The sequence below is a fragment of the Streptomyces sp. NPDC104831 genome (assembly GCF_055583025.1).
This window is the reverse complement of record NZ_JBVJOT010000013.1, coordinates 87,981-145,651: the sequence shown is the minus strand read 5'-3', so window position 1 is coordinate 145,651 and position 57,671 is coordinate 87,981. Positions and strand designations below refer to the sequence as shown.

Sequence of the window (57,671 nt, the reverse complement as noted above, 5' to 3'; positions counted from 1 at the left end):
ACGCTCTTCGAGCCGGACGCACGTCCCATGTGATTGCAGACGCGCCTTGTTGTCAACGACGATACTTGCAGACGCGGGGTAATGCAAGTGGCGCTCCCGCAGCGCCGACGGCGGCGGCCGGACACGTCCACAGGCGATCGTGAGCCGCGCCCTGGCCGGCCCGTGGCGGTCCGGCCAGGGCGCGGCCTTGTCACGGGCCCCCGTCAGGGGATGATCGTGGGGACGAGTCCGCCGTCGGCGCCCAGCGCCCTGCCCGTGGTCGCCGAGGCGTGCTCCGACGCCACGTACGTGATCATGCTGGCCACCTCGTGGGGCCGGATCAGCCGCTTGAGCAGGGACGCGGCCGCGCGGTTCTCCGCCAGATAGCGCCGCTCCTGTTCGTCCGGGTCGAGGCCGGGATACAGCTCGTCGAACATGGCCAGCACGCCGTCGCTCATCGTCGGCCCGGGCAGTACGCAGTTCACCGTCACCCCGGTGCCGGCGACCTCCTGGGCCATGCCGCGCGACACGGCGAGCTGGGCCGTCTTAGTCATTCCGTAGTGGACCATGTCCGTCGGTGTCTGCACGCCCGCCTCACTGCTGACGAAGATCACACGACCCCACCCGCGCCCGGCCATCCGCGGTGCGTAGTGGCGTGCCAGGCGCACACCGGAGAGGACGTTGACCTCGTAGAAGCGCAGCCAGTCCGCGTCGGTGATCTCGAAGACGGGTCTGGTCTCGAAGACGCCGGTGTTGTTGACCAGGATGTCGACGTCGGGCAGCTGCCGGATCAGGTCGGCCGTTCCCCCGGCCGTCCCGACATCGGCCGTGACGCCGCGTCCCCCGATCCGCTCCGCCGTCTCGGCGACACGGTCGGCATTACGGCCGTTGACCACGACATCCGCGCCCGCGGCGGCCAGCGCCCGCGCCGTCGCCTCCCCGATCCCCGCCGTCGACCCGGTGACCAGCGCGGTACGTCCGCTCAGATCGATCTGCATGGGGCGGTACACCTCCAGAAGTGCGGCCCGCCCGGCAGCGGGCCGCGTCCCGTCGCGCCTACGGCACCCCGCGCTCACCCCGACCAGGCCTCCTGCCGCGCAGGCGATGCACCGGCATGCGCCGGGCTGCCCGGGAGGACCCGGACGCCCCCGGACGCTCACGATTCTTCGGCACGGCGACGGAGCCCGCACCTCGGCGGCCCACCACCCGGGCGCGGCCGCTCGAGTCGTCCTGCCCGACAGCCGGGCCGGACCGCGATGGGGCGGCCGCGCCAGGACCTTTGCGGTGACGTCATGAAGACGGGCGCTCCGTCGATCAGCTCGGTGTGGCGGGGTGCCTCGGGGAGGAGGGCCAGGTCCTTGGGGAAACGGCCTTCCTCGCGCGGCGGGTGCGTCCAGGCGGGCAGTGCGGTCATGGGGCGGCCGTAGCGATTCGGCCTGACGGGGCCCAGGTGGTGGTCATCCGGCCGACCGCCTTTCGTCTCGGAGCAGCGTGCCCTACCGGCGCGGACGCCTACTGCGCCATGCGGGGGCCGCGGTTGCGGGTCAGGGGGGTCAGGCCGGCCATGAGGAGGAAGGACGCCAGGGGGATCAGGTCGAGGTTGACGGTGATCAGGAGGAAGAAGAGGAAGACCAGGGCCGGGCTCCAGGCGGGGAGCTGCCTGGGGCGGGTGGTGACCAGCATGATCAGGAGGGTGAGCAGGCCGAGCTGGAAGGCCAGGGGGCCCGCCAGTTGCAGGGGGGCGGGGAGGGGGGCCGTCTCGGACAGGGCGGGGAACAGGTCGCCCAGGATCACCCACACGAAGCAGGCCGCGCCGAACAGTCCGGCGGCTGTGGCGGCACGCACCGCGGTTCTCATCCGGGCGCCGGCCGCGGGGACCAGGCCGCGCAGCTCCCTCACCAGGGTGCCCAGCAGGAGGAACGCGGCCAGGAAGCACAAGTGGCCGAGGTCCCAGGCCATCCCCGGGCCGTGGGTGCCGTCCATGCCGTCGATCAGGCGCAGCACGCCGTACGACAGCAGCAGGAGGGGGATGAGGACGCAGCACAGTCGGGAGAGGCGGGTCGCGGGGGGCGTCGAGGTCATGTTCCTACGCTCGCGGTCCGGGGCGTGCACGGGGTATCGGGACCATCCCCCAGCGGTCCCGGGCAGGTCCCCTAGGGGTTGGGTGGGCCGGGGAGCGGGAATCTCGGGGGCGCTCGGCGCGGGGACGGTGCGCGCCCCCACCGGTCGTCGGGGACGCGTGCCCCCACCGGTCGACGGGTCGGTGGGCGACCCGGGAGCCGGTCCTTCCGCCCGCGCCGCGCCCGCGTGAAATCTTCACGCGGAGGCTGTGACGGGCTAGGTGTCCACCGCACCCGGTGCCGACCCACAATCAGGTGCCCGGTGAACGCGACTGGGTGTTTCCGCGAGAAGGCGCCCAGGAGGAGGTTGTCATGCCGGACGAGGCCGGCGGGCCCACGGTCGACCTCTGGTCGCTCGCCGAGGACGTGGTGGTCGAGCCCGGGGATCTCGAGGGCGAGCTGGTGCTCACCGGTCACTGGGGCACCGAGCGGGTCACCGCGCCGCATCCGGTGGTCGCGGAGGCGCTGCGCCGCATGGAGCTGGGGCCGGTCCTGCTGGCCAACCTGGAACCCGGGGCGGGGGACGCGGCGGGCCAGGACGTCTGGTACTGCCTGCTGCTCCACCTGGAACGGCTCTCCCACCTGATCGTCCGCACGCTGGGCATCGACGACTTAGCCGGCCCGCTGCTGTCGGCCACGCCCGTGTCGCCGGTCGCGCACTTCGCCCTCGCGAAGCTGCCCGGCCGGCGACCCGTGCGGCTGCCCAGCGGGGTCTCGCTCACCGTCGGCCGCGACGGCGTCACCGTGCAGTCCCCCGGCTCCTCCTACCGTGTGCTCGTCCACCGCCCGGAGGCCGTCTGGGTGCTGGGCCGGCTGGCCTGGCCGGTCACGCCCGACCAGGTCTCGGCCGCGCTCGCGCTGCCGGCCGGGGTCGCCGAGCGGATCCTGGACTATCTCGCCGCGGCGGGCCTGACCGCCGAGGCGGAGGATGATCCGGCACCTCCCCGCGTCCTTCCCGCGAGCGACCTCGAGGGCGGTCCCGGGGACCGGACCGGGAACTCCGTCAGGGGTGACCCCGGGGGCGACTTCGGCGGCGACTTGGGGTACGGCCCCGGGAGCGATCCGGGCTACGGCTTCCGGTGCCGCCCCGCGCGCGGCCCCGGGGACAGCCCCCGGAGTTCCGCCGAAGGCCACCTCGGCGGTGCCGCGGCGTCGTGAGCGCCGGGGAACGGTGGCGTCGTGCGCGGTTGGGAACGCCGTACCGTGAGCGGCCGGGAGACGGCCCACGGGGGCGCCAGGCTCCTGGGCTGGTACCGCCGCCCCTACGGCAGCCAGGCCCTTGGGCCCGTACCGCCGCCCCTACGGCAGCCAGGCCCCTCGGCCCGTATCGTCCGCCCCCCACGGCAGCCAGGCCCCTCGGCCCCTACCGCCGCCCCCTACGGCAGCCAGGCCCTTGGGCCCGTATCGTCCGCCCCCTACGGCAGCCAGCCCGCCTCGCGGGCGATGCGGATCGCGTCCACACGGTTGCGGGCGAGGAGCTTTGTCACCACCGTGGTGAGGTAGTTGCGCACGGTGCCGGACGCCAGGTGCAGGCGGTCGGCGATCTCGCCGGCCTCCAGACCCTCCGCGGCCAGTCGCAGCACCTCCGTCTCCCGTTCCGTCAGCGGGGTCTCCGCGGTGCCCCAGACGGACAGCGCGAGCTGCGGGTCGATGACCCGTTGCCCGGCGGCCACCCGGCGCACCGCGTTGGCGAGTTCGGGCGGCGGGGCGTCCTTGAGGAGGTAGCCGTTGACCTGGGCGCTGAGCGCGCGGCGCAGGGTGCCGGGCCGGCCGAGGCTGGTGAGGATCAGGGTCCGGCACTCGGGCAGCTTCTCCCTGAGGCGGGCGGCGGCGGTCAGGCCGTCGATGCCGGGCAGGTCGATGTCGATGATCGCCACATCGGGCCGGCAGGCGAGCGCGGCGTCCACGATCTCGTCGCCGCGCTCCAGTTCGGCGACCACCTCCAGGTCGTCCTCCAGGTCGAGCAGCGCCACCAGCGCGCCGCGCACCATGTTCATGTCCTCTGCCAGCAGCAGGCGAATGGCCACCGACGGTTCTCCTCTCCGGCTCAGGCCGCCGGTTTTCGGGTCATCGGCACCACGGTGTCGGCGCCGGACCGGGGTCGTTCGGGGAAGGCCGGGGCCTCGGCGACGAGCCGGAAGGTGTCGTCCGGTCCCCGGTCGGTCGTCAGCTCGCCGGAGATCTCGCGCATCCTGGTGGCGAGGTTGCCGAGGCCGCTGCCGCTGTGCGCGGACGGATCCCGGTAGTCGGGGTCCACGCCGTTGTTCTCCACCCGCAGCCGCACCCGGCCCTCCTCCTGCACCGCCTCGATCACGCAGACGTCGGCCTTGGAGTGCCGCAGCAGGTTGGTGACCGCCTCGCGCAGCACGGCCGCGAGCACGGTGCTGACCTGCTGGCTCATCGTCCCCAGCCGCAGCGTGACGCGGATGTCCACCTCGGCGGCGGTCAACAGGCCCTCGGCGGTGGTGATCTCCTCCGCCAGGGACATGTCGCGCAGTCCGCTGGCGACCGTGCGCACATCGGCCAGCGACTGCCGGGAGATGGCGAGCACATCGCGTATCTCCGCGAGGGCCCGCTGCGGATGCGCCGGGACGAGGCGGTGGATGAGTTCGCTCTTCAGGGTGATGGCGGAGAGGCTGTAGCCGAGCAGGTCGTGCAGGTCCCGGGCGAAGCGCAGCCGTTCCTTGGTGACGGCCATCCGCGCGAGCTGGCCGCGGGTGTCGTGCAGGACGTGCACCAGGTCGGCCAGCCGGCTCAGGCCGAACACGATCAAACCGGTCAGCAGCGTGGACTGGCACAGATAGACGCTGTCCAGCACCGAGCGGCCCTCCAGCGCCGGCGGCAGCAGCATCGACAGGCCCACCGCGGCGTACAGCGGCCAGGCCAGGCGCGGTGGCAGCAGGAGCAGCAGCGAGCCGGCGAAGAACCCGGCCATGCCGCCCCATTCGGCCTGGAAGACGAGGATGGGAAGGTAGGTCAGAAGTGCCTGGACCCCCAGAGCGACTGCTTTTCGCCGCCAGGGGGCCCGATGCGCTTCCGGTCGCGAATGTCTGAGTTGCAGCGCGAAGATCGAGGCCAGGCAGGCCAGGGCCACCAGGTTCATGCCGGTGCCGAGGCCCGCGCTGAGCACGTTGAGCATCGTGATGAGCAGGAAGCTGAGCAGGGCGGCCATGAGGATGACCCGGGCCAGGCGCGGCGCGGGCGCGTCGGGCGGCCCCGACTCCGTTTGCGCACCGGGCGGTTCGGGTTCTTCCGCCGTTTCGACGGCCGAATGTGAAAAAGCGTTGTGTGGCGACATCGTCCTACCGGCCCCCTCCGCTAGCCCGCGGCCACGCGCACTGAGAGGGATAATAGGTGAAGGAAGTCGCCGGTCAGAAGTTGCCGGGCTAAACGAACATCGGCACGGGATTCAAGTCGGCATAGCGGGTCGGTTCGGACAGCATGCCGAGGGCGACCGGGACGTCGAAGAGCCGTCCGGGCGCGAAGCGCGGCCAGAAGTGGCGCATTCCGGGAACTATCACCTTCACCACGGGCAGTTGCAGGTCCGGACGGGTCTGGTCGAGGACGAGCAGCTCCATGCCGCGCTCCCGGACCAGTTCGGTGACGGCCGTGACGTCGTCGCGCAGATCGGTCCGCGGCCGGTGGCCGCGACCGTGGGCCGGGGCCGGCCGGGCCGCCGGATCCGGCGCCAGATAGGGCTGGTTGGCGAGGGTGGCGGTGCGCCACCAGCGCACCGGGTCCGGGTCGGGGACGGCGTACCCGGTGCCGCCGGGGCCGGGTGCCACCGCGGGCAGCAGCTGCCCCATCTCGGTCAGCGCGCGCCGCAGCGCGATCCGCGGGTCGAAGTGCGCGCCGAAGCCGAACACGATGTCCTCGGTGGGGCCGTCGGTGCGCCGGGAGAACGCCGCCACCACCGGAATGCCGAAGTCCGAGGTGAGGTCGAGCGCCCACAGCTCGCGGCCGGCCCGCCGGCAGCCGGCGCGGATCCGCTCGACGTACGGTTCGTCCGCGCCGTCGAGGTCCACGGCGGGCCGGCGGAGGCGGTTGTACCACCACAGTGCCACGGCGTCCCGCTCCACCAGTTCCAGGAACCCCTGGAGCAGGGCGTCCTCGGGGCTGCTGCCGGCGGCGTTTCCGTTGGAGTCGGCGCACAGGCCGTCGGCGGCGGGCTCCTGGCCGAAGTAGAGCATGGACGTGGGCAGCAGCCGCTGGGTGCCGCCGGTCAGCGACCACACCGGCGTCCAGTCCGTCGGGCGGTCCTCGGCGAAGGGCTCGGGCACGTGGCTGAGCCAGGAGCCGGTGGCGTTCCACGCCCGCCGGTCGCGCAGCTGGCGGTCGGCGTAGAGCTGGCAGGCGCCCGGGTGCACGGCGGCCGGGCCGAGCGCGGCGTACGTGTCCCGCACCACCGGTTCGTCGCCGTGCCGGGTGCCGCTGTAGCGCTCCACCGCCTCGCACAGGGCGCTGGTCCTGGCCTCGGTCTCGGTGACGCCCTTGCCGCCGCTGAGCGCGCGCAGTCCGGCGCGCAGTCCGGCCAGGGAGGCCGCGCCCATGGCCAGGTTCTGGCCGGACAGGAAGGACTCCACGAAGTCCGGGCAGTGCTTCGCCCGGCTGATCTCCTTGACGATGCCGGTGACCGGGTCGACCAGGTGGCCGTAGCGGTCGAGCATCTGGTGCGGGGTGAGTGCCCGGTGGCCGCCGGACTCCTGGTCGGCCTTGGGCCGGGACACGGGGACGAACGGGGCGCGCACGCGCCGGGCGACGAGCCGCGGGTCGCCGCACACCGGGCACTGCGGCAGCCGGGCCACCGGGTGCGCGGCGGAGGCGAGCCGCAGGGTGTCCAGGATGTGTACGGCGCCCTGGCCGGGGTGCCGGATGCCGGCCAGCCACTTCGCGGTCTCCAGGGCGGCGAGCTGGGCCGCCGCCGACGCGCAGGCGGGCAGGCCGGCCGTCGGCCGGTCCGCGGGACCGGCGAGCCCGAGATGGCGCTGGAGCGGCAGTTCCGAGCGGCGGTGGCCGCGCAGCCGGACGGCCAGGCAGGACCAGCAGGGCCCGGTACCGGATCGGAACACCGGCCCCACCCACGGGTCGGCGCCGCCGGTACGGGCCAGCAGCCACGGGGTGCCCTGGTCGCGGAGGGCGGCGTCGACGTCCGCGAGGGCCGGGTCGAGGTAGTCGTCGCAGAGGACGAGCGCGAAGGCGGCGTCCTCGCCGGCGCCGGCGACCCGGATGCCGGACTCCCGCAGCGCCGTGCGCAGCCGGGCGGGGTCGGTTCCGGGCAGGGCCACGAGTCGTACGAGGGCCCCGGCCACGTCGCGGGTGGCGCGCCCGCCGTCCAGTCCGGCGAGGTCCCAGTAGGCCTCGGCCGCGGCGGCGGACGGGTGCGCCGTGGCGGCGGGGGCGGTGTGCAGCCTGAGCAGGCCGGCGGCCTCCAGGGCGGCGAGCGCCGACCGGGCCGCGTCGGGGTCGAGGGCCGGGGCGGCGTCACGGATCACCGTCTCCCGGTCGCGGGTGCCGTCCAGCAGGGGTGCCAGCACCTCGGCCGGCAGCCCCCGCAGTGCGGTGACCCCGCGCTGCGAGAGCAGGTAGGCGGCTTCTCCGGGCACGACGGCGGCCCGCAGGTGACGCTTGAAGCCGAGGAGGCCGGCGGCGCCGCGGTGCGTCCCGGTGGCGGTCATGCGGCGGGACTCGCCGGCGCGGCCACGACGTTCGTGTACGTCACGGTGAACAGCGCGCCGCACTGTTCGGCCGGGACGTCCAGGTTCTCGATCACCAGCTGACCGGCCGGCGCGGCGGTGACGGGGGTGTGTCTCGAAGTGCCCTGGTGCGGGGTGTGCGGGGTCATCGCGATCGTTCCCTTCGCAGTGGGCTTGCCATGGGCTCGCTTGGTTACGGGAACGATTCTGCGAAGCGCGGGGGAGCGCACCCAGTGTGCGGATCACCAGCGGGGGGTGAACTTTTCACACGGGGCCGTCCCACGGCGTTCGGGGCGGACTCGGGACATCCCCCTGCGATGCCGACAAGGCGCCGCCGGCCTGCGGTGATCCACCGGGGCGGGGGGCCGCGGGGCGCGGCACCGTGATTTCTTCATGATCCAGCACCTGAGGAACACACACCGGCTCCGGTACGACGGCACTGGGCCGGGCCCGCACCGCGTGGCACTGTCGACTACACCGGGCTTCGGCCCGCCGATTCAGGTGAATCGACCTGGAGTTGCCATGGAGATCAGTGAGCCGGGCCCGCTCGACGTGAGTCGGCCGGCGTCCGGATCCCCCCGACCGCGGCCGAACAGCGGCAGCTGCTCGTCCGCCTCCCCCCACACGGCCAGCCGCAGAAGCTGATCGGCACCTCGTTCGGTGACCCCAGGGGGATGGTCGCCAAGGAGATCCTGACCCGCCAATCCGTAAGCAACGGGCAGGAGTTGTCGTCGTGTACGCACAGGGAGACACAGATGGGAGCTGACTCACGGTCATGCTAGAGTTCCGCGTTCTCGGGCCCGTCGGACTGTGGTCCGACGGGGTGGAGGCTCCACTGGGCGGTTGCAAGCAACGGACCATACTCGCCGCCCTCCTGCTCGCCGACGGCTGGGTCGTCTCGGACTCGGACCTCGGCGGGGTTCTGTGGGAACGGCGGCCTCCCGCCACGTATCAGGCACAGATCTACACCTACGCCTCGCGGCTGCGGGGTCATTTCCACGGCGATGCGACGATCACGCGGTGCGGCCGCGGGTACCGCATCGAGAGAGGGGGTGCCCGCTTCGATCTGGACGAGTTCTACAAGCTGGCCAAAGAGGGCCAGACGCTGATGCGTGCGGAGCGGATCGCCGAGGCGGCGGCCCGGTTCCGGGCGGCGCTCGACCTGTGGAGCGGCCCCACCCTCACGGGGGTGACGGACGCGCTGGTCGACAACGAGCGGTCCAGGATCGAGATGGCCCGGATGGAAGTGCTGGAGAGCCGGATCGACGCGGATCTCCGGCTGGGCCGGCAGCGGCAGCTGGTCGGCGAACTCACGCAGCTGGTGGGAGCGCACCCATTGCGGGAGACGTTCCGGGCGAAGCTGATGATCGCCCTGCACCGCAGCGACCGGCAGGCCGAGGCCTTCGAGACGTTCCACGCGGGCTGCGGCCTGCTGCGCGAACAGCTGGGGGTCGATCCGGGGCCGACCCTGCGCAGCGCCCACCAGGCCATCCTGGCGGACGACTTCGCGCCGGCGCTGCCCGGCCGGGGCGATCTCGTGGCCGGTCCGACAGGGTGACGGGGGCTCCAGCCTGTGCGCAGTTCCACGGCACTGCGCACAAGCTGGAGAGCAGGGGAAAGGCGCGACGGCCCGGACGCCCGCCCGGCGGAACGGGCCCGGGCGGGCGCCCGGCGGGCCGCGGGGCGGGGGCGCCGCCGGGCGTCGGGGGCGCGGCCGCACCGGCTTCCCGGCGGCGGGTCGTGCCGGACCGCCAGGGGTCCGGCGGTCACGCCCGGCTGCCGGAGGCCCGGCCGGGGCGAGGCGTCGGCACGATCGCGTGCCGTAGGAGGACCGGGCCCGGGCGGGCGTGTTCGCGGGCCAGGGCCGCCGAGCGGCCGGGACCCAGGGCGAGGTCCTGGACGGTCCACCTCGTGGGACCGCCGGGTTCCTCGTGGTCGACGCGGAGCGGCCCGTGGCCGTGGGCGAGCGTGTTCACGGCGCGCAGGTCGGCGACGATGCCCACCCCCACGGCCTTGAGGACCGCTTCCTTGCGCGTCCAGGCACGGAGGAAGACCTCCTCGTACTCCCGCTCGTTCCCGGCCCCGCCCAGCACGTCGAGTTCGGCGTCCGACAGCGCGATCCGGGGCGCGTCCCCGAAACCGCGCCCGGTGTGCTCCTCGATGTCGACGCCCACCTGTCCGCCCGCGGTGACGGCGAGCAGCCAGTACGGCCCGGAGTGCGACAGGCTGAAGTCCAGCCGGGTGCGGGGTGAGACGATCCCGGGCCGCCCGTGCGTGGGGTCGCCGCACCTCGGGCACCGGTGCCGGCCGAACCGGATCGCGGCCGGCGGCCCGCCCAGGTAGTGATCCGCGAGGATCCGGCGCACGGCCGCGTGCGCGCCCGCGTAGCGGCCGGCGAACGGCGCGCCGCGGCGCCGGAACGTGCGCAGTTCCGTGTCGTCCAGCAGGGCCGTGTCGGCCGGGTCGGGAAGGTCCGCGACCCGGCCGTGCCACACGTGGACGGCGTTGCTCCGGCCGAAGCGGCCGGTGCCGTCGCCCACCGACGGCGCGCGGCCCCGGGGGACCGTCCGGTGGAGTGCCCGGTCGGGAGCGTCGGCGGCGGGCGGGGTTCGGGGCATGACGTGCCTCTCTGCGAGGAGCCGGGCGGCGCCGGAACAGGGAAGGGCCAGGGCCGGCCGGGGGAGGTACCGGCCCTGGCCCTGCTTCGGTGGCGAGGGCTCCCGGCCGGTCAGGCGGGCAGGAAACCCTCCACCCGCACGCCGAGCCCCCGGGCCCGGGCGGCGGTGAGGACGTGGTCGGCCAGGGCGATGTCGAGGACGCCGAGGCCGAACGGGGCGTAGACGACCGTCCGGCCCGGCTCGGGGCGGAACCCCTCGCCGCGGTCCTCGTCCAGGAGCAGCCGGCCGATCGTCGGGGCGATGAAGTCGCGGTGCCCCGCCGCCTGGACGGCGAGGTCGAGGGAGGTGCGCTCGCGCAGCGCGTGCTCGGTGTCGTCGACGATGTTGCACGCGCCGGCCAGCGACTCGGGCAGCAGGTCCCGCAGCGAGATGTGCAGCACGACCGTGCCGGGCTCGGCCGCAGCCAGGTCCAGGTGCGGTTCGATGGCCGAGGTGGCGATCGCGACGAGGCCGTGCGCGGCCAGCGCCTTCTCCGCGCTGTCGAGCACGAGCACCCGCGCCCCGGGCACCGCCTCGGCCGCCTGGGCGGCGAAGGCGGCGGCCCGCTCGGGCGAACTGTCGTACACCGCGAGCGAGGTGAGGTCCGGCAGCGCCGCGTGCACGTGGCGCAGGATCTCCAGGTTGATCACCCCGCAGCCGATCAGCGACAGGCCGTCGGGGCGGCGGTCGCGGGTGAGCAGCTCCGCGGCGAGGGCCGCGCTCGCCGCGGTGCGCTTGGCGGAGATCAGCGAGCCCTCGATCAGCGCCTCGGGGCGGCCCGTCTCCAGGGAGTTGAGGATGATCGCCGCGCTGGCCCGCTGGATCCCGCGCTCGATGTTGGCGGGGAAGGAGGCGATCCACTTCATGCCGGCGGCCGGCCGCTGCCCGCCCCGGTAGGCGGGCAGCCCGATGATGCGGTCCCGGGGCTGCCCGGGGAACCTCAGGAACGTCGAGTGCGGCACCGCGGTGTCGCCCTGCTCGTGCAGGCGGTAGGCGTCCGCGACGACCGACATGGTGTCGAGTTCGCAGCCGTCGAGGAGCCGCGCGACCTCGCTGTGTCGCAGGATGAGCATGACGGAATCAGTTCCTTCCGGTAGGAGCGGTGCCGGTCAGCGGGTGGCCTTGAGGGTGCCCAGGTAGGGATGCCACAGGTGGTCGGGGTTGGCCTCCACCGCGGCCACCGCCTCGCGCATGGCGACCAGGGCCTTCGGCTCCTCGTCGTCGTACACGTCGCCTTGGAGCATCTTCAGCACGTCCTTGCGGTACCGGGGGTCCTGGACGAACGCGGTGAACAGGACGTTGAGCCGGTAGTAGATGGAGATGAACTCGTACCAGTAGCGCACCGCCCTGCGGAGCTTGGTCTCGTAGGCGGCGAACCGGTCCTTGCCGTAGTCGCCGGCCGCGTGCGCCGCGATGATGTCCCGGGAGGCGATGCGGGCGCTGTTCAGGGCCACGCTGACCCCGCTGGAGAAGATCGGGTCCACGAAGCGGGCCGCGTCGCCGATCAGGACGTAGCGGTCGCCGGTGATCTCCTTGACCGAGTAGCTGTAGTCGCCCTCCGCCTTCAGGGGGCGGACCTGGCGGCAGCCCTTGAGCGCGTCGTGCAGCTCGGGGCGGCTGCCGACGAACTCCCAGAAGAACTCGTCGAGGTCGCCGCTGCCCTCCGCGAAGCGCTTCTTCTGGGTCACCACGCCGATGCTGGTGATCGTGTCGGTGATCGGGATCTGCCAGACCCAGGAGTCGTTGATCGGCAGGAAGTGCACGTAGATGTGCTCGGCCTGGGCCGCGGAGGTGGACAGCGCCTCCCGGTCCAGCCCCTCGAACCAGGCGTGCACGGCGTACTGGTCGAAGACCGGGTCGGGCACCTTGGTCTTCAGCTGCCGGCCCAGCATGGTCTGCCGGCCGGAGGCGTCCACGACCATCCCGACCGTGTAGTCCACCCGCTTGCCCGCGATCCGGGTGCGGACCACGACCTCCGGGTCGCCGAAGTCGACGCCGAGGACCCGGGCGCCGTTGAGGACGGTCGCGCCCTGCTCCTCGGCGTGCCGCAGCAGGATCGAGTCGAAGCGGGAGCGGTCCACGTGGTACGTGTAGTCGCGGTCCACCCCCTGCTGGTCGCGCTCGACGAACTGGATGTCCGCGGTCCAGTCGTGCTGGAGGCCGCTGAAGCCCAGCCGGGGGATGTCGCGCGACTCCGCCGAGGTCCAGGAGGCGCCGTACTTGCGCGGGAAGCCGGCCTCGTCGATCTTGTCGAGGGCGCCGATCTCCAGCAGCACCGGCGTGGTGGCCGGCACCAGCGACTCGCCCACGTGCGGCCGGGGGAAGGTCTCGCTCTCGAAGACGATCACGGAGAGCCCGGCGCGGGCCAGGTAGGAGGCGGCGGTGGAGCCGGCGGGCCCGCCGCCGATGACGGCGATGTCGAAGTCGGTGGTGGTCATCGGACGGTCTCCTGCTCCAGCTCGCAGATCATGGTGGCGATCGAGGCGGCGTTCTTGAAGTTCTTCGCGTCGATCCGGACGGCGGGCACGGAGACGCCCCACTCGTTGAGGATGAAGGCCTGCAGCAGTGCGATCCGGAGCGAGTCGACGATGCCCCACTCCAGCAGCGGGGTGGTCGCGTCGATCTCGCGTCCCTCGTCGGACCAGAGGAACTCGGTCCTGATGAAGTCCAGTACGCGGGTGGTCACGGCGTCGATGTTCACGAGCGTCCTTTCGAAAGGGTCAGATGCCGCCGGACCAGCTCCGGGCGGTCGATCTTTCCGTTGCGGGTCCTCGGCAGGTCGGCGAGCAGATGGACGTGGTCGGCGATCATGTAGCTCGGCAGCCGCTCCGCCAGGTGCCGGCGCAGGGCCAGGGCGCCGGGCCGGGCGCCGGGTGCGGGGACGACGAAGGCGACCAGCCGGGCGTCCATGCCCTCGCCGGCCACGACGACGGCCGCGTTCTCGACGTCGTCGTGGGCGTTGCAGGTGGTCTCGATCTCGCCGAGTTCGATGCGGTGGCCGCGGACCTTCACCGCGTGGTCGCGGCGTCCGACGTAGTCGAAGGAGCCGCCGGGCAGCACGGTGACGAGGTCGCCGGTGGCGTACTCGCCGGAACAGGGCGTCCGGCCCCAGTAACCGAGCATCACCGTCGGCCCGGTGACGATCAGTTCGCCCTGCTCGCCCGGCCCCGCGACGGTGCCGGCGTCGGTCCGGGCCCACACCTCGTCGCCGCTCGCGGCCCTGCCGATGGGCACCGGCCGGTCGCGCTCCAGGTCGGCGGGGACGACCTCGTGCCAGGTGCACACATTGGTCTCGGTCGGGCCGTACAGGTTGAGCAGGCGGGCGTCCGTCCACGCGGCCAGGCGGCGGACGTGGGCGACGGGGAACGGCTCCCCGGCGAACAGCACCGCCCGCAGTCCGGCGGGGGCGGGCCGGTCGAGCAGCCCGCCGCCGCGGATCATCAGGATCAGCGCCGAGGGCACCGAGTACCAGACCGTGATCCGCTCCCGGTGCAGGAACTCCACCAGTTCGCCGGGCGCGTAGGCCAGCGCGGCCGGGACCAGGCGGACCGAGGCGCCCGCCGAGAAGGCGGCGTACAGGTCCAGCACCGACAGGTCGAAGACGAGCGGCGCGTGGTTGGCGAAGCGGTCCCCGGGTCCCGCGCCGAGCAGTTCCACGGCCCAGTCCACGAAGGCCCGGGCGTTGCGGTGGCTGATGCTCACGCCCTTCGGCGTCCCGGTGGAGCCGGACGTGTAGAGGATGAAGGCCGGGTCGTCCGGCTTCACCTCCGTGTCGACCGGGGGCACGGCCTCGTCGCCGGGTGTGCCGTCCGCCAGGTCGAGTGCCGTGACGCCGTCGAGCGCCGAGCGGACCTCCGCCAGCCGGGGTCCCGTCGCGCACACCACCCGGGCGCCCGAGTCGCGGGCCACGGTGGCGACCCTGGCGAGGGGGGCCGTGCCGTCCTGGGGGACGTAGACGGCGCCCAGGCGCAGCACCGCCTGCATCGCGACCACGACCGAGGGCGACTTGTCGCCCCACAGGACGACCCGGTCCCCGTGGCCCACCCCGGCCCCGGCGAGGAGCCGGGCGTAGGCGTTCGCCGCGCGGTCGAGTTCCCGGTAGCTCAGTTCCCGGTCCGGGCCCGCGAGGGCCGGCCGCTCCGGATGGCGCCGGGCGGACCGGATGACCAGCTCGTGCAGGTTCACAGGCCTCTCTCCCTCGCGATGACGCTCCGGTGGATCTCGGTGGTGCCGGAGAAGAGCGTGCTGGGCACGGCGTCGCGCAGCTGCTGCTCGATGCCGGTGGAGGCGAGGTAGCCGATGCCGCCGAAGACCTGGACCGCGTCCCGGGCGTTGGCGACGGCGGCCTCGGAGACCGCGACCTTGGCCAGCGACACGGCGCCCGCGTCGGCGGTGCCCTGGTCGGTGAGCCAGCAGGCCCGGTACAGCAGCAGCCGCGCCCCCTCCAGCCGCTCCGACATCACCGAGATCTTGTGCGAGACGGCCTGGAAGTCGGCCAGCCTGCGGCGGAACTGCTTGCGCGAGCGGACGTGGGCGACGCACCGCTCCAGCTGGTACGTCATCACCCCCAGGTAGATCGCGAACAGGCAGGCCCGTTCCCAGCCCATGGAGTGCTGGAAGATCGCCCGGCCCTGGCCCTCGACGCCCAGCAGGTAGCGGGCGGGGACCCGGACCCCGTCGAAGGTGATCCGGCCGGCCGGGCAGCCGTGCAGGCCCATCTTCTCCAGCGGCGGTCCGACGCTCAGCCCGGGCAGCTCGCGCGGGACGGCGAACCCGCTGGTGCCGAGGAACCCGGCCTCGGGCTCGGTGACGGCGTAGGTGACGATCACGTCGGACAGCGGGGCGTTGCTCGCGAACGACTTCACGCCGTCGATCACGTAGCAGTCGCCGTCGCGCCGGGCGGTCATCTCCAGCCGGGCGGTGTCGGAGCCCGCCCCGTCCTCGGTGATCGCGTTGGACGCGATCAGCGAGCCGGTGGCCAGGCCCTTGAGCAGTTCCTCGCGCACCTCGGCACCGGCGAAGTCCCGTACCGGCACGGCGCAGGCCAGCAGATGGGCGGCGACCCCGAAGGCCAGCCCGGTGTCCAGGCAGCCCTGGCCGAACGCCTCCAGGCACAGCGCGGTGTCCAGGGCGTTGAGCCCGCCGCCCCCCGACTCCTCGGGCAGGCACAGCCCGGTGAGCCCGAGGGCCGCTGCCCCGGCCCAGTCCTCCCGGTCGAAATGGTCCGCCGGGTCCGTGCGCCGGCGCCCCGGCAGCTCCTCCCTGATCGCGGCCAGCAGCCGGTCACGACGACGCTGCTGCTCGGTCGTCAAGGCGAAGTCCATTGACGTCCTCCTTTCCGTAGGCGTTGAGCTCGGCGTCGGACATCGCGTCGAGCTCGGAACGGACCAAGTCCTCGATCAGGGCCGCCAGTTCGGCGACGGTCGGGCCCTCGAAGACGGCCCGGATCGGCAGGTCCACGTCGAAGGCGTCCTGGAGCGCGGCCACCAGCCGGATGGCGAGGATCGAGTTGCCCCCGGCCCGGAAGAAGCCGGTGTGCGCGCCCACCGGGGCCGCGAGCAGATCGGTGAAGATCTCCGCGACCCGTTCCTCGACGATCCCGCGCGGCGGCACCAGTGCGCGCTCGCGGGGAGCGGGCGCGGGCAGCGCTGCCCGGTCGACCTTGCCGTTGGCGTTCAGCGGTATCGCGGCCAGCGCGGTGAACGCGGCGGGCCGCATGTACGCGGGCAGCCGGGCGGCGCACAGGTCCGCGAGCGACTGCGCGGAGGGCTCGGTGCCGTCGGGGACGTAGACGACGTGGAGCAGCCCGTCGTGCGCGGTGGCCACGGCCTGCCCGACCCGGGGGTGCTCGGCGACCACGGCGGCGATCTCGGAGAGTTCCACGCGGTAGCCGCGGATCTTGACCTGGGTGTCGGCGCGGCCGAGGAACTCCACCTCGCCGCCGTCCAGCACCCGGGCCAGGTCCCCGGTCCGGTACAGCCGGTCGCCCGGCGCCCCGAACGGGTCGGGCACGAACCGCTCCGCGGTCTGCCCGGGCCTGCCGGTGTAGCCGCGGGCGACCCCCGCGCCGCCGACGCACAGTTCGCCGACCGCGCCGATGGGGACCGGCCGGAGCCAGGGGTCCAGCACGTGCGTCCGCACGCCGGGCAGGGCGCGGCCGATCGGCACGGCGTCCCGGCCGGCGCCCGCCGTGACCGGGTGGACGGTGGCGCCGACACAGGTCTCGGTGGGGCCGTACTCGTTGATCAGCCGGCCCGGTCCGAGGAGGGAGGCCCAGCGCTCGGCCAGGGCGGCCGGCAGCGCCTCGCCCGCGACGACGATCCGGGCCGCGAGGCCGGCGATCCGCTCCTCGGGCAGCCCGGACAGGATCTCCAGGTGGCCGGGCGTGAGCTTGAGGAAGGCCAGCGGGGCGGCGGCGACCAGACGGGCGCCCAGCTCGGTCAGGTCCAGGTCCTGCGGCAGCAGCGTGGTCGGCCGGCCGGCCAGTAGTCCCGCCCACAGGTTGGGGACGCCGAGGTCGAAGGCGACCGAGGTGAACACCGCCGCGCCGCCCGGCGCCGCGAGCGCCAGCTCGTCCACCGCCCACCGCAGGTGGCCCGCGAGAGCGGCGTGGGTGATCTCGACGCCCTTGGGCCTGCCCGTGGAACCGGAGGTGTAGACGACGTACGCCAGCCGCTGTGGGTCGGCCGGGCGGGCGGGCCGCGAGGAGGCCCCGGCGCCGTCCGGGTCCGGGGACACGGTGCGGACGCCCTCGAAGGCGGTGGGGGAGACCAGCAGGCCGGCCCCGGCGTCGGCCAGCATGTACCGGATCCGCTCGGCCGGGGTGCCCGGCTCGATCGGCAGATAGGCCGCGCCCGCCTTCCACACGCCGAGCAGGGAGGCGATCAGGCCGGCGCCGCGGTCGACCAGGACGCCCACGACCGTGTCCGCGCCCGCGCCGAGGTCCCGCAGCCGGTGGGCGACGCGGTTGGCCCGCCGGTCCAGCTCGGCGAAGGTGACCTCGCCGGCCTCGGTGCGCAGCGCGACCGCGTCGGGGGTGGCGTCGGCCCGCCGCTCGAAGAGGCCCGGGGCGTCGGTGGTGTACGCCGGGGCGGGGGTGCCGCTCCAGCGCAGCAGCGCCCCGCGTTCGGCGGCCGGGAGCAGGTCCAGGGCGTCCAGGCGGGTGCCCGGGTGCGCCGAGGCCTGCCTGAGCAGCAGGGTGAACTGGTCCGCCATGCGCTCGACGGTGTCCCGTTCGAACAGGGCGGTCGCGTACTCCAGGCCGCCGGACATGCCCCCGTCGGGGCGGCGGCGCAGATAGAGGGTGAGGTCGGTCTTGGCGATCCGGGAGACCTCGACCAGGGTCGCCAGGTCCGCCGCGTCGGCGGCCGAGCCGGTCAGCTCCTCGTCGTGGAGGTCGAAGGCGACCTGGTAGAGCGGGGTGCGCGAGGAGTCCCGCTCGGGGGCGAGGTCGGCGACGAGCTGCTCGAAGGGCAGGTCCTGGTGGGCGAAGGCGGCCCGGCACGCGTCCCGGACCCGCTCGACGCCCGCGTCGAAGGACAGCCCGCCGGACAGGCCGAGGCGCAGCACCAGGCTGTTGAGGAAGAAGCCGACGACGCCCTCGGTCCCGGGCCGGTCGCGGCCGGCCACCGGGGTGCCGAGCACCACGTCCCACTGTCCGGTGCGGCGGGCGAGCAGCGCGGCGAACCCGGTCAGCAGCGTCACGAACGGGGTGGCCCCGCGGCGTCGGCCCAGCTCGGTGAGGGCCTCGGTGACCTCGGGCGAAAGCTCCAGCGGCACCATCGCGCCCCTGCCGTCGCGCACCCGGGGCCGCGGGTGGTCGGGCCTCGGCTCCAGCGGGGCCGCGCCCTTGAGGGCGTCACGCCAGTAGGCGAGTTCCCGCTCCACCGTCTCGGGGGTGATCCGCTCGCGCTGCCAGGCCGCGAAGTCGGCGTACTGGACCGGCAGGGCCGGCAGGTGCGGCTCGCGGCCCGCGCGCAGCGCGGACAGGATCGCGGTGAACTCGCGTTCGAGCACCGAGGAGGACCAGCCGTCGCAGACGATGTGGTGCACCGAGAGCACCAGCACCTGCCGGCCGCCGGGCGCCGGGTCGCGGGCCAGCAGGGCCCGGGCGAGCGGACCGCCCGCCAGGTCGAAGCCCCGGTCCAGCTCGCGGTCGAGCACGGCGGGCAGCTCCCCGGGGCCGGCCTCGGCCGTGGTCAGTTCCAGCGGGCCGGGCGGCCGTATCAGCTGCATCGGCTCGCCGTCGCGGACGGTGAACGCGGTGCGCAGCGCCTCGTGCCGCGCCACCAGCCGCTCCAGCGCGGCGGCGACCTGCTCCGGGCCCGTGCCGTCCGGCACCGGCAGGAACAGCGCGGACACCCACTCGCGGCTGCGCGGCTTCATCCGGTCCAGCACCCACAGCCGGCGCTGGCCGAAGGACAGGGGCAGCGGTCCGGTGCGGGGCAGCGGCACCGGGCCGTCCTGACCGCCGGGGGCGTCGAGCGGGTGGGAGCGGGCGGCCCGCGGTGCCGGGACGCCCTCGTCGTCCGGGCCGTCGAGCAGGCGGGCCTGGCCGGCGATCGTGGTCGCGGTCAGCAGGTCCGCGAGGGCCAGGTCGCGGCCGGTCGCCTTGCGCAGCCGGTTGACCAGCCGGGTGAACTGAAGGGACGTTCCGCCCAGTTGGTAGAAGTCGGTGTCCGGGTCGATGGCGTCGCTCTTGAACAGGTCGCGCCAGACCCGGGCCACGGTCTCCTCGGCCGCGGACTCCCGCCGGCCGGCCGGCGCGGGCAGGACCGGCGCGGGCAGGGCCGCCCGGTCCAGCTTGCCGCTGGAGGTGGTCGGGAAGCGGTCGACCGCGATCAGCACCGACGGCACGTGGGTGCCCGGCAGCCGCTCGGCGAGATAGCCGCGCAGCCCGTCCGGCACCTTCGGCGCCCGGACGTAGGCGGCCAGGGCCGGTCCGCCGCCCGGCGCCTCGACCGGCACCACCGCCGCGCCGCCGACCCCGGGGTGGGCCTCCAGGGCGGCCTCGATCTCGCCCGGCTCGATCCGGACGCCGTTGACCTTGACCTGGCGGTCGATGCGCCCGAGGTACTCCAGGGCCCCGTCCGGGCGCACCCGGACCCGGTCGCCGGTGCGGTACAGCCGCGCCCCGGCCGGCCCGCAGGGGTCGGGCACGAACCGCTCGGCCGTCAGGTCGGCGCGGCCGAGGTAGCCGCGGGCGACCCCCACCCCGCCCGCGAACAGCTCGCCCACGTCCGCCGGTTCGCCGTCCTCGTCCAGCACCAGCACGCGCATCCCGGTGATCGGCCGGCCGATCGGCACGGGCCCGGAGCGCTGCGCCGGGTCGAAGCGGTGGGCGGTGATGTCGACGGAGCACTCGGTCGGCCCGTAGGTGTTCCAGACCGTGACCCCGGCCGGGGCCAGCGCGAGGAACCGCCGGACCGCCTCCGCGTGCAGCGGCTCGCCGGCGCAGCACAGCACGCGCAGCGCGCCGCAGCGGTCCCAGCCGTCCTCCTCGGTCAGCGCGCGCAGTACGGACGGCACCACCTGGAGCACGCTCGCGCCGCTGTCGGCGACGGCCCCCAGCAGGGCCGCCGGGTCCCGTTCGGCACCCTCCGGCGCGAGCACGACCGTGCCGCCGACGGCGAGCGGCGCGAAGATCTCCCAGCCGGCCGCGTCGAAGGTCACCGGGGTCTTCTGCAGCACCCGGTCCGAGGCGTCCAGGCCGAGCGAGTCGATCGCCCACCGGACGCGGTTCGCGAGGCCCGCGTGGTCGATCACCACCCCCTTGGGGCGGCCGGTCGAGCCCGAGGTGTGCATCACGTACGCGGCCGTGCCGGGCTCTACGGTGACCCGCGCGAACCCCTCGGCCGGGGCGGCGGTGCCGACGGGCACCGGGGTGGCGCCGGCCGCGGCGACCCGGGCGTGCCCGGCGGGGTCGGTGACGACCAGGGTGAGCCCGGTCTGCTCGACCAGGGCGGACAGCCGGGCGGCCGGGTGGCCCGGATCCAGGGGCAGGTAGGCGGCCCCCGCCCGCCAGACGGCGAGCAGGGTGACGACGAGGTCGGGGCCGCGCGGCAGCAGGACGCCGACCGGGCGGTCCGGTGCCGCGCCGCGGGTGACGAGGGCGTGGGCCAGGGCGTCGGCGCGGGCGTCCAGCTCGGCGTAGGTCAGCTGCCTGCCGGCCGCGGACACCGCCGGCCGGTTGGGGGTCAGCGCGGTCTGCCGGGCCACCAGCTCGGGGACGGGCGTCGGGGCGGTCATGACAGGGTCTCCTTCGGATGTGCCGGGAGTTCGGGTGTGCCGGGACGGCGGGAGCGGGTCAGGAGGTGAACTGCGGGACGCCGTACCGGGCGAACCGCTCGGCGACCTTGGCCGGCTCCCGGGTGGTGGCGAGCGTGAGCAGCAGCAGGATCCGGGCCTTCTGCGGCAGCAGGTCCTCGGCGGGCAGGACGCCGGGGGCGTGGGCGTCGTACACGGCGCCGCCGCCCGTCCGGGCCGCCGCCACGACCGTCACGCCCTTGCCGAGCGCACCGCGCAGCGCGCCGGCCTCGCCGGGCGAGGGGTCGCCCGCGACGACGACGCCCGCCACGCCCGCGTCGGCGAACGCGGTGATGGCCTCGCCGCCGGCGTCCGGGTAGGAGGCGACGACCTCGGTCCGGGGCAGCCTCTCCCGCCGGATCCCGGACAGGTCGAACGGCGTGCGCCAGCCGTCCCGGCCGCACTTCTGGATGCGGGCCGGCGCCCGCGGCAACCGGATCCGGTCGCCGTCGACGGTGCCGAGCACCCCGCCCTGCCCGGCCTGGAAGGCGTCGGGGCGGATCGTCGTGGTCTTGGTGGCCTCGCGGGCGGCGAGGATCTCGTTGCCGAACTCGACGACCGTGCCGAAGCACCGGGTGCGCCCGCTCGCGGCCAGTACGACGGAGTTGTACAGGTTGGCGGGGCCGTCCGCGCCGAACACGTCGGACGGCCGCATGGACCCGGTCACGACCACCGGCTTGGGGCTGCGCACCGTCAGGTCGAGGAAGTAGGCCAGTTCCTCCAGGGACTTGGTGCCCGAGGTGACCACGACCGCGTCCGCCGTGCGCAGCGCCCGGTCCACCTGGCGGGACAGGTCGTAGTAGTCGGTCATCGCGGTCTGCTCCGGCCCCTCCTGGGTGGAGACCCGCGCCACCTCGTCCAGCTCCGGGCGCAGGCCGGACACGATGTCCGCGACCGGCAGCGCGCTGCCGTCGTAGTCCTCGAAGCCGGCCCGGTCCCCGGCGACGCCCGTGATGGTGCCGCCGGTGCCGATCACGACGACCCCGGGCCGGGCGGCCCGGTGCGCCCCGTCCCCCTTCGCGGCGACGGCCGGCACCGCGGGGACCAGCCCCATGAGCAGTGCCACGACCACCAGCGGGAGCCGCCTCACGACAGCACCTGGCCGTTGTCGGCGCGCAGGGCGCGGGACCTGCGGTGGTCGAGGTGGATGAAGGTGCGGTGCAGCCAGCGGTCCTCGCCGTCGTAGCGCGGGGTGAAGTGGGTGCGGCCGTGCAGGGTGACCCGGTTGTCCACGATCGCGAGGTCGCCCGGGCGCAGGTACACGGCGCGGGTGACGGTGTCCAGGGCGGCCCGCAGCACCGTCATCGCCTCGGCGGCCTGCTCGTCCCCGGGATGGGTGGCGTGGAAGTCCACCCGCACGTCGGGGTCGTCGAAGTCGCCGCACAGGATCGGGTGCAGCGGGGCCTGCCCGCCGGGGCCGCCGAAGGACGGCGGCACCTCGGTGCGGAACCGCTCCTCGCCGAGCACCTTGCGCACGTCGTACGGCAGCAGCGCGACCGCCCGGCGGACCGGGGCGACCCGCAGCCCGGCGCCGCCGTCGTGGTCGGGGCGCAGGCACAGCAGCGCGACCATGTCCGGCCGGTACGGGTGGAAGGCGTTCTCCACGTGCAGTTCGAGGGGGACCGAACCGGCGTTGCTCTGCTGCTCCTCGCGGCCGGCCACCGGTACGACGTTCTGCACCAGGGCGCCGCTCTTCTCGTCCCGGTAGGCGATGACCTCGCCGAGCTGCGAGGAGACCAGGGCGATGGTCCCGGCGGCCGGGGTGGCCGTCCGCTCGACCGACTCGTGGACGGTGGGGGTGGGCGCGAGCGCGGGCCCCAGCGGCAGGTTGCGGACCAGCAGCATGCCGTCCGCCTCCGGGGCGTGCCGGAACTCCCGCAGTCTGCGGCGCAGCCGCCGGGGGAGTTCCCCGGACATCCCCCGGCAGGCGTCCAGCCAGCTCCGGTCGTCCACCAGGCGCGGCTCCACCTCGGCGAGCGCCTCGGCGACCGCCCCGGTCCGCTCCCTCTCCGCCTCGGTGAGGGTGAACACGTGGTCCTCGGTCATGATGTGCCTTCCTGAACGGGATCGGACAGATCGCGGACCAGCGGGTCCGGGCCGAGCGCGACCGCTTCGAGCACCCGGGCACAGCGCGCGGCCAGCCGCCGCGCCTCGGCGGGGCCGAAGGCGTCCGGCCGGTGCCCGAGCCGCAGCGACAGCCGCGCGCCCGGGACGACCGCCAGCCGCAGCGGGAAGTGGGTGTCGTCCGCGGCCTCGAACGCGCGCATCCGCAGCCGCCCGCCGAGGGCAGCCGCCCACGCGGTCGGATCCATCGGGTAGTTCACGAACAGCGTCGTGGTGTCGAACAGGGTGCGCAGGCCGGCCGCCCGCTGGATCTCGGCCAGGCCCAGGTGGTCGTGCGGCTGCAGCGCGGCCTGCTCCCGCTGGAGGCGCAGCAGGGCCGCGAGGAACGGCTCGTCGGGCGCGAGCCGCACCCGCACCGGGACGGTGTTGGTGAACAGCCCGACCATGCCCTCGACCCCGGGCAGCTCGGGCGGCCGGCCGGACACCGAGGACCCGAAGACGACGTCGTGGCCGCCGGTCAGCTCGCCGAGCACCACGGCCCAGGCGCCCTGCACGACCGTGTTCAGCGTCAGACCGTGCGCCGCCGTACGGGCCGTCAGCGCCTCGGTGGTCGCCTCGTCCAGCTCGCGGACGACCAGCTCGTGCGCCACCTCGGTACGGCCCGTGGTGCCGGCCAGGGTCGGGCCGGGCAGGCCGGCCAGCGCCTCGCGCCAGGCCCGGCGCGCCGCGTCCCGGTCCCGGCCGGCCAGCCAGGCCGCGTACCGCCCGTACGGCGTGACGGGCGCGAGCCGGTCCCCCGCGTACAGGGAGAACAGCTCCCGCACCAGCACCGAGGTGGACCAGCCGTCCCACACGATGTGGTGGACGGTCAGCACCAGCCGATACCGCCGCGCGCCCAGCCTGAGCAGCAGGAACCGCAGCAGTGGGGGCTGCGCCGGGTCGAACCGGTCCCGGCGGTCCGCGGCGGCCAGCCGTACGGCCTCCGCCTCCGCGTCGGGGCGTCCGGTCAGGTCCTCCTCCCGCCAGGGCAGCGCGACCCGGGCCGGCAGGACCTGGACCGGCTCGTCCAGGTCGCCGTAGTAGAAGGCGGCGCGCAGGTTGGCGTGCCGGTCCAGGGCGGCCTCGGCGGCGGCCCTCATCCGTGCGGCGTCGAGGTCCCCGTCGAGGTCGACGCCCAGCTGGGCCGCGTAGACGTCGAGCGTGTGCTCGGTCCGCATGCTGTGGACGAGGAAACCTTCTTGCAGCGGGGAGAGCGGCAGCAGGTCGGCGAGCGGGCCGTAGTGCCCGGCCAGTTCGTCGATCTCGTCCTGGGCCAGGTGGACCAGCGGCACGTCGGACGGGGTGAGCCCGCCCGCCCCGGGACGGCGCCCGTGCCGGGCCAGGCCCTCCAGGGCGGTCCGGAACAGGGCGGTCAGTTCGGCGACCCGCTCGCCGGGGAAGAGCCGCCGCGGCCAGTGCACGGTGACGGTCAGCTCGGGCCCGGACGGGCCGTCGAAGGTGGCCGCGACGATCTCCAGCTCGTGCGCGAACGGCATCCGCGGGTCGGCGTCGGCGTGGAAACCCCCGTCGGTCAGCTCCCAGTCGGCGCCCTGCCCCGAGGAGAACCGCCCCAGGTAGTTGAAGCCCATCCGCGGGGCGGGCAGCCCCGACAGCCGGGCCCGGGACGGCTCGTGGAGGTGGCGCAGCATGCCGTAGCCGAGGCCGTGGTCGGGCAGCTCGCGCAACTGCTCCTTGACCCGCTTGAGCGCGCCGCCCAGGGCCGGGCCCGCCGCCGCCACCTCCGGCCAGGCGACCTCGCCCGGGTCGAGGCGGACCGGGTACATGCTGGTGAACCAGCCGACGGTGCGGTCCAGCCGGACACCGGGGAAGACGTCCTCCCGGCCGTGCCCCTCCAGGTCGCACAGGACCGCGCCGTCCGCACCGCGCCAGCGGCGGTAGGCCAGGGCCAGCCCGGTCAGCAGCACCTCGGTCACCCCCGCGCGGAACGCGGCGGGCACCTCGGTGAGCAGCGCCCCGGTCGTCTCCGGGGAGAGGGTCACCGTGTGGCTGCGGGCGGTGGCGAACAGGTCGGCGGCCGGGTCCAGGCCGCCGTCCGCGGCCCCCGGGTCGGCGGTGCGCGCGATCCGCTCCCACAGCGCCAGCTCCCCGGCCCGCTCCGGTGCCGCCTCGGTCAGCAGGCGGGCCCAGGTGCGCACCGAGGTGCCCACCGCGGGCAGCGGGGCGCCGGTCATCGCCGAGGCGAGGTCCTGGAGGAGCACCCGCCAGGACACGCCGTCCACGGCCAGGTGGTGCAGGGTCAGCTCCAGCAGGCCGGGGGCGCCGGGTCCGCCCGGGAACCAGACGGCCTGGTGCAGGACGCCCCGCGCCGGGTCGAGCCGGTCCCGCGCGGCCGCGCGGTGCTCGTCCCCGTCTCCCGGCCCGGGTACGACGGTCAGCTCGGGCACCACCGTGCCGGGCGGCCCGACCTCCGGGCGCCCGCCGTCGCCCAGCCGCATGCGCAGCGCGTCGTGGTGGTCGATCAGGGCGCGCAGGCCGTCGGCCAGGGCCTCGGGCGTGGTGCCCGCGGGCGTGCGGACCGTCACCGACTGGCTGAAGCGCGAGCTGGGGGCGTGCTGTTCGGCCAGCCAGGCCACGATCGGGGTGAGCGGCACCTCGCCGATGCCGGCGCCCTCCGGCTCGGCGGCCTCCTCGTCGGGCAACGGGCGGGCGATGCGGGCCAGTTCGGCGGCCGTCGGGTGCAGGAACACCTCGCGCGAGGTGAGTTCGAGCCCGGCCCTGCGGGCGCGGCTGACCAGTTGCAGCGCCATGATGCTGTCGCCGCCCCGGTCGAAGAAGGAGGCCCGGGCGCCGACCCGGTCCAGCCCCAGGACGTCGGCGAAGAGCGCGCGCAGCGTCTCCTCGGCCGGGGAGCCCGCCGGGTCCGTGCCGTCGTCCTCCCGCCCCTCGGGCGGGGCGGGCAGCGCGCGGCGGTCGACCTTGCCGTGCGGGGTCAGCGGGAAGGCGTCCAGCACGACGAGCGCGGCGGGCACCATGGCCTCGGGCAGGACCCGCCGGGCCAGCTCCCGGACCTCGGCGGTGTCGAGCGGCCCGGCCGGGAGCAGATACCCGACCAGCCGCCGGGCGCCGGGGCGGTCCTCGCGCAGGGCCACGGCCGCCGCGCGGACACCGGGGTGCCGGCTCAGCGCGGCCTCCACCTCGCCCGCCTCGATCCTGAGCCCGCGCAGCTTGAACTGCCCGTCCCCGCGGCCGAGATACTCCAGCTGGCCGTCCGGGCGGCGCCGGACGCGGTCCCCGGTCCGGTACATGCGGTCGCCGTCCGGGCCGAACGGGCAGGGCAGGAAACGGTCCGCGGTCAGGTCCGGGCGGCCGTGGTAGCCGCGCGCCACCCCGGCGCCCGCGATGTACAGCTCGCCGGGGCAGCCGGTGGGGACGGGCTCCAGCCGCTCGTCCAGCACGTAGACCCGCGCCCCGGAGACGGGCCGGCCGATCGGCGGCCGGCCCTCGGCGCACAGCGGGCCGCTGCCGGTCGCCGCCACGGTCGTCTCGGTCGGGCCGTACATGTTGAACATGCGGCGGCCGGGCGCCCAGCGGGCGACGAGCGCCTCGTCCACGGCCTCGCCGCCGACGATCAGCACGTCCAGGTCGGGCAGTTCCCGGGCGGGCAGACCGGCCAGCACGGCCGTCGGCAGCGCCAGATGGGTGATGCGGGCGTCCCGCAGCAGCACCGCGAGGTCGTCCGGCGCCAGGGCCGAGGTGTCCGGCGCGAGCACCAGCGTGGCACCGGAGACCAGCGCGGGCCAGATGTCGCCCACGGCGGCGTCGAAACCGGGCGAGAGGTACTGCAGCACCCGGCCGCCGGGCCCGAGCCCGAACCGCTCGGCGTGGTCGAGGGCGAGGTTGGCGAGCGCGCCGTGCGGGACGACCACGCCCTTGGGCAGGCCGGTCGAGCCCGAGGTGTAGATGACGTACGCGGCCGAGTCCGGGTCGGGACGGCCGAAGCCCTCCCGCGCCGTCCCGGCGGGGCCCTCCTCGGTGAGGACGCACACGGGTGCGGCGTCCGCCAGCAGGTGGTCGATCCGCTCCCTCGGGTATCCGGGGTCGAGCGGGACGTAGGCGGCGCCGGCCCGCAGGCAGGCGAGCATCGCCACGACGAGGCCGGCCGTGCGGGGCATCAGCAGCGCCACGTTCGTGCCCGGTCCCGCGCCCCGGGCGCGCAGCCGGGCGGCCAGCGCGTCGGCCCGCGCGTTGAGTTCGCCGTAGGTCAGCGTGGTCCCCCCGGCCTCGACGGCCGGTTCCCCGGCCGGGCGGGCGGCGACGAGCCCGGGCACGTCACCCGCGTGCGCGGGGAAGGGTGCCCGGGCGGGCAGCAGGGCCGTGCGCTCGCCGGGGGTCAGCAGGTCCAGCTCGCCGATCGGCGTGTGCACCGAGCCCGCCGCCCGCGCGACGAACCCGGCCAGTCGCGCGGCGTGCGCGGCCAGGCCGTCGGCGTCGTGCAGTTCGGGACCGGCGTCGAAGAGCAGCGTGCCCGGCGTGCCGTCCGGCCGGCCGCTGACCGCCACGGACAGGTCGGGGGTGGGGCCGGAGGCCAGGTTCGTCACCCGGCCGGTGGCGCTCCCGAAGGCGAGGTCGCGCTCGTACGGCATGAAGTTGACCAGCGTCCCGAGCAGGCCGCCCTCCCGCCCGGTCACGCCCAGCTCGCGGCACAGGTCCTCGTGCCGGTAGCGCTCGTGCCGCAGCGCGGTCCCGATCTCCGCCGCCACCACGGGCACCAGGTCGGCGAGGCTCGCCTGCGGCGGGATGTCGAAGCGCAGCGCGACGGTGCCCGTCGCCAACCCGGGCACCCGCCGCGAGCGCGGACCGCGCCGCCCGGACACCGGCAGGCCGAGGATCACGTCGGAGCGCCCGGTCATCCGCCGGACGTAGCCGGCGGTCGCCGCGACGAGGACGGTCTGCCAGGTGGCGCCGAGGGCCTGGGCCGCCCCGGCGAGCGCCGCGCGCCCGGCCTCGGGCAGCGGCTCCTCCCGGCGCAGACGCGGCGGCCGGTCACCGGCCGGGGCGGCGCCGGGCAGCAGGACGGGCTCGGGACGGTCCGCGAAGCGGGCACTCCAGTAGGCGCGGTCCGCCTCGAACCGGGGCGAGGAGCGGTAGCCCGCCTCCTCCTCGGCGAGGGTGTGCAGCGGCTCGAAACCGGCCGGGCCGGGCCGCTCGCCGCACAGTGCGGCGAGCCGGTCGCGCAGCAGGTGCACCCCGTAGGCGTCCACGAGAATGTGATGAATTCGGTAGTAGAACAGCAACCGCGACGGACCGAGCCGGAAAACGGCCGCGTGCGACAGCGGCCCTTTCTCCAGATCCACGGAGGTCGCCAGATCGGCGTCCATCCATTTCCGGGCGGCCTCCTCCGGATCCGCGGCGGCGCGCAGATCGACCAGGGGAGGCGCAGGCGCCGGGGCCGCGGCCACGTACTGCCGCAGGCCCTCGCCGTCCTCGCCGACCGAGGCCACCCGCAGCACCTCGGCCTCGGAACACAACCGCACCCAGGCCCGCCGGAGCACCTCGGGGTCCAGGTCACCGCGGATGTCGATGCACTCGCCGCAGTTGTAGCGCCGGCCCGATGGGTCCAGCTGGTGGGCGAACCAGACGCCCTGCTGCGCCATGGAGAGCGGAAGCCGCCGTTGGTATTCCATGCCGGGAAGCGTGCGCGGCCCGGCTATCAGCGGCCTATAGCAAAACGACCTCCGGTCATGAGGCCGGACGGGTATAGCGGCAATATGGGCGCGTTATCGGATGCGATTTGACGCTCGGCCCCATGGTGATAGCCGCGAATCCGGTAGCGCCCCTCCCCGCGGACCGGTTGCTGACGTTCCTGCTCCAGGCGGGCGTGCTGCTGGGCACCGCTCTGGTCCTCGGCAGGCTGGCCCGGCGGGTGAACCTCCCCGCGGTCGCGGGCGAGTTGTGCGCCGGGGTGCTGCTCGGCCCGTCCGTGCTCGGCGCGCTCGGCGTGTGGCACGGCCCGGACACCGGGCAGCTGCACCTCCTCGACGCCACCGGCCAGCTCGGCGTGCTGCTGCTGGTCGGCCTGTCCGGCGCCGAACTGGACCTGCGGCTGGTGCGCACCCGCGGGGCGACCGCGGCGAAGATCAGCCTCGGCGGGCTGCTCGTGCCGCTCGCCTTCGGGGTGGCGGCGGGCCTCCTCCTGCCGCTGTCGCTGCTGTCGGGCGGCGCGGACCGCACGGTCGTCGCGCTGTTCCTCGGCGTGGCGATGTGCGTGAGCGCCATCCCCGTCATCGCCAAGACCCTGCTGGACATGAACCTGCTGCACCGCAACGTGGGGCAGCTGACGCTGACCGCGGCCGTCATGGACGACGTGGTCGGCTGGCTGCTGCTCTCGGTGGTGTCCGCGATGGCCACGACCGGCCTGAGGACCCAGACGGTACTGGGCTCCGTGGCCGAGATCGCCGCCGTGCTGCTGGTCGCCGCGTTCGTGCTCCGGCCGGCGGTCCGGGTCGTGCTGCGGCGCGGCCCGGTGATCGCGCCGGTGGCGGTCGTCCTCCTGCTGGGCGGCGCGGCCACCCAGGCCCTCGGCATCGAGGCCGTGTTCGGGGCGTTCGTCTGCGGGGTCGTGATCGCGTCGGTCAACCCCCGCCCACAGGCCCTGGCCCCGCTGCGCACGGTCACCCTGACCGTCCTGGCGCCGCTGTTCTTCGCCCTGGCGGGCCTGCGGATGGACCTGACCGCCCTGGCCGATCCCGCGGTCGCCGCGGTCGCCGCCGGCATCCTGCTGCTGGCCGTCGCCGGCAAGTTCCTCGGCGCGTGGATCGGGGCCACGGCCAGCGGCCTCAGCACGGCGGAGGCGCTGGCCTGCGGTGCCGGCATGAACGCCCGCGGGGTCATTGAGGTGATCGTCGCGATGACCGGGCTGCGGCTCGGCGTCCTGAACGCCACCGCCTACACCACGATCGTGCTCGTCGCGATCGTCACCTCCCTCATGGCCCCGCCCCTGCTGCGCAGGGCGATGGACCGCATCGAGCACACCGCCGAGGAACAGATGCGGCTGACCTGGCCGTCCGTCCCGGAGAAGAAATCGGAGATCCCATGAGCGACCTGCCCCACCTCATCGAGGGCGCGCCCGGTGCCCCGCCGCCGGCGGAGTTCACCGCGCTGCACCGCGACGACCTGCGCGGCCGGCTGACCCGGCACGGCGCCGTGCTGCTGCGGGGCTTTTCCACCGGCCCCGATCTGCTGCGCGGCGTCGACGACGTGGTGCGCGCCTTCTCGGGCCCGCCGCTGGAGTACGCCGAGCAGTCGTCCCCGCGGACGGCCCTGCACGGCAACATCTACACGTCCACGGACTACCCGCCCGACGAGGAGATCTTCCTGCACAACGAGAACTCCTACCAGGCGTCCTGGCCCGGGGTGCTGTTCTTCACCTGCGTCGAGCCGCCGCACACCCAGGGCGCGACCCCGCTCGCCGACACCCGGGAGATCCACCGCTCGATCGACCCGGCGGTCCGCGCGGAGTTCGAGGAGCGCGGCTGGATGGTCGTGCGCAACTACCGGCCGCGCTTCGGCGTCGACTGGCGGACCTCCTTCGGCACCGGGGACCGCGACGAGATCGCCCGCCTGTGCGCGGCCCGCGACCTGCGCTGGTCCTGGCAGGACGGCGACGTGCTGCGCACCGAGGGCGTCCGCGGGGCCGTCCACCGGCACCCGGTCACGGGGGAGTCCGTCTGGTTCAACCACATCACCTTCTTCCACGACAGCACGCTGCCCGGGGACGTCCGGGAGGGCCTGCTGGAGCTGTTCGGGCCCGACGGCCTGCCAGCCAACAGCTACTACGGCGACGGCGGCACCATCCCCGACGAGGTCATCGCCCACCTGCGCGAGTGCTACCGCACGGCCCGCCGCAGGTTCGACTGGCAGCGCGGGGACATCCTCCTGGTCGACAACATGCTCGCGGCGCACGGCCGGGAGCCGTTCACCGGGCCGCGCAGGATCGCCGTGGCCATGGCCGAGCCCGTCGTCCCGGCGGGGCTGCGGTGAGCTGGTTCCGCACGTTCCACGCCCGGCCCGGGGCCCGCGTCCGCCTGGTCTGCCTTCCCTACGCAGGCGGCGGCGCGGGCCTCTACCGTGCGCTGGCACACAAGCTCCCGCCCTCGATCGAGGTCGTGGCCGTGCAGTACCCGGGGCGTCAGGACCGGCGGGCCGAGGCCCCGGTCGCGGACCTGGAGGTGCTGGCCGACCGGATCGCGGACGAGCTGACCGCGCTGGACGGCCCGCCCGTGGCGCTGTTCGGGCACAGCCTGGGCGCCACGGTCGGCTTCGAGGTGGCCCGCCGGATGCTCCCCCGGTTCCCGTCCCCGGTCGTCCGGCTGTTCGTCTCCGCGCGCAAGGCGCCCGCCGACCACCGGCCGAGCGGGCGCGACTTCCGGGAGGACGCCGTGCTGCGGGCCTGGGCCGAGCGCTCGGGCGAGGCGGCCCGGCAGGCTGCGGCCGACCCCGACCTGTGGCAGCTGGCGGCGCCCGCGCTGGCCGCCGACCTGATGATGTCGGAGACCTACACGGCCCGGCCCGGCGCCAAGGTGACCTGCCCGGTCACCGCCATCGCCGGCACCGCCGACCACGGCTGCGGCGCGGCGGAGATGGGCCGCTGGGCGGCGCACACCATCGGCGGCTTCGAGGTCGCCGAGGTCGCGGGAGACCACTACTTCATCGACGACCCGTCCGCCGGACTGTGCGGGATCCTCGAAGGACTCGTCCGGGGCTGAGGGCATGCGGAAGGGGCGGGATCCACACGGATCCCGCCCCTTTCCCGGTGTGCGGCTACTCGCCCTTGCCGGCCAGGTCGAGCAGCCGGCCCCGCAGGAAGAAGCGGGTGGCGACGACCGCGACGGACACCGCGACCACCGCGCAGGCGGCGCCCACGGCCACGATGGACCCCCACGGCACCGCGAAGGCGAACCCTCCGGCCAGTTTGGTGAGCGCGGCCCGCTGGCCGACGACCACCAGGCCGGCCGCGACCGCGCCGAGGATCACCCCGGCGACCGCCGCGACCGCGGTCTCCGCCGCGACGTACTTGAGGGTGTCGCCGCGCGTGGCGCCCGTCAGGTTCAGCGCCGCCAGCTCGCGGCGCCGGCCCGGGGCGGCCATCACCAGGGTGTTGGCGATCGCGAGCAGCGCGTAGCCCAGCGCGAGGGCGAACACGATCAGTGTCGCGAGCCGGGCCTGGTCCTGCTGGTCGGCGCGCATCTCGTCGAGGAACTCCGCCATCGGCGCCACCTTGACCGGCTGGCCGTGCGCCGCCTCGCGCAGCGCGGCGGCCACCGCGGCCCGGTCGCCGCCCCGGTCCACCGACACGTCGATCCGGGTCGGCTCGCCACCGGCCGCGTGGGCGGCGGAGACGTAGCCGGTCTCGCCGAGCACCGACGGTCCGGTCAGCGCCGCGACCGTCAGGTCCACCGCCGTCCCGTCGGGCAGCCCGGCCTTCACCTCGTCGCCGGCCTTGATGCCGAACTCGGCCGCGGTGTCCTCGTCGAGGACGAGCTGCCGGTCGCCGAACCGGTCGAGCGAACCCTCGGTGATCTTCAGGTTCTGGGTGGCGGCCAGCGCCTTCGGGTCCACGGCCCAGCTGGACAGGGTGCCGATGTAGCGGTCCTTCGCCCCGGACAGGCGCAGTTCGCCCGGGGTCAGCGCGGCGGCCCGCACGCCCGGCAGGGCGAGCACCTTCTCCCGGGTGGCGGCCCCGATGGCGGCGCCGTCGTCGGCGACCATCGTGTAGTCGGCCCTCGCCTGGGCGCGCAGCCCCGCCGCACCGGCGTCGCCGGCGGCGACCGGCGCGGTGAGCAGCGCGCCGCCGAGGCCGAGCGCCAGCACGACCGGCGCCGCGACGGAGGCGGTGCGGCGGCCGGCGAACATGGCGCCCTCCCGCACGATCATGGCTCCGGCGCCGAGCCGGCCCAGCGGCCAGGAGGCGAGGAACAGCACCGGGCGCAGCAGCAGCGGGGTCAGCAGCGCGCAGCCGCCCACGATCAGCACCGGCACCGGGAAGTAGTTCTGCATGCTCATCGCGGTGAGCGGGCTGTCCACGGCCGACAGGCTCTTCTGCAGGCCGAGCCCGAGCAGGGCGACCCCGAGCAGCAGCCGGACGGGGGTCAGCACCCGGCGCCGCCCGGTGGCCTCGCGCAGCGCCTCGGCGGGCTTGACCCGGCCCGCCTTCCAGGACACGGCGGCGGTGCCGAGCATCGCCGACAGCAGACCCGCGGCGAAGGCGATCACCAGGGGCGGCCAGACGACGTCGATCTCGTACCAGGCCGGCGCGATGTCCTTGTCGATCATGAAGTCCTGGAGCAGCGCGGCACCCTGGGCACCGATCAGGCAGCCCAGCGCGGAGGCGACCGCCGCCAGCAGCAGCGCCTCCAGCAGCACCATCCGCCGCACCTGCCAGGGCGTCGCCCCGATGGTGCGGAACAGGGCGAGTTCCCGGCGGCGCTGGTCCACCACGAACGCGAAGGTGGCGATCACCACGAAGACCGCGACGAACGCCACGATCATCAGCGAGGTGCCGGCCATGCCCTCGGCGTCCCTGAGCTGGTCCCGGCCGCCCTCCTGGTCGGCCTCGGCGAGCAGCCGGGACTCCCCGGTCAGCACGCTCGCCCGTCCGGCCGCGTCGCGGACCTCGCCCGGCGGGCCGTAGGCCACGACGGCCTGGACACCGGGCGACAGCCGCCGGGCCTCGGCGTCGGTGAAGAACACGGCGTCCTCGAACCAGACCAGGTCCGTGACGCCGACGACCTCGTAGCGGGTGAAGCCGCCGCCCACGGCGACCTCGACCCGCTTGCCGACCAGGGCGGGATCGCCGCCGCCGACCACGATCTCGCCGGCGGCGCGCGGGGCCCGGCCCGCGGCGAGCCGGTAGGGGGTGAAGGCGGCCGCCGACCACGGATGGCCGACCTGGTCGCCGGGGCCCCCGGGCAGCCGGGCGGAGAACGACCGGTCCTCGACGGTCCTGCCGGTGCCGGCCAGCGCGCGCACGGTGGAGGCGGGCAGGTCGCCCGGGCGCGCGATCGGGAACTCGCGCGGGTCACCGTCCTCGTCGGCCAGCTTGTAGGTGACGGGCTGGGTCACGACGGCGGGGGCCGCGGCGTACCGCTGCGGCCCCGACAGGTCGGTGGACCCCACGGCCCACAGGGCGAGCGTCATCATCGCGATGATGCCGACCCCCAGCGCCAGGGCGACGAACGCGCCCGCGTACGAGACGGCACGGGCTCGTACGGTCGCGAGCGCCAGCCTCACCATGACTGCTCCAGTTTCGTGATCCGCGCCGCGGCCAGCTCGGGGGTGGGGGATTCCAGCACGCCCGCCGGGCGGCCGTCGGCCAGGAAGACGATCTGGTCGGCGTAGGAGGCGGCGACCGGGTCGTGGGTGACCATGATGATCGTCTGTCCGGTGGTGTCGACCAGCTCGCGCAGCAACTGCATGACCTGCCGGGAGGACTTGGAGTCCAGCGCCCCGGTCGGCTCGTCGGCGAACAGCACCTTCGGCCCGGTCAGCAGCGCCCGCGCGATCGCGACCCGCTGCTGCTGGCCGCCCGACAGCTCGCCGGGACGGTGCTGCTTGCGCTCGCCCAGCCCCAGCCGCTCCAGCGCCGCGTCCACGGCCTTGCGGGCGGGTTTCTTCCCCGCCAGCATCAGCGGCAGCGCCACGTTCTGCCGCGCCGTCAGCGACGGGATGAGGTTGAAGGTCTGGAAGACGAAGCCGACATGCCGTCGTCTCAGCCTGGTCAGCGCGGCCTCGCTCAGCCCGCGCAGCGCAGTGCCCGCCAGCGTGACCTCGCCGGAGTCGACCCGGTCTATGCCGGCCGCGCACTGCAACATGGTCGACTTGCCCGAACCCGAGGGGCCCATCACCGCGGTGAAGACCCCTTCGGGGAAGTCCAGCGTCACCTCGTCGAGGGCGATGACCCTGTTGTCGCGCTTGCCGAATCCTCTGCTCACGGACTCAAGCCGCACCATCGCCGTTCCCGTATCCATATCCGGAACGGTAGGCGCGGGATCTATACCCGGCCCATACGTCCGGCCCAGTCGGCCGGATCCGGCCGCGCGCACCCCTTTGGCCTCGGTGTATCTGGCGAATATGGCTCGGTTATGGCGGGTTCCCGAAGCTCGACAGGGTCCGTGTCTGCACGGATCCCTTGTTCACCGGAGGTGGGAAAATGCACGCTGAGGAAGCCGACGACCGCCGCTATCTCGTGGTGCTCAACGACGAGGAGCAGTACTCGGTCTGGTGGGCCGACCGGGACCTCCCGGCCGGCTGGCACCCGGAGGGCACCGAGGGCACCAAGGACGAATGCCTGGCCCACATCGGGAAGATCTGGACCGACCTGCGGCCGGCGAGCCTGCGCCGCCGGATGGCTGCGGCCCGATGAGCACCGCCCGCAGGCTGGTGTCGCTCCAGGACCTGGGCGACGACGAGCTGGAGCGGATCGTGCGCCGGGGCGTCGCCCACTCCGCGGGCACCTCCGTCCACCACGAGCCGCTGGCCGGCCAGGTGGTCGGCATCTACTTCGGGATGACCTCGACCCGGACCAGGACCGCGTTCTGGTCCTCGGCGCTCCGGCTCGGCGCCCACGTCATCAACTTCGGTCCGGCGGACCTGCAGACCAACACCGGTGAGGCCGCCTCGGACACCGGACGGGTGCTGTCGGGCATGCTCGACCTGCTCGTCGCCCGGACCGGCCGGCCCACCGCCGAACTGGAGGTCTGGGCCGGGCAGCACCGGATGCCGGTGGTCAACGCGATGACCGAGGAGGAGCACCCGACCCAGGCGCTCGCCGACCTCACCACCCTGCGGCGCCACTTCGGCTCGCTCGACGGACTGCGGGTGCTCTACGTCGGCGAGGGCAACAACACCGCGTCCGCGCTGGCACTGGCGCTGGGCCGCACCCCCGGCGTGGAACTCCAGCTGCGCACCCCGCCCGGCTACGGCCTCGACCCCCGCTTCCTGGAACTGGCGCGCGGCCACGCCCGGCGGTCCGGGGCCCGGGTCGAGGAGAGCCACCGGATGGAGCCCGCGCCCCAGGGCTTCGACGTCGTCTACACGACGCGCTGGCAGACCACCGGCACCACCAAGCCCGACCCCGACTGGCGGCGGACCTTCCAGCCGTTCCAGGTGACCCGGGAGCTGTGGCGGGGCAGCCCGGACGCGGTGTTCATGCACGACCTGCCCGCCCACCGGGGCGAGGAGGTCACCGCGGACGTGCTGGACGGCCCGATGAGCATCGCCTTCCAGCAGGCCGAGAACAAGATGCACAGCGCCATGGCGGTCCTGGAGTGGTGCCACGGCGCCCCCATGGAGGACCGCGTCGAGGGGGCGGCCGCCGGGGCGGGCCGTACCGAGGGCGAAAAGGCATCCCTGTGGTGACCGGGATCAGTCCCAGCGGCGCGTCGGCCAAGGCCGGCGCGCCGCCGCCGTTGCGGCGCAACCGGGACTTCCTGCTGCTGTGGACCGGTGCGGGCGCCGCCCAGCTCGGCGCCCGCACCGGAGTGATCGCCTACCCGCTGCTCATCCTGTGGGGCAACGGCACCGCCGCCGACGCCGGACTGGTCGCGTTCGCCGGGCTGCTGCCCATGCTGGTGCTCCAGCTGCCCGCCGGGGTGCTGGTGGACCGCTGGGACCGGCGCCGCCTCATGCTGGTCTGCAACGTGGTCGGGCTGGCGGCGATGGCCAGCGTGGTGGCCGTGGTGCTGGCCGGCCGGGTCTGGCTGCCGCACGTCCTCGCGGTCGCGTTCGTGGACGGCGCGGCGACGATCTTCTACCAGCTGGCCGAGCGCACCGCGGTCCGCAACGTGGTGCACCCCGACCGGCTGTCCTCCGCGCTGGCCCAGAACGAGGCACGGGGACGGGCGGCGGGCCTGCTCGGCCAGCCGGTCGGCGGCGCCGCGTTCTCGGTCGCGAGCTGGCTGCCGTTCGGGGTGGTCGCCGCCGGGCACCTGCTGTCCCTGGTCAACCTCAGCCTGGTCAGGGCGCCCTTCCAGGAGGAACGCGGACCGGGCGGGCGGGACTGGAAGACGGAGGTGCGCCAGGGCCTGTCCTGGCTGTGGGGGCAGCGGTTCCTGCGCGCGGCGATCGGCGTCGTGGCGGTCACCAACCTGCTGTTCCAGATCGTCAACATGGCCCCGCTCGTGGTCATCCGGGAGCACGGCGGCTCGGCGGCCCAGGTCGGGCTGATCGGGCTGGTCTCCGGTCTCGGCGGGGTGGCCGGCGCGCTGTCGGCCGCCAAGCTGCTGACCGGGATCAGGCTGCCGAACATCCTGCTGGGCACCCTGGCGAGCTGGACGGTCCTGGTCCCCGCGGTCGCCCTGACCACGCAGTACTGGGCCCTGCTGGCGCTGTACGCGGCGATGTCCTTCACGGGCGCGGCGCTCAACGTCGGCGCCGGGGCCTACATGGCGCACCTGGTCCCCGACGAGATCCACGGCAAGGCGATGAGCGCGGTCATGCTGGCCTCCTGGGGGGCGAACTCCGTGGGCGCGCTGGCCGCGGGCTTCCTGCTGGACGCCTTCAGCACCGTCACCGTGCTGCTCGGGGTTGCCGCGGCCATGCTCCTGTGCACCGTCGCGGCCGCCGCCAGCCCGGCCATCCGCAACCCCTGACCCAGCCGAACCGCCCAGCGGTCGAGACTCCCCACCCGGTCCCCGGGCCGGGGAGCCCCAGCCGCTGGGCACACCCATGCCGGGCCCCACCCCGTGACCCCGCCCGGGGCCCGTACGCGAGGGGTCCGCCGGCCGGGCGGGGCCCGTACGCGAGGGTCCCGTGGGCCGGGGCCGGCGCGCGCTTCGGCCCGTCGGCCGGTCCCGCCCGCGAGGAACCCCGTCGGCCGGGTCCCGTACGCGAAGAGGCCCGTCGGCCGCCCCCCGTCGGCGATGCCGGTCCGCCAGGCTCCGTCCCTGTCCCCGTACGGGGGGAGGCCCGTCGGCCGGGTTGCGTCCGTGAGTGGCCGCGACAGCCGGTACGCGAAGAGGCCCGTCGGCCGGGTTGCGTCCGTGAGTGGCCGCGAGCTCCGGTACGTGAAGTGGCCCGTCGGTCGCCCCCGTTGGCGATGCAGGTCCGCCAGGCTCCGTCCCCGTCTGGGGAGAGGCCCGTCGGCCGGCCCCGGGTCCACGTGAAGTCCCCCCGACTCCCGTCGGCCCGGACCCCGTGCACGAGAAGGCTCTCCTCCCGACCGGGGAGGAGAGCCTTCGCCGTGGACCCGTAGGACCCGTAGGACCCGTAGGTCCCGCGGGCCCGTGGAGCGTTACGTGAGGGCGGTGCAGAGCCTGGCCGCCGTGCGGTACTCGAACACCTCCCGGACCGAGACGCGTACGCCCTCGCGGCGCAGGGCCTCGGTCGCCCGGAAGGCGCGGACGGAGTCGCCGCCGAGGTCGAAGAAGTCGTCCTCGACACCGAACTCGTCCACCGGGAGGACGGACCGCCAGACGGCCACGACCCGCTCCTCCAGCGGGGTCCGGGGCGCGACCGGCTCCACCCGGACGTACGCCTCGGGCCCCGGCGCCGGCAGCCCGCGCAGCTCGGTCTTGCCGGCGACCGTCCGGGGCAGCGCGTCCAGCGGCACGAACGCGGCCGGGATCATCGGCTCGGGCAGCACCCGCGCCAGCGCCCCGCGCAGCCCGGCCGGGCCGGTGCCGTCACCCACCACGTAGGCCACCAGCTCGCCGCCGACCGCCACCACGGCCGCCTCGGTGACCAGACCGGTGGCCAGGAGGGCGGCGCGGACCTCGCCGGGCTCCACCCGGTGGCCGCGGATCTTGAGCTGGTCGTCGAGCCGGCCGAGGAACTCCAGCGAGCCGTCGGCCAGCCGGCGGACCCGGTCGCCGGTGCGGAACCGGCGGGAACCCGGCCCGCCCGCCGGGTCGGGCACGAACCGCTCGGCCGTGGACCTGGGGTCGCCGAGGTAGCCGACGGCCACCCCCGCGCCGCCGAGGTACAGCTCGCCCGGCACCCCGTCCGGGACCGGGTGTCCCGCCGCGTCCAGCGGTTCGGCGTGCACGCCCGGCAGCGGCCGGCCGATCACGCTCCGGCCGGCCCCGGCGATATCCCCGGCGATGTCCCCGGCGGTGATCCGGTGCGCCGTCGCGTAGATGGCGGTCTCCGTCGGGCCGTACATGTTGACGAGGACCGTACGCCCCAGCCGCCCGGCCCACGGGGCCAGTTCGCCGAAGCGCACCTTCTCCCCGGCCAGCACCACCGCCCGCAGCCCGGGGTCGGCGCCCTGGGCGACCAGCTCCGTCAGCCCCCGGAAGGCCGTCGGCGTCTGGCACAGCACGGTCACGCCGTGCTCGTCGACCAGGCCGAGCAGCTCGCGCGGCGAGCGGGCGGTCTCCCGGTCGGGGACGACCAGCGTCCCGCCCGACAGCAGCGCGCCGAAGATCTCGAACACCGACACGTCGAACGCGGGGGAGTGGGTCAGCGCCCACACCTCGCCCTCGGCCATGCCGAGCCGCTCCAGCGCGGCCAGGACCACCGAGGCCGCCTGGGCGTGGGTGACCGCGACCCCCTTGGGCCGTCCCGTCGAACCGGAGGTGTGGATCACGTACGCCAGGTCCCCGGCCGGCTCCGGGACGGCCACCGGGCGCCCGTCGCCCGCGGGGGACACGGCCTCGAGCCCCGGCAGGGCGAGCCCCGGCCCGGTCACCGCGACCCGGGCGCCCGCGTCGGCCGCGTACCCGGTGAGCCGGCCGGCCGGCAGGGCCGGGTCGAGCGGCAGATAGGCGGCGCCGGACTTGAGCACGCCCAGCAGCGCCACGACGAGGTCGGCGGAGCGCTCGACGTGCACGCCGACCCGGTCGCCCGGGCGCACCCCGTGGCCGGCCAGCCGCCCGGCCAGCTCGTTCGCGCGCCGGTCGAGGTCCGCGTACGACAGGGTGACCGTCCCGGACACCACGGCGGGCCGGTGCGGGACGCGGGCCGCCTGCTGCCGGACCAGCTCGTGCAGCCGTGCCCGGACCGGCGCGGCCGGCTCGGGCACGGCGGCCGGGGCGAGCAGCACGGGGCCGCGCGCGTCGCCCTCCGGGTCGCGGGCCATGGCCTCCAGCACCGCGCGCAGCATCCGCCCGACCAGCTCGGCCTCGGAGCGGGACACGGCCCGCGGGTCGTGGCTGAGCCCCAGCCGGTCCGGGCGGGCGATCACGTTGAGCCCGAACTCGGTCCGCAGGCTGCCGCCCCGGCCGGCCGCGACGTCGACCAGCTCGGTGTCCACCTGGTGGAAGTCCACGAAGTTGAAGATGCTGTCGATCAGCCGGCCCGGGCTCCAGCCGCGCTGGAGCGCCGACATCGGGTAGCGGCGGTGCGGCCAGAGCTCGACCTCGCCGCGGAACACCGAGCGCACCAGCTCCCGCCAGGTCGCCGCCGTCCGGTCCACCGGGAACGGCACCGTGTTCAGGTACATCCCGTGCACCCGGTCGGCGCCGATCCGCTCCGGCCGGGTGTCGCAGACCAGCCCCACGTGGACATCGCGTTCCTCGGTGAGCGCCCCCATGACCTTGACGAACGCGGCCAGCAGCACGCTCTTCACGGAGGCCTCGGCACGGGCGGCGAGGTCCCGCAGCGCGGGCTGGAGATCGGCGAGCGCGACGACGACGTCGGTGGTGTCCGCCGGCCGCGCGCCGCCGCCTCCCCAGCTGTCGGGGAAGGCGAAGGGGACCCTGCCCGCGAGGACGCCCTCCCAGTAGGCGCGGTCCTCCGCGGAGTCCAGCGAGGCCAGTTCCTCGGCGACGAAGTCGGCGAACCGGACGGCCGGGGGCCGGTGCGGTTCCGGCTCCCGCCCGTCCCTGAGCCGCCGGTAGCAGGTGACCAGCTCCATCAGCAGCTGGTGGTAGGTCCAGCCCTCGGTGATCAGGTGCGCCTGGGTGAAGACGACCGTCCAGTGGCCGTCCGGTTCCAGCAGCACGGTCATCCGCATCAGGGGCGCCCGGGCCAGGTCGAACAGATCGCCCTGCCCGGCCATCGCGCGCACGGCCGCTTCCACGTCGGCCGGGGTGCCGTCGGCGAGGTCGCGGACCTCGACCGGGATGCGCGCGCTCGCGTGCACGAGCTGCATCGGCACGGAGTACCCGGACAGGTGCATCGAGGTCCGCAGCATCTCGTGCCGCGCCGTCAGCTCGTCCACGGCCCGGCGGAACGCCCCGGCGTCGAACGGCCGCTCGTCCCTGATCCGGAACGAGGTGACGTCGTGGTAGCTGTCGCGGCCGTCGCCGGACAGCATCTCCACGGCCATGCCGATCTGGTTGCGCGCCAGCGGATAGGCGTCGGCGAGCCCGTCGGGCAGCAGCGGCCGGTCCTCCTCGGGGACCAGCGCGAACGGCGCCACGACCCGCTGGGCCGCGGCGTCGAGCAGCGGCCGCTGCCCGACCACCGCGCACAGCGCGGCGACGGTCCGCAGCTGGAAGATGTCGCGGACGGTCACGTCCAGGCCCTCGGCGCGCAGCACGCCCGCCACGGTGACCGCCCGGATCGAGTCGCCGCCGAGGTCGAAGAAGGCGTTCTCCACCCCCACCCGGTCCACCGGCAGCGCGTCGAGCCACGCCGCCGCGACCCGGCGCTCCAGGGCGGTGCGGGGTTCGACGTGGGCGGCCCGCGCGAACGCCGAGGAGCCGGGATCCGGCAGCGCCTTGCGGTCCACCTTCCCGTTCGCGGTGAGCGGGATCCGCTCCAGCGTGACGAACGCGGCCGGGATCATGTACTCGGGCAGGGTGGGCGCCAGCGCGGCCCGGAGCGCGGCCGGGTCGGCCTCCCCGGCCACCACGTACCCCACCGGCTGTCCGCCCCGGACCGCGACCACGGCCTGCCGCACCAGCCCGGTCGCGGTGAGCGCGGCCTCGATCTCGCCCAGCTCCACCCGGTGCCCGCGGATCTTGACCTGGTCGTCGATCCGGCCGAGGTACTCCAGGTGGCCGTCGGCCCGCCAGCGGGCCAGGTCGCCCGTGCGGTAGAGCCGGTCGCCGGGCCGCGTGCCGAACGGGTCGGGGACGAAGCGCTCGGCGGTCAGCGCGGGCCGGCCGCCGTAGCCCCGGGCGACCCCGGCGCCGCCCGCGTACAGCTCGCCCGCGACCCCCGCCGGGGCCAGGCGCAGTTCCTCGTCGAGGACGTACAGCTCGGTGTTGCGGACCACGGTGCCGATGGGCACCCGCTGCGCCGGCGGGCTGTCGGGGGTCAGGACGGCGTGGGTGATGTCGTCGGAGCACTCGGTGGGACCGTAGGCGTTCACCAGCGGGATGCCGGGGAAGCGCCGGAACCAGCGCGCGCACAGCTCCGGCGGCAGCTCCTCGCCGGTGACCACCAGCCGGCGCAGCGTCGCGAGCCGGGGCGCCCCCGTGCCGAGGTCCCACAGGTCAAGGGCGGCGCGCAGCAGGGACGGGACGACCTCCAGCACGGTCACCGACTCGGCGTCGACCAGGCCGAACAGCGCCTTCGGGTCGAGTGCCACCGAACGGTCGGCCACCCGGGTACGGCCGCCGGTGACCAGGCCCGCGAGCATCTGCCACACGGAGATGTCGAAGCCCTGCGAGGCGTTCTGCACGATCGTGTCGGCGGCCGTCAGCCCGAGGTCCTCCGCCTTGGCGAGCAGGTGGTTGCCCATGCCCCGCCGGTGCACCAGCACGCCCTTGGGCAGCCCGGTGGAACCGGAGGTGTAGATGACGTAGGCCAGGTTCTCCGGGTCCGCCGGCACGTCGGCCGGGGTGCCGGCCGGGTCCGGGCCGTCCGGGGTCAGCACGGTGGCGGCGCTCAGGCCCTCCGGGGCGCCGGGACCGGTCACCAGCCAGCGGGCACCGGCGTCGGAGAGCATGTAGGCGAGGCGGTCCGCCGGCAGCTCCGGGTCGAGCGGCAGATAGGCCGCGCCCGCCCTGAGCACCGCCAGCACGGCGACGACCAGCTCCGCGGAACGGTCCATGCACAGCCCGACGACGGTGTCCGGACCGACGCCCGCGGCGGTCAGCCGGCGGGCCAGCCGCCCCGAACGCTCCTGGAGCCGCCGGTAGTCGAGGGTGCCCGCCGCATCGGTCAGGGCGGGCGCGTCCGGGGTCCGCCGCGCGACCGCGGCGACCGCCGCGGGCACGTCCAGGGTGAGCGGGGTGCGCACGTTCGCGGTCCACGCGGCGAGCTGTTCGCGCTCGCCCTCGGGCAGCCGGATGGCCCGCGCGTCGCCGTCCGGTCCGGCGGCCATCGACTCCAGCACCGCGCGGAACATCCCGGCGACCCGGTCGGCGTTGCGTTCGTCCACGAAGCGCGGGTCGGCGGTCACCCAGATGTGACCCGCCCGGGAGGAGACGGTCAGCGGGAACTCGGTCGGGCTGTCGTCGGTCCCCGCCATGTCGATCAGGTCGGTGTCGACCTGCCGGAAGTCCTGGTAGTTGAAGTACACGTTGACCAGGCGCTGCCGGCCGGGCACGTCCCGCTGGATCTCCGCGAGCGGGAACCGGCGGTGCGGCCACAGCTCCACCTCCCGCTCGAAGGTACGGCGCACCAGGTCGCGCCAGGTCGCCGGGGACCGGTCGACGGGGAACGGCAGGGTGTTGAGGTACATGCCGTAGACCCGGTCGGCGCCGGCCTCCTCCGGGCGGGCGTCGCAGATCAGCCCGGTGTGGAAGGCCGCCTCGTCGGTGAGCTGGCTCATCACCTTGGTGTAGGCGGCGACCATCACGCTCTTGAGCGAGGCGTCGGCCGCCGAGGCGAGCGCGCGCAGCCCGTCCTCCAGGTGCGACCAGGGGGTACGGCGCACCAGGTACCGGGAGCCGGCCGGCAGCGACGGGTCGCCCCAGCCCGCGGGCACCCGCATCGGGGCGTGGCCGCTGGTGACCCCCTTCCAGTAGGCGCGGTCCTCGGCCGAGTCCACGGAGGCCAGTTCGGCCGCGACGAAGTCCGCGAACCGGACGGCCGGACGGTCGAACGGCTCCGGTTCGAGGCCGTCCCGGAGCCGGTCGTACAGCCCCAGCAGCTCCATGATCAGGGTGTGGTGGCCCCAGCCCTCCAGGATCGGGTGGCACTCGGTGACGGACAGCCAGTAGCCGCCGTCGTCGGTCACGTGGACGAAGACGCGCATCAGGGTGGGCGTGCCCAGGTCGAACAGGTTCGCGCGGTCCTCGGCCGCGTAGCCGGCGAGCACGCGCTGCACCTCCTCGTCCGGCAGCGGGCCCAGCACCTCCATGCCGACCGGCATCACCGCCTCGGCGTGCACGACCTGCATCGGCACCGAGTAGCCGGACAGGTGCAGCGAGGTGCGCAGGATCTCGTGCCGCGCCACCGCGATCCGGGCCGCCTCCCGCCAGGCCGCGAACGAGAACGGCTTGGGGTCCTTGATCCGGAACGAGGTGACGTTGTGGTAGCTGTTCTGCTCGTCGGCGAGCATCTCGACGAGCATGCCGATCTGGTTCTGCGACAGCGGGTACGCGTCGGCGGCGCCCTCGGGCAGCCGCGCCCGGTCCTCCGCACCGATCAGCGCGAACGGGGCGACGCCCCTCTCCCGCCCCGCCAGCGCCGGGCGAGGGGCCAGCAGCTCGCACAGCGCGGCGACACTGTGGTGGGCGAACACGTCCCGGACCGACACGTCCAGGCCCGCCTCCCGCAACGCGCCGACCAGCGCGACCGCGCGGATGGAGTCGCCGCCGAGGTCGAAGAAGCTGTCGTGCACGCCGACCTCGCCGACCGGCAGGACCTGCGCCCAGACACCGGCGACCCGCTCCTCCAGCGGGGTGCGCGGGGCCGTCCCCGCCGCGTCCCGCGCCGGCCCCGGGGCGGGCAGCGCCGCCACGTCCAGCTTGCCGACCGGGGTGAGCGGGATCCGCTCCAGCGCCGTGAACGTGCCGGGGATCATGTGCTCGGGCAGGCTCCGCGCCAGCCACTCGCGCAGCGCGCCCGGCTCCGGCCCGGCGCCCGCGGGCACGTGGTACGCGGCGAGCCTGCCGTCCACGGCGAGCACCCGCGCCTCGGTGACCGACGGATGCCCGGCCAGCGCGGCCTCCACCTCGGCGGGTTCGACCCGGTACCCGCGGATCTTCAGCTGGCGGTCGGCGCGGCCGGCGAACTCGACAGTGCCGTCCGGAAGGACCCGGCCCAGGTCGCCGGTGCGGTACAGCCGGGAGCCGGGCTCCCCGAAGGGGTCGGGCAGGAACTTCCCGGCGGTCGCCCCCGGCCGTCCCGCGTAGCCGCGGGCCACCCCGGCGCCGCCGACGCAGACCTCGCCGACCACCCCGGGCGGGACGGGGCGCAGGGTCTCGTCGAGCACGTACATGGTGGTGCCCGGGATGGGCCGCCCGATCGGGACGACCTCCCGCTGGGCGCCGGCCACCGCGTGCGTGGAGTTGCCGACGGTGATCTCGGTGGGGCCGTACTCGTTGATCAGGCGGCCGGCGCCCAGCAGCGTGTCCCAGCGTTCCGCGGTCGGGCCGAGCAGGGCGTCGCCGCCGGTGACGACCACGCGGGCGAGGCCGCCGACGTCGGCGTCGGCGAGCTGGTGGCCGAGCAGCTCCAGGTGGCCGGGGGTGAGCTTGACGAACGCGTACGGCGCGTCGCGGGTCAGCAGGGCGCCCAGGTCGGCGAGGTCGAGGTCCTGCGGGAGCATGTGCACCGGCAGCCCGGCGAGCAGCGGACCGAACAGCACCGGGACGACGACGTCGGAGGCGACCGTGGAGAACAGCGGGGCGCCGGCGCCCCGGGCGTCGCCGATGTACTCGGCCAGCACCCAGTCGAGGTGGACGGCCAGCGACGCGTGCGAGATCTGCACGCCCTTGGGCCGGCCGGTCGAGCCGGAGGTGTGGACGATGTACGCCAGCGCGTCCGGGTCGGGCAGCACGCGGGGGCCGGGAGCGTCCTCGGGATCGGCCTCGTCCACGACGACGATCTCGCCGGGGAAGACCTCGGCGAGGCGGTGGGCCCGGGCCCGGTCGGTGACGGCGGTCCCGGCGCCCGCGTCGGCGAGCAGGGCGGCCCAGCGCTCCGGCGGGAACTCCGGGTCCAGCGGGAGGTAGCCGCCGCCCGCGCGCCAGGTGCCGAGGAAGGCGGCGAGCAGGTCGGGGCCGCGGTCGAGCAGCACGCCGACGACCGACTCCGCCGCCACCCCGCGGCGGGCCAGCCGGCCGGCGAGGATCCCGGCGCGGTCGTCCAGGTCCCGGAAGGACACGGTGCCGCCCGCGCCGGTGACGGCGGGGGCGTCCGGGGTGGCCGCGACCCGCTCGGTGAACCGTGCCGGCGCGGAGCGGTAGGGGGCGGCGGGCGCGCCCCGGCCGGCCGCGAGGAACCGGTCGCGTTCGCCGTCGTCGAGGATCTCCACGGCGGACAGCGGGCGCCCGGGGGCGGAGGTGAGTTCGTCCAGCAGCCGGACCAGGTGGCGGCCCATCCGGGTGACGGTGTCGTGGTCGAACAGGTCGCTGGCGTAGATCAGCCGGCCGGTGAAGCCGCCCGCGCGCGGGTCGCGTACCTGGAGTTCGAGGTCGCAGCGGGCCACGCCGCCGTCGGCGAGGAAGGGCCCGGCCGTGACGCCGGGCAGCCCGAACGGGTCGCCCCCGCCCTCGTGCAGGGTGAACACGGCCTGGTACAGCGGGGTACGGGAGAGGTCGCGCTCGGGTTCGACCTCGGCGACGACCCGGGCGAAGGGGACGGCCTGGTGGTCGTACGCGTCCAGGGTGGTGCGCCTGACCCGGTCGACCAGGCCGGCGAAGGAGTCGTCGGCGGCCCATCGGGTCCGCAGCACCAGGGTGTTGACGCCGTAGCCGAGCATGCCCTGCAACTCGGGGCGGGTGCGCCCGGAGACGACGGTGCCGACCGCCACGTCCCGGCGGCCGGTGTAGCGGCCGAGCAGCGCCTGGTAGGCGGCGAGCAGCACGGTGAACACCGTGGTGCCGCGCTCGTCGGCGACGGCCCGGACCCGCTCGGCCAGCCCCTCGGGGAAGTCCAGGCCGACCTCGGCCCCCCGGTGGCCGCGCACCGCCGGACGCGGCCGGTCGAAGGGCAGCTCCAGCGGCTCGCCGCCGGTCAGGCGCGACTTCCAGTAGGCGAGCTGCCCGGCGAACCGCTCACCGGCCGCCTGCCCCCGCTGCCAGGAGGCGAAGTCGGCGTACTGGAGCGCGGGCGCGGGCAGGGGCAGCTCGCGGCCCTCGGTGAACGCCGCGTAGGAGGTCGCCAGTTCGGAGATCAGGATGCCCGTCGACCAGGCGTCGCAGGCGATGTGGTGGGAGACCAGCAGCAGCACGTGGTCGTCGTCCGCGATCCGGATCAGCAGGGCCCGCGTCGGCCAGTCGCGCGCCAGGTCGAAGGCGCGCGCGCACGCGTCCTCCACCACCTCGCGCGCCCGCTCCTCGTCGGCCTCGGCGACGGCGAGCGTGCCCGGCCGCGGCGGGTCGACGACCTGTTCGGGCTCCGCGCCGTCCAGCACGTGCCGGGTGCGCAGGATCTCGTGCCGCTCGACCATCGCGTCCCAGGCCCGCCCGAGCGCGGCCGCGTCGAGCGGGCCGCGCAGCCGGAACGAGACCGGGACCAGGTACTCGGTGCTGTCCGGGTCGAGCCGGCTGAGGAACCACATCTGCTCCTGGCCGAACGAGAGCGGCAGCGCGCCCGAGCGATCGGCCGGCTCGATGACCGCCCGTGCGCGCCGCCCCCCTCCGGCCAGCCGCTGCCGCAGCAGCTCGGCGCGCACCTCGTCGGCGGGCGGCGCCATCACGGAATCTCTCGGGGTCATCTCGGCCTCTTCCAGTCATGGATGCCTGTCAGCCTTCCGATGCTGGCGAGGGCCGCCATACCCCCTCCATATTCGGGCGACGGCACCCGGGGCCCCGTGGCCGCGGGCGCCGGCGCGGTGCCGGTGAAGGCGTGACAGATCGGGTGAACGATGTCGGGGTCAGGCGGAGGGGACGGGGAGTTCGGGCTTCCAGAGCTGTGCGACCTCGCCGAACCGCTCGCTCACCCAGAAGTCGTCGTAGATGGTGTCGAGGTAGCGGTCGCCCCGGTCGGGGAAGACCAGCACGCAGGTGGCGCCGGGCGGGATCTCGTCGCTGATCTGCTGGAGCGCGGCGACCACCGCCCCGGACGAGCCGCCGGCGAGCACCGCCTCCCTGCCGACCAGCCGCCGGCAGCCCACGACGCAGTCGAGGTCGGTCACGTGCACCACCCGGTCCGCGGCGGACGGGTCGAACAGGGCGGGCCGGACCGACGCGCCGTGCCCGGGGATCAGGCGCCGTACCGGGCCCGCGTCGCCGAACAGCACACTGCCGACGGCGTCGACCGCGACCATGGTCGTCGTCAGGCCGTGGGCGCGGGCGTAGCGGGCGCAGCCCTGGAGCGTGCCGGTGGTGCTGGTCGCGCAGAACACGTAGTCGACCCGGCCGTCCAGGGCCTCCACGATCTCCCGCATGGTGTGCTCGTGCGCGGCGGGGTTGCGCGGGTTGGCGTACTGGTTGGGCCAGAAGGCGTGGGGGATGGCCGCCACCAGCTCGCGGACCCGCTCCAGCCGGCGCTCCAGGAACTCGCCGGTGCGCGGGTCCGGCTCGGTCACCTCCTCGATCTCGGCGCCGTAGGCCCGCAGGATCGCGAGGTTCTGCCGCGAGGTCTTCGCGTCGACCACGCAGATGAACCGGATGCCGTGGTACCGGCAGAGCTGCGCGATTCCCACCGCGAGATTGCCCGAACTCGATTCGACCACCACCGAGCGGTCCGGGTCGATTTCCCCGCTGTGGATGCGGTCGAGAACCATGCTCACCGCGGTCCTGTCTTTTATGCTGCCCCCCGGATTGAATCCTTCGATCTTGGCGAATACCTTTCCGCCGAAGCCGGGCAGAAGCCGGTGCAGCTCCACCAAGGGCGTGCCCCCGACCGTTCCGAGGATGCTGCCCGCAGCCGTTCTGTCCATAGCCACTCCTCTTCGAAGTACCTCCCGCAACCGTTGGCCCACGCGCTATAAGCGCCCTATACCAGGTGCGATATGGCTGAAGTGTAGAAATGCGTTCCAAGCTCTTCTCGACCGAACGAGAGGAGGCGGACATGAACAACAACGCGAACAACAACCTGAACAACAACGCGAACGAGAACCTGAACAACAACAACTGAGCGGTTCACGGAAAGCCCGGCTCCATGAGCGTGGAGCCGGGCTTTCCATGTACGCGGCGCGGGTTCAGTCGGACATCGCCACCAGCACGCGGCGCGGCCCCGCGTAGGGCCGGCGGCCGTGCGCCACCGCGACGTTGTCGACGACCAGCAGGTCCCCGGCCCGCCAGTCGACGTCCACCGCGGCGGCCAGGCCCCGGTCGCGGATCTGGAGGACGTAGGCGGGGTCGATCGGCGATCCGTCCGCGAAGGTGACGTGCTGCGGCAGGTCCTCCTCCGGCATGATCCTGGCCAGCGCGGCGGCGGTCTCGTCGCCGAGCGCCGCGTGGTGCCACTGGTCGGCCTGGTTGAACCAGACCTCCGTGCCGGTGACCGGGTGGGTGACGGTGGCGGGGCGCACCTGCGCGATCCGCAGCCCGCCGTCGCGCTTCCACTCCCAGGTGGTGCCGGGCATCGCCGCCAGGTGCCCTTCCACCTCGGCCCGGTCGGCGGTCTCGAAGGTCTCCTGCCAGCTCTTGCCGAAGCCGTGGCCGTCATGGAGGTTCTGGGTGTAGCGCACGCCGTCGGCGAAGGCGGCGCGCAGCCTCGGCGAGAGCGCGGCCAGCCAGGCGGCGCCGGAGACGACCGGGGTGGCCCCGCCCGAACCCGGCGTGGTCTCGCAGTAGAAGGCCAGCCGGGCCGGCCAGCGCGCCGAGTACGACAATTCGTTGTGCATCGAGATCGTCTGCTCGGCGGGATACTCCGTGGAGGTGTAGACACGGTCCCCCACGTGACTGCGGGGGGAATTGCCGTGCACGTACGCGAGCCGGTTGCGCAGCACGCGGTCGAGTACGCCGTCCAGGGCGGCCGGCGCGATCCCGAAACCGCGGAACACCACGGCGCCGTCGCTCGACAGCAGTTCGTCGAGACGCTCGGTCAGATGGTCGGGCAACGGGCCGTCCGAGGGAGTGATCTCCGCGGGCGCCCAGGTCATGGTCTCCGTCATGACCACGAGCGTCCCGCCGCGAGCTATACCGCCCCGATATCACCCCCCGAACGCCGAACGCCGAACGCCGAACGCCGAACGCCGAACGCCGAACGCCGAACGCCCACCGGCCCCGCGCCCACCGGTCCCGGCCCGGCTCCCTAGAGCACCACCGGTACTCCCGGTCCCAGCCCCGTGACCGGGTACGGCGCCGGGTCCGTGACCCAGCCCGCGGCCAGCACCAGGCGGGAGTCGCGGTCGGTGGCGAGGAAGCCGAAGGGGCGGTCGAAGGCGACCCGGACGACCGTGGTCTCGTGGCGGAACTCCGGCACCCCGGCCGCCGCCACCGGCATCACCGCCGTCACCGCCGCCGCCCGGAAGCCGAGCGCGCCGAACCGGGCCACCGCGGACTGCCGGGCCTCCCCGACCGCCAGCGGCCGGTCGCTCACCCCCGGGAAGTGGCCGACCCGGGTGTCCGTGGCCGTCGTGAGCCCGAACAGGCCGGACAGCGCGAGCAGATCGTGGTCGGCCCGGACCTCGTACGCCACCGTCCGCACGTCCAGCGTCCTCGGCTCCGGCGTGGCGGCCGGCTGCCGCTCCACGCGCAGGCCGGGGCCGGCGTGCCCGTGCGGCAGCGCGCCGCCCCCGGTCGGCGGCAGGGCGCGCTCCACGACGCCCACCCCGGCCGCCAGCACCCGGCCCGGCGCCATCCGCTCCTCGCCGAGCAGGAGGTGGACGTCGACGCCGTTGTCCCCGGGGACCGTCAGCGCGGTGACGAAGCCGTCCGGGGTCTCCGCGACCCCCACCCGGTCCGGCCGCACGCCGCGCCGGTGCAGCCCGCGCAGGGTACGGCCCCGCCAGGGGCCCGAGTCCGGCCGCAGCGGCAGCTCGGTGAAGGGCCGGCGCCACCGCGTGCGCAGCGCCAGCGCGCCGGCCAGCACCAGTCGCGCCTCGCGGGTCAGGGTCACCGGCATCCGCTCGACCAGCCCGCCGGTCCGCTCGGCCGCCCACGCGTCCAGCCGCTCCTGCGCGGTGACCAGGTCGTCCCCGAACCGGCCGTGGGTGCCGGCGGGCAGCCCGGCCCGCCACTCCTCGCGCAGGGCCAGCCCGCGGTGCGTCCACAGGCCGAGCGCCGCGTCCAGGCCGGACACCGACGCCAGCCGCGCCAGCAACTCGCGCGCCGCGCCGGCCGCCTGATCGGCCGGCAGCCCGAGGGCACCGGCCAGCTCCGCGCGCGCCGGGCCCGCCGCGCCGTCGGCCAGGAAGGCCAGCAGGGGCCAGACACCCGGCGCCGAGAACACCGTCCCGCCGGACAGGGTCCGCGCCCAGCGGGCCGTCATCGCGTTGACCCGCCGGACCGTCTGCCCGGTCACCCCGCCCATTCGCGCCCCTCCCGGCCCGCCCCGCCCATGCCGCGCCCGCCCCCGCCCGCCCCGTGCCCGTCCGGGGCCGTGTTCCGTCCCCGTCCGGGCCCTGCTTACCATGCGGCCAGTCGTACGTCAGTCCGGCCGCCGGCACGCCGCCGGTCTGTGCTGCCGCCGCCCGACCCAGGAGCACGGTACCGGTGTCCATACCCCCGCCTTCCGGCCCCCAGCAGCCAGGAGGACCCGTTCCGGTTCCCCCGGGGCCGTCCGGCCCGCCGCCCTATCCGCAGGCCGGGGCCGGTGCTCCGGGGCTGCCGGGGTACCGGCCGTGGACGCAGGGCTACCGCCCCTACAACGCCCCGGCGCCGGTCAACGGCCTCGCCATCGCCTCCCTGGTGCTCGGGGCGCTGTGCTGCCTGCCCGGGGTGGGGCTGGTGCTCGGCCTGGCGGGGCTGCGGCAGATCCGCCGGCGCGGCGAGCGCGGCACCGCTCTGGCCGTGGGCGGCGCGGTGCTGTCCGGGGTGGGACTGCTGCTCTGGACGCTGCTGTTCGCCACGGGCGGCGCCTCGGCCCTGTGGCACGGAATCAAAGAGGGCGCACACGACGGCGCCGGCGTCTCGCTGACGGAGGGCCAGTGCTTCAACGCGCCGGGCGGTGCGCTATCCGGCGTGACGTACGACGTGGACACGGTGTCGTGCACCGGCACGCATGACGGCGAGGCATTCGCGTCCTTCCGGCTGCCGGGCGACGGCCCCTACCCGGGGGGCGACGCGGTCACCGACACCGCCGACGAGCGCTGCCAGGCCCTGCGGGACGGCTACGCGATGGACGGCTGGGCCGTGCCGGGGTACGTCGAGGTGTACTTCCTGACGCCGACCGAGGACGGCTGGGCCGCCGGGGACCGCGAGGTCACCTGCGTGTTCGGCCACACCGACGAGGGCGGTCGCCTGACCGGGTCGCTGCGCAACGACGAGACGGACCTGGACGCCGACCAGGTCGCCTATCTGAAGGCCGCCCACGTGCTCAACGCGGCCCTGGAGAGCCCGCCCGACGCGGAGTACCCGGAGGACGACCTGGCGGGCCACAAGGCGTGGGCGGGCCGGGTGGCGGCCGCGCTCGGCGAGCAGGCCCGGATGCTGCGCGCGCACGACTGGCCGGCCGGTACCGACGGGCCGGTCACCGCGCTGGCCGCCGACCTGGACAGGGCGCGCGCCCAGTGGGCGAAGGCGGCCGGGGCCCGGGACGCGGACGCCTTCTCCGCGCACTACGAGAACGGCCTGGACCTGATCGACCCGATCCGCGCGGTCCCCGTGCGGTCGGTGCTGGGGCTGGCCACCGTCCCGCCCACGGTGCGGGACGGCGAGGGAAGCGGCACCGGCATGCAGGTGTGAGCCGGTGCGGGCCGAGGGCACCTATACGGGAGGGAAAGTGCCTGCGTAAAGCCTTTCCGGCCGCAAGATCATCACATCGAGTGATTCTCTGGCCTCTGCTTGCACCGGCCAACTCACGGTTGCCAGGCTGTTGCTGTCTGTACAACCTGAGGGGAGTGGCCAGTGGCTTTCGGTGAGCAGCCGGCGTATCTGCGCGTCGCGGGTGATCTCCGCCAGAAGATCGTCGACGGCTTGCTGCCGCCCCACACCCGGCTCCCCTCGCAGGCCCGCATCCGCGAGGAGTACGGCGTCTCGGACACGGTCGCGCTGGAGGCCCGCAAGGTGCTGATGGCCGAGGGCCTGGTCGAGGGCCGCTCCGGCTCGGGCACCTATGTGCGCGAGCGGCCCGTGCCCCGGCGGGTGGCCCGCTCCGGATACCGTCCGGCCGGCGGCGCCACCCCCTTCCGCCAGGAGCAGGCCGACACCTCGGTGCGCGGCACCTGGGAGTCCAGCAGTGAACAGGCCGAGGCCGGCGTGGCCGTCGCCGAGCGGCTCGGGATCCAGACCGGCGACCGGGTCATGTGCACCCGGTACGTCTTCCGGGAGGCCGGCGAGCCGATGATGCTCTCCACCTCCTGGGAGCCCCTCGCGGTCACCGGCCGCACCCCGGTGATGCTGCCCGAGGAGGGCCCGCTCGGCGGGATGGGCGTGGTCGAGCGGATGCGGGCCATCGACGTCATCGTGGACAACGTCACCGAGGAGGTCGGCGCCCGCCCCGGCCTCGCCGAGGAACTCCACCTGCTCGGCGGGGTCCCCGGTCACGTGGTGCTGGTCGTCCAGCGCACCTACTTCGCCTCCGGCCGCCCGGTCGAGACCGCCGACGTCGTCATCCCGGCCGACCGCTACCGGGTCGCCTACCACCTGCCCGTCAAATGACCCCGTGGACCGTGAGCGGGAGGCGGGCGGGGCGGAATTTCCCCCTCCGCATCACGTGAGCTAGCGCACACCCGCGTGCGCCGCCGGCCCCGCCGACGGCTCGCCGGCCCGAGCCGCCCGCGCTCCGGCCCGCGCCGATCCGGCCGTCCTCCCAGGTGGGCCGCGGCGGGCCCGGTACGCCCGCGACCCGGGGCGGTGTCGGTCCGGGCGGCGCGTTCGGCGCCGTGCGCCCCCCTCCGTTCTGGCTGGTTGCGTACCTCTTTGTGAAAAGTCGTATGCGCAGCGTGAAGGTAGGGCGTACGCTCGGGCATATGCGGATTGCGGTTTCCTTGTCCGCGGGAAGCGGGTGGGACGGTGCGAGAAGGGGCACGGGCGGTGGGGGCGATGAGTGAGGGCACGGTCTCCCTGCCCTGGATCGTGATACGGCAGGACGACAACGGCAATCGCTACCGCGTCGGCCGGTACGCGACCCGCGCGGAGGCGCAGAAGACCGCCGACAGCCTCGGCGGCCAGGGGCGGGAGCAGCTCTACTGGGTCGAGCGCATCGGCCAGAACGGGGACGGCGCGCGGAACTGACCGGCCGCGCGTTCTCGTAGGCTTCCCCGTATGACGCGCACGACCGACCGGGTGGAACCGATCGTGGTGGTGGGGGCCGCCCTGTTCGACGGCGGCCGGCTGCTCGCCGCGCGCCGCAGTGCCCCCGCCGACCTGGCCGGGCGCTGGGAGCTGCCCGGCGGCAAGGTCGAGCCCGGCGAGCGGCCCGAGGACGCCCTCGTGCGCGAACTGCGCGAGGAACTGGGCGTCGACGCCGAGCCGGTGGAACGCGTGCCGGGGCAGTGGCCGCTGCGCACGCCGTACGTCCTGAGGGTGTGGACCGTCCGCCTGCGCCCCGGCTCGCCCGCCCCCCGTCCCCTCCAGGACCACGACGCGCTGCGCTGGCTCACCCCGGACCGCCTCTGGGGGGTCGACTGGCTCGACCAGGACGTCCCGGCGGTGCGGGAGGTGTCCGCCCGCTGGGACGCGGGGCGCGGCCGGCCCTGACCGGACCCGCGTCCGCGCACCCATCCGGCCTCCGGGCGGTCGCGACGCCCGCGGAGCATCCCGTACGCCGTTCGTGCCACAGTGCGCCGCCCTGTGCGGTACTGCCCGCCGGATATCGGGTATGTGCCCATTAACCCCACGAAACCGGACATGGGTGGGCTCCGCTGGCCTGGGAAGTGATCGGCGTGATCGACACCGATGGCGGCTGCGCCGAGTGGACCTTTCCCGCGGAGCCGGGCGCCGTGCGCTCCGCCCGCGCGGTGGTCCGGGGCCAGTTGCACGGCTGGGACCTGGACTGCGTCGCCGACCTCGCCGCGCTGCTGGTCAGCGAGCTGGTCACCAACTCGCTGCGGCACGCCACCGGCCCCATCGGGGTACGGCTGGTGCGCCCCGCCGGAAACGGCGACCCGCTGCGGGTGGAGGTCTCCGACCCGCTCCCCGACCCCCCGCGCGAACGCGTCGCCCACCCCGAGGACGAGAGCGGGCGCGGCCTCCAGCTGGTCGCCGGCTCCTCGCGCCGCTGGGGCACCCGGCCCGGGGAGAACGGGAAGACCGTCTGGTTCGAGCTGGCCGTGCCAGGGTGAGACGGGGGCACCCGTGGGGCACGGGGGTGTACGGCCGGCGACGTGCCGTACGGCCCGCGCGCCGGGGGCGCACATGGTTCGGCGGCATGTGGTTCGGCGGTGTGTTCCCTGGTTAGAAGAGTGGGAGTGTTGTCACGGACCGGTCCGAAAAACATCTGGACCGACCTGTGATCGTGAACACCGTGTCCTGTGGCGCCGTAGTGCTGGATACTGCGGGCAGCCGCCCCCGGTGACCGGTGCCGGACGCGGTGAGCTGGAGGGGACGGTTCGCGTGAGCGAGATACCAGCGAAGGCCACGGAGTCCGAGGACCCGTCGGACGGCGCGAGGAGTCAGGCCGCACAGGCAGAGGCGGCACCCGGAGACGCCATGTGGCAGAGCAGTCCGCCCGGCTCGATCTACGACTACATCCGGGTCGCGTCCTTCGCCATCAGCCCCGGCGGCCTCGTCGACCAGTGGAGCCTGCGGGCCGAGCAGCTGTTCGGCATCCCCGCCGACCGCGCCGTCGGCATGGACCCCATAGAGGCGTTCGTCGATCCCGACCTGCGCGAGCGCGGCCAGCGGAAGATGGCCGAAATCCTCGACGGGCGCGAGTGGACCGGAGTGGTGCCGTTCCGGATGCCGGACCGGCCGGACGGCACCCGCGGCGAGGAGGGCCTGGCCGAGGTGTACGTCATGCCGACGCGCACCGCCGAGGGCGAGAAGGCCGCCGTCTGCATCGTCGTGGACGTGCGCACCCTGCGCAGCATCGAGACCGACCTCGCCGCCTCCCAGGCCATTTTCGGCCAGTCGCCCTTCGGCTTCCTGCTGATCGACGCCGATCTGCGGGTCCGCCGCGCCAACGAGCGCTTCGCCTCCATCTTCGGCGGCAGCCCCGACGAGCACCGGGGCAAGGGGGTGCACGACTACCTGCCGCGCCCCGAGGCCGAGCGGGTCTCGGCCACCCTGCGGCGGGTGCTGGAGACCGGCGAGTCCATCACCGACATGCACGTCACCGGGTACGTCCCCGGCTCCGAGGAACGCCGGCACTGGTCCATCAACCTCTACCGCGTGCACAGCGGCAGCGGCCGGCCCATCGGCGTCGCCTGGCTCGGCACGGACATCACCGCCCGCCGGGCCGCCGCCCGCGAGGCCGCCGCCGCCCGGCGCAACCTCGCCCTGCTCAACGAGGCCGGCGCCCGCATAGGCAACTCCCTCGACCTGGAGACCACCGCCCGCGAACTCCTCGACGTGGTCGTGCCCGGCTTCTGCGACCTGGCCACCGTGGACCTGTACCAGGGCCTGCTGGCCGGCGACGAAACCCCGCCCGGCCACGCCGACGGCAGCGCCGAACTGCGCCGTGTCGCCTTCGCCAGCGCCGTCTCCGGTGCCCCCTTCAGCAGCTCCGGGCAGCCCGTCGACGTCGGCGCCGTCCACCACTTCCCGTTCCACTCGCCCTGCGCGGAGGCCCTGCGCACCGCCCGCCCGCAGCGCGTGCCCGCCGAGGAGGGCGGCCTCGTGCAGTCCACGCTGGCCGTGCCGATGGTCGCCCACGACACGGTGGTGGGACTCGCCCAGTTCGCCCGGACCAAGGGCAGCGAGCCGTTCGGCGACCGGGACCGGGACCTCGCCGTCGAACTGGCCGCCCGCGCCGCCGTCTGCATCGACAACGCGCGCCTGTACCGGCGCGAGCACGAACGCGCCCTGATACTGCAGCGGTCCCTGCTCCCGCCCGGCGACCCCGAGGCGTCCGGACTGGACATCGCGTGCCGCTACCTGCCCGGCAACGCGGCGACCGAGGTGGGCGGCGACTGGTTCGACGTCATCGAACTGCCCGGCCACCGCACGGCACTGGTCGTCGGCGACGTGATGGGCCGGGGCCTGCGGGCGGCCGTGGCGATGGGCGAACTCCGCACGGCCGTACGGACCCTCGCGCTGCTCGACCTGGAACCGGCGGAGGTGCTGTCCGCGCTGGACGAGATCGCGCGCGGCCTCGGCACCCCCGGGGGTCCCGCCCAGGCCTTCGGCTCCGGGGGAGGCATCCAGCAGGCGACCCGCACGGCCCGTCAGCCCCGGGACGCCGACCTGTCCGAGGTGTACCTCGCGACCTGCGTGTACGCCGTCTACGACTCCGTCACCCGGCGCTGTACGTTCGCCAACGCGGGCCATCTGCCGCCGGTGCTGGTCGAGCCCGGCGAGCCGGCGCTGATGCTGGACGTGCCCCCGGGCATGCCGCTCGGCGTGGGCGGCGAGCCGTTCGAGGAGGTCGAGGTCGAACTGCCGGAGGGCGCGCTGCTCGCCCTCTACACGGACGGTCTGGTCGAGTCCCGCGACCACCCGCTGGACGAGGGCCTCAAGGCGTTCGTCGGGGCGCTCACGGATCCCTGCCGGCCGCTGGAGGACGTCTGCGACCACGTCCTCAACACCCTCGACACCCACCACGGCGAGGACGACATCGCCCTGCTGATGGCCCGGGTGCAGGGGCTGCCCGCGGACTCGGTCGGGGACTGGACGCTGCCCCGCGAGCCGCGCAGC

At 74.8% G+C, this 57,671-nt stretch carries 36 protein-coding genes and 1 pseudogene (1 of these 37 only partly in view); 14 read left to right on the top strand and 23 right to left on the bottom strand.

Annotated features, from left to right (window positions below):
- Nucleotides 1-203: 203 nt before the first annotated feature.
- From ACZ63H_RS12295 to ACZ63H_RS12285, 3 genes and pseudogenes are all read right to left on the bottom strand, one after another.
- Complete coding sequence (locus tag ACZ63H_RS12295; RefSeq protein WP_469864044.1) at nucleotides 204-977, bottom strand: SDR family NAD(P)-dependent oxidoreductase; 774 nt, start codon at nucleotides 975-977, stop codon at nucleotides 204-206.
- 263 nt (nucleotides 978-1,240) lie between these two features.
- A pseudogene (locus ACZ63H_RS12290) lies at nucleotides 1,241-1,393 on the bottom strand (Uma2 family endonuclease); the annotation flags it as partial.
- A 98-nt stretch (nucleotides 1,394-1,491) separates the two neighbouring features.
- Nucleotides 1,492-2,061, bottom strand: a complete 570-nt coding sequence (locus tag ACZ63H_RS12285) for a hypothetical protein (protein ID WP_469864042.1) — start codon at nucleotides 2,059-2,061, stop codon at nucleotides 1,492-1,494.
- A gap of 350 nt (nucleotides 2,062-2,411) precedes the next feature.
- Here ACZ63H_RS12285 and ACZ63H_RS12280 point away from each other — a divergent pair, with 350 nt between their 5' ends.
- Complete coding sequence (locus tag ACZ63H_RS12280; protein WP_469864040.1) at nucleotides 2,412-3,257, top strand: NADH oxidase; 846 nt, start codon at nucleotides 2,412-2,414, stop codon at nucleotides 3,255-3,257.
- Between the two features lie 257 nt (nucleotides 3,258-3,514).
- On the opposite strand, the gene ACZ63H_RS12275 is transcribed toward ACZ63H_RS12280, so the two are convergent.
- The 4 genes from ACZ63H_RS12275 to ACZ63H_RS12260 form a co-directional block, all read right to left on the bottom strand.
- Nucleotides 3,515-4,126, bottom strand: coding sequence for a response regulator transcription factor (locus ACZ63H_RS12275; RefSeq protein ID WP_467933283.1), 612 nt, complete (start codon nucleotides 4,124-4,126; stop codon nucleotides 3,515-3,517).
- 20 nt (nucleotides 4,127-4,146) lie between these two features.
- A complete protein-coding gene (locus tag ACZ63H_RS12270; protein WP_469864038.1) occupies nucleotides 4,147-5,271 on the bottom strand; it encodes a sensor histidine kinase in 1,125 nt (374 codons plus the stop codon).
- Between the two features lie 214 nt (nucleotides 5,272-5,485).
- Nucleotides 5,486-7,774, bottom strand: coding sequence for a TOMM precursor leader peptide-binding protein (locus tag ACZ63H_RS12265; protein ID WP_469864036.1), 2,289 nt, complete (start codon nucleotides 7,772-7,774; stop codon nucleotides 5,486-5,488).
- Nucleotides 7,771-7,941, bottom strand: coding sequence for a hypothetical protein (locus ACZ63H_RS12260; protein WP_469864034.1), 171 nt, complete (start codon nucleotides 7,939-7,941; stop codon nucleotides 7,771-7,773). The genes ACZ63H_RS12265 and ACZ63H_RS12260 overlap by 4 nt, the downstream gene beginning before the upstream one ends.
- A gap of 626 nt (nucleotides 7,942-8,567) precedes the next feature.
- On the opposite strand from ACZ63H_RS12260, the gene ACZ63H_RS12255 reads away from it, so the two are divergent.
- Nucleotides 8,568-9,350: an AfsR/SARP family transcriptional regulator gene (locus tag ACZ63H_RS12255; protein ID WP_469864033.1), complete on the top strand. Its 783-nt coding sequence runs from the start codon at nucleotides 8,568-8,570 to the stop codon at nucleotides 9,348-9,350.
- Nucleotides 9,351-9,558: 208 nt separating this feature from the next.
- Here the strand turns inward: ACZ63H_RS12255 and ACZ63H_RS12250 are convergent, their stop codons facing one another.
- From ACZ63H_RS12250 to ACZ63H_RS12205, 10 genes are all read right to left on the bottom strand, one after another.
- The gene (locus ACZ63H_RS12250) at nucleotides 9,559-10,410 is read right to left on the bottom strand and encodes a 4'-phosphopantetheinyl transferase family protein (RefSeq protein WP_469864031.1); all 852 of its coding nucleotides are present in this window, start codon (nucleotides 10,408-10,410) and stop codon (nucleotides 9,559-9,561) included.
- 110 nt (nucleotides 10,411-10,520) lie between these two features.
- Complete coding sequence (gene sbnB, locus ACZ63H_RS12245; protein WP_469864029.1) at nucleotides 10,521-11,522, bottom strand: 2,3-diaminopropionate biosynthesis protein SbnB; 1,002 nt, start codon at nucleotides 11,520-11,522, stop codon at nucleotides 10,521-10,523.
- 36 nt (nucleotides 11,523-11,558) lie between these two features.
- A complete protein-coding gene (locus ACZ63H_RS12240; protein WP_469864028.1) occupies nucleotides 11,559-12,887 on the bottom strand; it encodes an NAD(P)/FAD-dependent oxidoreductase in 1,329 nt (442 codons plus the stop codon).
- Nucleotides 12,884-13,150, bottom strand: coding sequence for an acyl carrier protein (locus tag ACZ63H_RS12235; RefSeq protein ID WP_469864026.1), 267 nt, complete (start codon nucleotides 13,148-13,150; stop codon nucleotides 12,884-12,886). Before ACZ63H_RS12235 ends, ACZ63H_RS12240 begins: the two co-directional genes overlap by 4 nt.
- Nucleotides 13,147-14,634, bottom strand: coding sequence for an amino acid adenylation domain-containing protein (locus ACZ63H_RS12230; protein ID WP_469864024.1), 1,488 nt, complete (start codon nucleotides 14,632-14,634; stop codon nucleotides 13,147-13,149). Before ACZ63H_RS12230 ends, ACZ63H_RS12235 begins: the two co-directional genes overlap by 4 nt.
- On the bottom strand, nucleotides 14,631-15,773 hold the full coding sequence (locus ACZ63H_RS12225) for an acyl-CoA dehydrogenase family protein (protein ID WP_469864022.1): 1,143 nt from the start codon (nucleotides 15,771-15,773) through the stop codon (nucleotides 14,631-14,633). Before ACZ63H_RS12225 ends, ACZ63H_RS12230 begins: the two co-directional genes overlap by 4 nt.
- Nucleotides 15,733-20,697 (bottom strand): amino acid adenylation domain-containing protein, encoded by a 4,965-nt coding sequence (locus tag ACZ63H_RS12220; RefSeq protein WP_469864021.1) that lies wholly within the window; start codon nucleotides 20,695-20,697, stop codon nucleotides 15,733-15,735. Before ACZ63H_RS12220 ends, ACZ63H_RS12225 begins: the two co-directional genes overlap by 41 nt.
- 58 nt (nucleotides 20,698-20,755) lie before the next feature.
- Nucleotides 20,756-21,844, bottom strand: a complete 1,089-nt coding sequence (locus tag ACZ63H_RS12215) for an asparaginase domain-containing protein (RefSeq protein WP_469864019.1) — start codon at nucleotides 21,842-21,844, stop codon at nucleotides 20,756-20,758.
- A complete protein-coding gene (locus tag ACZ63H_RS12210; protein ID WP_469864017.1) occupies nucleotides 21,841-22,800 on the bottom strand; it encodes a TauD/TfdA family dioxygenase in 960 nt (319 codons plus the stop codon). Before ACZ63H_RS12210 ends, ACZ63H_RS12215 begins: the two co-directional genes overlap by 4 nt.
- A complete protein-coding gene (locus ACZ63H_RS12205; RefSeq protein ID WP_469864015.1) occupies nucleotides 22,797-28,502 on the bottom strand; it encodes an amino acid adenylation domain-containing protein in 5,706 nt (1,901 codons plus the stop codon). The genes ACZ63H_RS12210 and ACZ63H_RS12205 overlap by 4 nt, the downstream gene beginning before the upstream one ends.
- 122 nt (nucleotides 28,503-28,624) lie before the next feature.
- Here ACZ63H_RS12205 and ACZ63H_RS12200 point away from each other — a divergent pair, with 122 nt between their 5' ends.
- The 3 genes from ACZ63H_RS12200 to ACZ63H_RS12190 are packed head-to-tail and all read left to right on the top strand — an operon-like array spanning nucleotide 28,625 to nucleotide 31,583.
- Nucleotides 28,625-29,914, top strand: a complete 1,290-nt coding sequence (locus ACZ63H_RS12200; protein ID WP_469864013.1) for a cation:proton antiporter — start codon at nucleotides 28,625-28,627, stop codon at nucleotides 29,912-29,914.
- The gene (locus ACZ63H_RS12195) at nucleotides 29,911-30,858 is read left to right on the top strand and encodes a TauD/TfdA family dioxygenase (protein ID WP_469864011.1); all 948 of its coding nucleotides are present in this window, start codon (nucleotides 29,911-29,913) and stop codon (nucleotides 30,856-30,858) included. The genes ACZ63H_RS12200 and ACZ63H_RS12195 overlap by 4 nt, the downstream gene beginning before the upstream one ends.
- On the top strand, nucleotides 30,855-31,583 hold the full coding sequence (locus ACZ63H_RS12190; protein WP_469864010.1) for a thioesterase II family protein: 729 nt from the start codon (nucleotides 30,855-30,857) through the stop codon (nucleotides 31,581-31,583). Before ACZ63H_RS12195 ends, ACZ63H_RS12190 begins: the two co-directional genes overlap by 4 nt.
- A 55-nt stretch (nucleotides 31,584-31,638) precedes the next feature.
- Here ACZ63H_RS12190 and ACZ63H_RS12185 read toward each other — a convergent pair whose 3' ends face one another.
- Both ACZ63H_RS12185 and ACZ63H_RS12180 read right to left on the bottom strand, forming a co-directional pair.
- Complete coding sequence (locus ACZ63H_RS12185; protein WP_469864008.1) at nucleotides 31,639-34,110, bottom strand: ABC transporter permease; 2,472 nt, start codon at nucleotides 34,108-34,110, stop codon at nucleotides 31,639-31,641.
- The gene (locus tag ACZ63H_RS12180) at nucleotides 34,104-34,844 is read right to left on the bottom strand and encodes an ABC transporter ATP-binding protein (protein ID WP_469864006.1); all 741 of its coding nucleotides are present in this window, start codon (nucleotides 34,842-34,844) and stop codon (nucleotides 34,104-34,106) included. The genes ACZ63H_RS12185 and ACZ63H_RS12180 overlap by 7 nt, the downstream gene beginning before the upstream one ends.
- Nucleotides 34,845-35,026: 182 nt before the next feature.
- Between ACZ63H_RS12180 and ACZ63H_RS12175 the strand changes: the two genes are divergently transcribed.
- Genes ACZ63H_RS12175 through ACZ63H_RS12165 form a run of 3 tightly spaced genes read left to right on the top strand, consistent with a single transcriptional unit; the run spans nucleotide 35,027 to nucleotide 37,466 of the window.
- Nucleotides 35,027-35,239, top strand: a complete 213-nt coding sequence (locus ACZ63H_RS12175; protein WP_467933309.1) for an MbtH family protein — start codon at nucleotides 35,027-35,029, stop codon at nucleotides 35,237-35,239.
- Nucleotides 35,236-36,234, top strand: coding sequence for an ornithine carbamoyltransferase (locus ACZ63H_RS12170; protein WP_469864004.1), 999 nt, complete (start codon nucleotides 35,236-35,238; stop codon nucleotides 36,232-36,234). The genes ACZ63H_RS12175 and ACZ63H_RS12170 overlap by 4 nt, the downstream gene beginning before the upstream one ends.
- Nucleotides 36,231-37,466 (top strand): MFS transporter, encoded by a 1,236-nt coding sequence (locus ACZ63H_RS12165; protein ID WP_469864002.1) that lies wholly within the window; start codon nucleotides 36,231-36,233, stop codon nucleotides 37,464-37,466. Before ACZ63H_RS12170 ends, ACZ63H_RS12165 begins: the two co-directional genes overlap by 4 nt.
- Before the next feature lie 641 nt (nucleotides 37,467-38,107).
- On the opposite strand, the gene ACZ63H_RS12160 is transcribed toward ACZ63H_RS12165, so the two are convergent.
- From ACZ63H_RS12160 to ACZ63H_RS12145, 4 genes are all read right to left on the bottom strand, one after another.
- On the bottom strand, nucleotides 38,108-47,539 hold the full coding sequence (locus tag ACZ63H_RS12160; protein ID WP_469864001.1) for a non-ribosomal peptide synthetase: 9,432 nt from the start codon (nucleotides 47,537-47,539) through the stop codon (nucleotides 38,108-38,110).
- A gap of 159 nt (nucleotides 47,540-47,698) precedes the next feature.
- On the bottom strand, nucleotides 47,699-48,706 hold the full coding sequence (gene sbnA, locus ACZ63H_RS12155) for a 2,3-diaminopropionate biosynthesis protein SbnA (RefSeq protein WP_469863999.1): 1,008 nt from the start codon (nucleotides 48,704-48,706) through the stop codon (nucleotides 47,699-47,701).
- A 261-nt stretch (nucleotides 48,707-48,967) separates the two neighbouring features.
- Complete coding sequence (locus tag ACZ63H_RS12150; RefSeq protein ID WP_469863997.1) at nucleotides 48,968-49,885, bottom strand: TauD/TfdA family dioxygenase; 918 nt, start codon at nucleotides 49,883-49,885, stop codon at nucleotides 48,968-48,970.
- A gap of 140 nt (nucleotides 49,886-50,025) precedes the next feature.
- Nucleotides 50,026-51,246, bottom strand: coding sequence for a serpin family protein (locus ACZ63H_RS12145; RefSeq protein ID WP_469863995.1), 1,221 nt, complete (start codon nucleotides 51,244-51,246; stop codon nucleotides 50,026-50,028).
- 182 nt (nucleotides 51,247-51,428) lie between these two features.
- Between ACZ63H_RS12145 and ACZ63H_RS12140 the strand changes: the two genes are divergently transcribed.
- From ACZ63H_RS12140 to ACZ63H_RS12115, 6 genes are all read left to right on the top strand, one after another.
- A complete protein-coding gene (locus tag ACZ63H_RS12140) occupies nucleotides 51,429-52,619 on the top strand; it encodes a DUF4190 domain-containing protein (RefSeq protein ID WP_469863993.1) in 1,191 nt (396 codons plus the stop codon).
- A 162-nt stretch (nucleotides 52,620-52,781) separates the two neighbouring features.
- Nucleotides 52,782-53,534 (top strand): GntR family transcriptional regulator, encoded by a 753-nt coding sequence (locus tag ACZ63H_RS12135; RefSeq protein WP_469863992.1) that lies wholly within the window; start codon nucleotides 52,782-52,784, stop codon nucleotides 53,532-53,534.
- Between the two features lie 384 nt (nucleotides 53,535-53,918).
- On the top strand, nucleotides 53,919-54,110 hold the full coding sequence (locus tag ACZ63H_RS12130) for an SPOR domain-containing protein (protein WP_469863990.1): 192 nt from the start codon (nucleotides 53,919-53,921) through the stop codon (nucleotides 54,108-54,110).
- A gap of 30 nt (nucleotides 54,111-54,140) precedes the next feature.
- A complete protein-coding gene (locus tag ACZ63H_RS12125) occupies nucleotides 54,141-54,575 on the top strand; it encodes a (deoxy)nucleoside triphosphate pyrophosphohydrolase (protein WP_469863988.1) in 435 nt (144 codons plus the stop codon).
- A 176-nt stretch (nucleotides 54,576-54,751) separates the two neighbouring features.
- Nucleotides 54,752-55,159, top strand: a complete 408-nt coding sequence (locus ACZ63H_RS12120) for an ATP-binding protein (RefSeq protein WP_469863987.1) — start codon at nucleotides 54,752-54,754, stop codon at nucleotides 55,157-55,159.
- Between the two features lie 271 nt (nucleotides 55,160-55,430).
- Nucleotides 55,431-57,671, top strand: partial view of a SpoIIE family protein phosphatase gene (locus ACZ63H_RS12115; protein ID WP_469863985.1) — the 5' portion only. The gene runs 378 nt beyond the window's last position; 2,241 of the gene's 2,619 nt are visible here — the first part of the coding sequence; the start codon lies at nucleotides 55,431-55,433; the stop codon falls past the right edge of the window.

What these genes read in the sequence shown, in the direction of transcription:
- ACZ63H_RS12295 (WP_469864044.1), bottom strand. Translation starts at nt 977, where the DNA reads ATGCAGATCGATCTGAGCGGACGTACCGCGCTGGTCACCGGGTCGACG.
- ACZ63H_RS12285 (WP_469864042.1), bottom strand. Translation starts at nt 2,061, where the DNA reads ATGACCTCGACGCCCCCCGCGACCCGCCTCTCCCGACTGTGCTGCGTC.
- ACZ63H_RS12280 (WP_469864040.1), top strand. Translation starts at nt 2,412, where the DNA reads ATGCCGGACGAGGCCGGCGGGCCCACGGTCGACCTCTGGTCGCTCGCC.
- ACZ63H_RS12270 (WP_469864038.1), bottom strand. Translation starts at nt 5,271, where the DNA reads ATGGCCGCCCTGCTCAGCTTCCTGCTCATCACGATGCTCAACGTGCTC.
- ACZ63H_RS12265 (WP_469864036.1), bottom strand. Translation starts at nt 7,774, where the DNA reads ATGACCGCCACCGGGACGCACCGCGGCGCCGCCGGCCTCCTCGGCTTC.
- ACZ63H_RS12260 (WP_469864034.1), bottom strand. Translation starts at nt 7,941, where the DNA reads ATGACCCCGCACACCCCGCACCAGGGCACTTCGAGACACACCCCCGTC.
- ACZ63H_RS12255 (WP_469864033.1), top strand. Translation starts at nt 8,568, where the DNA reads ATGCTAGAGTTCCGCGTTCTCGGGCCCGTCGGACTGTGGTCCGACGGG.
- ACZ63H_RS12250 (WP_469864031.1), bottom strand. Translation starts at nt 10,410, where the DNA reads ATGCCCCGAACCCCGCCCGCCGCCGACGCTCCCGACCGGGCACTCCAC.
- sbnB (WP_469864029.1), bottom strand. Translation starts at nt 11,522, where the DNA reads ATGCTCATCCTGCGACACAGCGAGGTCGCGCGGCTCCTCGACGGCTGC.
- ACZ63H_RS12240 (WP_469864028.1), bottom strand. Translation starts at nt 12,887, where the DNA reads ATGACCACCACCGACTTCGACATCGCCGTCATCGGCGGCGGGCCCGCC.
- ACZ63H_RS12225 (WP_469864022.1), bottom strand. Translation starts at nt 15,773, where the DNA reads ATGGACTTCGCCTTGACGACCGAGCAGCAGCGTCGTCGTGACCGGCTG.
- ACZ63H_RS12220 (WP_469864021.1), bottom strand. Translation starts at nt 20,697, where the DNA reads ATGACCGCCCCGACGCCCGTCCCCGAGCTGGTGGCCCGGCAGACCGCG.
- ACZ63H_RS12210 (WP_469864017.1), bottom strand. Translation starts at nt 22,800, where the DNA reads ATGACCGAGGACCACGTGTTCACCCTCACCGAGGCGGAGAGGGAGCGG.
- ACZ63H_RS12205 (WP_469864015.1), bottom strand. Translation starts at nt 28,502, where the DNA reads ATGGAATACCAACGGCGGCTTCCGCTCTCCATGGCGCAGCAGGGCGTC.
- ACZ63H_RS12200 (WP_469864013.1), top strand. Translation starts at nt 28,625, where the DNA reads ATGGTGATAGCCGCGAATCCGGTAGCGCCCCTCCCCGCGGACCGGTTG.
- ACZ63H_RS12195 (WP_469864011.1), top strand. Translation starts at nt 29,911, where the DNA reads ATGAGCGACCTGCCCCACCTCATCGAGGGCGCGCCCGGTGCCCCGCCG.
- ACZ63H_RS12185 (WP_469864008.1), bottom strand. Translation starts at nt 34,110, where the DNA reads ATGGTGAGGCTGGCGCTCGCGACCGTACGAGCCCGTGCCGTCTCGTAC.
- ACZ63H_RS12180 (WP_469864006.1), bottom strand. Translation starts at nt 34,844, where the DNA reads ATGGATACGGGAACGGCGATGGTGCGGCTTGAGTCCGTGAGCAGAGGA.
- ACZ63H_RS12175 (WP_467933309.1), top strand. Translation starts at nt 35,027, where the DNA reads ATGCACGCTGAGGAAGCCGACGACCGCCGCTATCTCGTGGTGCTCAAC.
- ACZ63H_RS12170 (WP_469864004.1), top strand. Translation starts at nt 35,236, where the DNA reads ATGAGCACCGCCCGCAGGCTGGTGTCGCTCCAGGACCTGGGCGACGAC.
- ACZ63H_RS12160 (WP_469864001.1), bottom strand. Translation starts at nt 47,539, where the DNA reads ATGACCCCGAGAGATTCCGTGATGGCGCCGCCCGCCGACGAGGTGCGC.
- sbnA (WP_469863999.1), bottom strand. Translation starts at nt 48,706, where the DNA reads ATGGACAGAACGGCTGCGGGCAGCATCCTCGGAACGGTCGGGGGCACG.
- ACZ63H_RS12150 (WP_469863997.1), bottom strand. Translation starts at nt 49,885, where the DNA reads ATGACGGAGACCATGACCTGGGCGCCCGCGGAGATCACTCCCTCGGAC.
- ACZ63H_RS12145 (WP_469863995.1), bottom strand. Translation starts at nt 51,246, where the DNA reads ATGGGCGGGGTGACCGGGCAGACGGTCCGGCGGGTCAACGCGATGACG.
- ACZ63H_RS12130 (WP_469863990.1), top strand. Translation starts at nt 53,919, where the DNA reads ATGAGTGAGGGCACGGTCTCCCTGCCCTGGATCGTGATACGGCAGGAC.
- ACZ63H_RS12125 (WP_469863988.1), top strand. Translation starts at nt 54,141, where the DNA reads ATGACGCGCACGACCGACCGGGTGGAACCGATCGTGGTGGTGGGGGCC.